We start from the raw sequence: 57671 nt of genomic DNA, 5'->3' as shown, positions 1-57671 counted from the left end.
CGGCTCTGCGAGTCGCTGACGCCCTGGGAGCCGCGCCCCGGCACGCCCCGGCGCGCGCTGCTCAACTCCGTCGGAGCGGGCGGCAGCCACGTCAGCCTCGTCGTCGAGGAGGCGCCGCGGGCACCGGCGGCCGAGCGCACGGAGGCGGCGCCGCCGCAGCCCCGGCGGCCGGAGCTGATCCTGCTGTCCGCGGGCGACCCCGAGCGGCTGCGCGCCGCGGCCCGCCTGCTGCACGACTTCGTCGAGCGGACGGACGAGCCCGGCGCCGACGACGCCGCCTGGCTCGCGGACGTCGCCCACACGCTGCGGGTGGGCAGGGAGGCCCTGGCCGAACGCCTGGCGTTCGTCACGGACTCCCGCGCGGGCCTGCTGCGCGCGCTCGCGGACTTCCTGGCCGACCGGTCCCCGCACACCCCGCTGTACCGGGGCGACGCCGAGGCCGGTGCCGCGACGCTGGGCGACCTGCTCGCGGGCGGCCACGGCGAGGCGTTCGTCCGCGCGCTCGTCGCCGACGGCGAACTCGACCGGCTCGCCGAGCTGTGGGTGCGGGGCGGCCGGATCCCCTGGCGCGGCCTGCACACCGGGCAGGGGCGCCGGCTGGTACCGCTGCCGACGACGGCGTTCCGGCGCAAGCGGTACTGGGTCGGGCACACGGGCACGCCCACGGCGGCCCCGACGCAGGACACGGCCCCGCACGCCGGGCAGCCCGAACCCGTCACCGAATCCGACGGCGGCGGGCACGGCCACGGCGACGACATCCTCCGCTACCTCGCGGACCACTTCACCGAAGCCCTCGGCTTCGCCCCCGGCGAACTCCCGCTGGACAAGGACCTGCACGGCCTGGGCGCCGACTCCGTCCTGTGGGTGCGCCTGCGGCGCGGCGTGGAGACCGACCTCGGCCTCACGCTCACCACACGGGAGATCGTCGAACTCGCCACCCTGGAGCGCATCGCGGAGCGGCTGGCCGCGAAGCGCGGGACCAGGACCCCACAGCCACCCGAAGCACCGGACGTACGCGAAGCACGGGCCAAGGCCCTGGAGGAGTTCCGCCAGGGTCACGTCGGACTCGAAGAACTCAAGTCACTCATGAAGGAAGCACCGGGCGCGTGAACGAGGATCAGATTCTGGCGGGCTTCAAGGCGGGCCTCTACACCGCTGAGGACGTGCTCGCGTTCTACGAACGACTCCAGGACTCCGCGCGGGCGGGCGTCACGGACCGGCGTGCCCTCTCCGAGGGCCAGAAGGGGCTGTGGCTGCTCCACAAGCTGCGGCCCGCGTCGGACGTGTACAACGTCCCCGTCTGCTTCCGCACGTCGGCGCCGTTCGACGTCGCGGTGTTCGAGGAGGCCTTCCGGCAGGTGACGTCCCGGCACGCGCTGCTGCACAGCGTGGTCGTCGAGGACGAGGGCACCCCGTACCTGGCACGGCGCCCCGACGGCGACGTGCCCTTCCGGCACCAGACCGTGCCGCACGGCCTGCCCGACGACGTCCTGCTCGCCCTGGCCCGCGAACAGGCCAAGGCGCCCTTCGACCTGCACCAGGAAGGACCGGTCCGGGCCGTCGTCTACACGGCGGGCACGGCCGCCGCGCCGGAGACCCTCGTGCTGCTCGTCCTGCACCACCTGGTGTTCGACGGCGCCTCGACCCCCGTCCTGCTGCGCGACCTGCTCCACACCTACGACACCCTGCTCCGGGGCGGCACCGTCGAGCCCGCGGCCGCGCGGCACGACGCCTACGACGCGTTCGTGCGCTGGGAGGCGGACTTCCTCGCGGGCCCCGACGGCGCCCGCCACCGCGCCTTCTGGCAGGACACCCTGGCGGGCGACCTGCCGGTCCTGCGCCTGGGCATCGAGCGCGCCCCCGCGCCCGGCACCGCCGTGGTCGGCGAGACGGTCTCCGTGCCGCTGCCCCCGGCCCTCGCCGGGCGGGTGCGCGACCTGTGCGCGGCCCGCGGCGCCAAGCCCGCCGTGCTCTTCCTCGCCGTGTACGAACTGCTCCTGCACCGCTACAGCGGCGAGCGCGACCTCGTCGTCGGCGTGCCGTCCCTGGGCAGGCCCGACGCGACCTACGACGACGCGGTCGGCTACTTCGTGAACATGCTGCCCGTGCGCCACGGCGTGCGCGGCGACGTGCCGTTCACGGACTTCGTGCGCGACCTGACGCTCGTCATGGCCGACGGCCTCGACCACGCCGCGTACCCGTTCCCGCGCATGGTGCAGGACCTGAACCTGCGCACGGAGCCCGACACATCGCCGGTCTTCCAGGTGTCGTACGTCTTCCAGAACCAGCGCATGATGCACCTCACGGACGGCGACGTGCGCGGCCTGGACCTGGCCCGCTCGCTGCGGTTCGTGGAGGAGATATCCCAGGAGGGGGAGTTCAAGCTCCACCTCGAAGTCGTCGAGCACGCCGCCGACGCCTACACGCTGCACCTCAAGTACGACGCCGCGCGCTTCGACACGGCGGACGTCGAGCGCTTCATCGGCCACTACGAGACCCTGCTGAGCGCCCTCGTGGACGCCCCGGAGCAGCGCCTCTCCGAGGCATCGCACCTGTCGGACGACGAGGTCCGCCGGTTCGACGCGTGGAACGACACGGCCCGCCCGTTCTCCGCCGACCGGAGCCTGCCCGACCTCCTCGCCGACGCCGTCGCCCGCCACGGCGACCGGACCGCCCTCGTGTACGGCGAGCGGTCCCTGACGTACGCCGAACTCGCCGCGCGCACCGACGCCCTGGCCGCCGAGCTGCGCCGCCGCGGCGTCACGGCGGACACGGTCGTCGGCATCTCCATGGAACGCTCCATGGAGATGGTGATCGCGCTGTGGGCGGTCATGAAGGCGGGCGGCGCCTACCTCCCCCTGGAGCCGGACTACCCGGCCGAACGCATCCAGTACATGATCGAGGACTCGGGCGCCGCCCTCGTCCTCACCCAGTCCGCCGCCGACGTCTCCGCCCTGACCGGGGCGCGCACGGTGCTCCGCCTGGACGCCGACGGCAGGCCGGTCCCCGACGGACGGCCGGTCCCCGACAGCGGCCCGGCCGCGCCCGCGCCCGCCCGCGTCGCCCCCGGCGACCTCGCGTACGTCATCTACACCTCCGGCTCCACCGGCCGCCCCAAGGGCGTCATGGTCGAGCACCGGGCCGCGGTCAACCGCGTCGAGTGGATGCAGAACGCGTACGCGCTGACCCCCGACGACGTCGTGCTCCAGAAGACGCCGTTCAGCTTCGACGTCTCCGTGTGGGAGTTCGTCTGGCCCCTGATCACGGGCGCGCGCCTGGTCGTCGCCGCGCCGGGCGGCCACAAGGACCCCGCGTACCTGGTCTCGCTCATCCGGGCCGCCGAGGTCACCACCGCGCACTTCGTGCCGCCCATGCTGCGCCTCATGCTCGACCACGACGGCTGGGCCCGCTGCACCTCGCTGCGCCAGGTCTTCTGCAGCGGCGAGGCCCTGCCGCCGGAGCTGCCCGCGCGCCACTACGCCCAGCACCGCGCGCGCCTGCACAACCTGTACGGCCCAACCGAGGCCGCCATCGACGTCACCCACTGGGCCTGCCCGCCCGACACCACGGAGCGCACGGTCCCGATCGGCCGCCCGATCCAGAACATCCAGCTGTACGTCCTGGACGACCTGGGCCGCCGGCAGGCCGTGGGCTGCGCGGGCGAGCTGCACATCGCGGGCGTCGGCCTGGCCCGCGGCTATCTGAACAACCCGGGCCTGACGCGCGAGCGCTTCGTCCCGAACCCGTTCGCCGCGGACCCGGACGCCCGCATGTACCGCACCGGCGACCTCGTCCGGTGGCTGGCCGACGGCACCCTGGAGTACCTCGGCCGCATCGACAACCAGGTCAAGCTGCGCGGCTTCCGCATCGAACTCGACGAGATCGAGGACCGCCTCGCCCGCCACCCCGCCGTGCGCGCCTGCGCTGTCCTCGCCCGCGAGGACAGTCCCGGCAACCCGCGGCTCGTCGGTTACGTCGTCCTCGACGAGGCGCACACCGGCGACTTCCACGACACCCTGGTGCGCCACCTCGGCCAGGCGCTGCCCGACCACATGGTCCCGGGCGCCCTGGTCCGCCTCGACGCCCTGCCGCTGACCGCGAACGGCAAGCTCGACCGGAAGGCGCTCCCGGCCCCCGACGCCGACGCGTACGCCGTGGCCGGTGACCGGGTCGCTCCCCGCACGCCCACCGAGCGCACCCTGCTCGCGGTCTGCGCGGGCCTGCTCGGCTTCACCGAGGACCGCATCGGCGTCCACGACAACTTCTTCGCCCTCGGCGGGCACTCGCTGCTCATCCCGAAGCTGACTGCGCGCCTGCACGACGCGGGGCTCGACTGCGAGCTGCACAGCGTGTTCGCCGCCGCCACGCTCGCCGACCTGGCCGCCGCGATCGACGCGGCGCACACCACGGACGACCCCGACGCGCGGGACGCGGAGGGCGCCGTCCCGGCGCGGGCGGCGTTCACCGTCCCGCCGAACGGCATCCCCGCGGACTGCGACCGGCTCACTCCGGACATGCTGCCCCTGGTCTCCCTGACCGAGGACGAGCTGGCGGCGGTCGTCGCCGCCGTGCCCGGCGGTGCCCGCAACGTCCAGGACGTGTACCCGCTGGCGGCCCTCCAGGAAGGCATGCTCTTCCACCACCTCAAGGAGAGCGGCCACGACCCGTACGTGCTCTCCGGTGTCTTCTCCTTCGAGAGCAGGTCCCACCTCGACGGCTTCACGCATGCCTTGCGCGCGGCCGTGGCCCGGCACGACGCGCTGCGCACGGCGATCCTCACCCAGGGCCTGTCGCGGCCCGTCCAGGTCGTGGCGCGCCGCGCCGACCTCGAACTGGAGGAGTTCGAGCTGCCCGAGGGCCGCGACGCCGAGGGCGAGATCCGCGAACTCCTGGCCCGGCCGCAGGCGATGCGCCTGGACCGCGCCCCGCTGATCCGGCTGCGCGCCACCCGGCAGCCCGGCACGAACACCTGGTACGCGGCGCTCAACCTGCACCACGTCATCGACGACGCGACCTCGCTCGGCCTGCTGTTCCGTGAGGTCGTCGCCCATATGACGGGCCGCGCGGGGGAGCTGGCCCCGCCCGCTCCGTACCGCGACTTCATCGCCCACGTGCGGCACCGCGCGCGCGAGCTCGACCCGGCGGAGTACTTCCTGGACCGGCTCGGCGACGTCACCGAGCCCACCGTGATGTTCGGGCTCCAGGACGTCCACGGCGACGGCCGCCGCGTCCTCGACCTGCGCCGCCCCCTGGACGCCCGCCTCGGCGAGCGGATCCGGGCCTGCGCGAAGGACCTGCGGATCAGCCCGGCCACGCTGTTCCACGCGGGCTGGTCCCTGGTCGTGGCGGCGTGCGCGGGCCGCGACGACGTGGTCTTCGGCACCGTCATGTCCGGCCGCCTCCAGGGCCCGCGCGGCATCGAGCGCATGCTCGGCAACTTCATCAACACCCTGCCCGTGCGCCTCGACCTGGCCGGGACGAGCGTGGGCGACCTGGTGGGCGCCACGGACCGGACCCTGCGCGACCTGGTGCGCCACGAGCAGACCCCGCTGGCCGTCGCCCACGGCCACAGCGCCGTACCGCCGGAGACGCCGCTGTTCAACGCGATCCTGAACTACCGGCACCTGGAGTCCGACGACCGCATCGACGACACCGAGCTGGAACGCGCGGGCGTCAAGTCCCTCGCGGGCGTCATCGAGCGCAGCAACTACCCCATCGCCCTGTCCGTCGACGACCTCGGGCACTCCTTCTCGCTCGACGCGCAGATCGACCAGGCCCAGGACGCCGAGCTGGTCATCGGCTACCTGGAGACCGCCATGGAGCGCCTCGTCGACGCCCTCACCACCGAGGGCGCGGAGCGGCGCCCGGCCCTGGAGCTGCCCGTCCTGAGCGACGCCGTACGCCACCGGGTGCTCGCCGAGTGGAACGAGACGCCCGCGGCGGAGCCGGTGGAGCGGTGTCTGCACTCCTGGTTCGAGGGGGTCGCGGCCGTGCGGCCGGACGCGGTGGCGGTGGAGTTCGAGGACTGCCGTCTGTCGTATGGGGAGTTGAACGCGCGGGCGAATCGTCTGGCGCGTCATCTGCGCACGCTGGGCGTGGGCCCGGACGTGCTCGTGGCGCTCTGCCTGCCGCGCAGCGAACACCTCGTGGTGGCCGTCCTCGCCGTCCTCAAGGCGGGCGGCGCGTACGTACCCGTCGACCCGGCCTCCCCGGCGGACCGGCTCGCGCACATCCTGGCGGACAGCGCCCCCCGCGTCCTGGTGACCGACGGCGCGTTGCCCGAGGGCCTCGCCGTTCCGTCCATCCCCGTTGTGGACGTGCGCGCCGACGCCGACCAGTGGGCCGCCCGAGCCGCCGACGACCTGTCGGTGCCGGACCTGACGCCGTCCGCCATGGCGTACGTGATCTACACGTCGGGTTCGACGGGTGTGCCCAAGGGTGTGGTCGTCGAGCACCGCAATGTGGTGCGGCTGTTCACGTCGACAGATGACTGGTTCCGCTTCGGTGAGCGGGATGTGTGGGCGTTGTTCCACTCCTTCGCGTTCGACTTCTCGGTGTGGGAGATCTGGGGTGCGCTCCTGCACGGTGGTCGTCTGGTGGTGGTGCCGCAGGCGGTGACGCGCAGTCCGGAGGACTTCTACCGGCTGTTGTGTGAGGCGGGGGTGACGGTTCTCAACCAGACCCCGAGTGCCTTCCGGCAGCTGATCGCCGCACAGGGCGAGGACCCGGAGCCGCACGCCCTGCGCGCCGTAGTCTTCGGCGGCGAGGCCCTGGAGGTCGCCTCGCTCAAGCCCTGGCTGCGCCGCCCGGCCAACAAGAACACCCAGCTGGTGAACATGTACGGCATCACCGAGACCACCGTGCACGTCACCTACCACCCGCTGACCGAAGCCGACCTGGACCGGCCAGTCAGCCCCATCGGCCGCCGCATCCCGGACCTGCGCACCTACGTCCTGGACGCGCACGGCCGCCCCGCGCCCATCGGCGCCGTGGGGGAGCTGTACGTCGGTGGCGCGGGTGTGGCCCGTGGCTATCTCAACCGGCCTGAGCTGACGGCGGAGCGGTTCCTTGACGATCCGTTCCGTGAGGAGCCGGGCGCCCGGATGTACCGTTCGGGCGACCTGGCGCGCTGGCTGCCCGACGGCTCCCTGGAGTACCTGGGGCGCAATGACGACCAGGTGAAGATCCGCGGCTTCCGCATCGAGCTGGGTGAGATCGAGGCCCGCCTCGCCGAACACCCCGCCGTCCAGGACGCCCGCGTCCTGGTGCGCGGCTACGACGACCAGGACCAGCGCCTCGTCGCCTACGTCGTACCGTCGCCCGAGGCCGCGCCCGCCGTGCGCGAGCTCCTGCGCCTGGACCGCACCGAGCCGGAAGCGCTCGCGCGGACCTACGAACTGCCCAACGGCATGACGGTGTTCCAGCAGAACAGGAGCGAGACCGACTTCGTCTACGACGAGATCTTCACGCACCTCGAATACCTGCGGAACGGCATCACCATCGAGGACGGCGACACCATCCTCGACGTGGGCGCCAACATCGGCCTGTTCACGCTGTTCGCGGGCAGCCGCTGCCCCGGCGCCCGGATCCACGCCTTCGAGCCGATCCCGCCCGTCTTCGACTCGCTGCGCCGCAACGTCGCCCTCCACGGCCTCAACGCCAAGGTGCACGACTGCGGCCTCGCCGCCGAGGCGAAGGAGGAGACCTTCACCTTCTACCGCCACAACACCGTCATCTCCTCCAGCGTCACCACCGCCGAACAGGCCCACGACCTGGTGCGCTCCTATCTGCGCAACCAGGAGGAGCTGACCGACGAGGGCGCGGACGGCGCGGCCGCGGGGGACGACCTCGTCGACGCGGTCGTCGACGCCCGCCTCGACAGCGAGCAGTTCACCTGCCGCCTGCGGACCGTCTCGGAGATCATCGAGGAGGAGTCCCTCGACCGGATCGACCTGCTGAAGGTCGACGTGGAGAACGCCGAGTACGAGGTGCTCAAGGGCATCCACTGGCGGGACTGGCCGAGGATCCGCCAGCTCGTCGTCGAACTCCACGACGTGGACGGCCAGTTGGAGAAGGTCGTCACCCTCCTCAAGGCCCTCGGCTACGACGTCGTCTGCGAGCAGGACAACCGCCTGCTGCGCAACACGACCCTCTACAACGTCTACGCCCGCCGCGCCGAAGGACAGGACGCGCGGCCGACGGCCGAGCCCGCCACCGCGGCCCCGCGCTGGTCCGGCCGGGCCGCCCTGCTCGCCGACGTACGCGACAGGCTGGGCGCGGCGCTGCCCGAGTACATGATCCCGGCGGCGCACGTCCTCCTCGAAGAGCTGCCCCTGACCCAGAACGGGAAGCTCGACCAGCGGGCCCTGCCCGCCCCCGAGGACCGGCAGCGGCCCGCAGGGCGCCGCGTCGCGCCCCGCACCGAGGCCGAGCGGACCGTCGCCGGAGTCTGGGCCGAGCTGCTGCGCACCGACGCCGAAGCCCTCGACGTCGACAGTGACTTCTTCGCCCTCGGCGGCAACTCGCTGCTCGTCACCCGCCTCGTCAACCGCCTCGCCCAGGCGACGGGCGCCGAACTCACCGTCCAGGCCGTCTTCGAGGGGCCCACTCTCGCCGCGATGGCCGCCGAGCTGGAGCGGCGCGCGCCCGGGGCGCCACAGGGCGGCGCACTCGACGTCGCCGCGATCCTGGAGGGCATCGACTTGATCGAGAACATGAGCGAAGAAGAGCTGGACGCGTTGGAAGGCCGGATCAAGTGACCACGACGACGCCGATGAGCACCCCGAACAACGGCACCTCCCTCGACCTGATCCGGAAGATCAAGTCGCTGCCCGCCAACAAGCAGCGCGCCCTCATCGCGATGCTGCGGAAGCAGGGCGTCGACCTGTCCGCCCTGGAGGCGATCGGGCCCCGCCCGCACGCCGAGGGCGAGCCGGTCCAACTGTCCTTCGCCCAGCAGCGCCTGTGGTTCCTGGCGCAGCTGGACGGCACCAGCGCGTACTACAACATCCCCATGGCGATGCGGCTGAGCGGCCCGCTCGACCGGCCCGCCCTGCTGCGCGCCCTGGAGGCGATCGTCCAGCGCCACGAGGCGCTGCGCACCCGCTTCGTCGAGCGCGACGGCGTGCCGTACCAGGAGATCGGCGACGGCCGTGACTTCACGGTCGGCGAGGAGGAGCTGACCGACCCCGCCGAGCTGCCGTCGATCTGCGAGCGGGAGGCCGTGGCGCCCTTCGACCTGGCCCGCGACTCGCTGATCCGCGTCCGCCTGCTCCGCGAGTCCGAGCGCGCGCACGTCCTGCTCGTGACCATGCACCACAGCGTCTCCGACGGCTGGTCGCTCGGCGTGTTCTTCCGCGAGATGGTCGCGCTGTACGAGGCGTTCCACGCGGGCGAGCCCTCGCCGCTCGCCCCGCTGCCCCTCCAGTACGCCGACTACGCGCACTGGCAGCGCCAGTGGCTCGTCGACGAGGTGCAGGACCGCCAGCTCGGCTACTGGACCCGCCAGCTCGACGGCGTCGACCCGCGCCTGCCCCTGCCGGCCGACCGCACCCGCCCGGCGGTCAAGACGTACGAGGGCGCGCACGAGCGCTTCCACCTGCCCGCGGAGCTGCTGCGACAGCTGAAGGCCCTCGCGGATCGGCACGACGTCACGCTCTACATGACGCTGCTCTCCGTCTACGCCCTCCTGCTGCACCGCTACAGCGAGCAGACCGACATCGCGATCGGCACCCCCGTCGCGAACCGCCAGCGCATCGAGTCCGAGGGGCTCATCGGCTTCTTCGCCAACACCCTGGTGATGCGCGCCGACCTGTCGGGCGACCCGTCCTTCACCGACCTGCTCGGCCGCGTCAAGGACGTGGCGCTGCAGGCCTTCAGCCACCAGGACGTGCCCTTCGAAGCGGTCGTCGACGCCCTGCAACTGGAGCGCAGCCTCAGCCACTCGCCGCTGTTCCAGGTCGCGTTCGTCCTCCAGGAGGCGCACACCGACCGCGAGGTGCGCCTCGGGGACCTCGACGTCTCCCTCATCGAGTTCGACTTCGACATCACCAAGTTCGACGCGACGCTCGACCTGCGGGAGACCCCCGACGGGCTGATCGGCGCCTTCGAGTACAACACCGGCCTCTTCGACCGGGAGACGGTCCGGCGGTTCGTCCGCCACTACACCGCGCTGCTCCACGCCGTCGTCGCCGCACCGCAGGAACGGCTGTCCCGGCTCAGCACCCTCGACGCCGAGGAGCGCCGCCAGGTGCTCGCCGAGTGGAACGAGACGCCCGCCGCGGAGCCGGTGGAGCGGTGTCTGCACTCCTGGTTCGAGCGGGTCGCGGCCGCGCGGCCGGACGTGGTGGCGGTGGAGTTCGGGAACTGCCGTCTGTCGTATGGGGAGTTGAACGCGCGGGCGAATCGTCTGGCGCGTCATCTGCGCACGCTGGGCGTGGGCCCGGACGTGCTCGTGGCGCTCTGCCTGCCGCGCAGCGAACACCTGGTCGTGGCCGTCCTCGCCGTCCTGAAGGCGGGCGGCGCCTATGTGCCCCTTGACCCGGCGTCCCCCGCCGACCGCCTCGCGCACGTGCTCGACGACAGCGCGCCCCAGGTGCTCGTGATCGACGGGGCGCTGCCCGAGGGCCTCGCCGTCCCGTCGGTCCCGGTCGTGGACGTGCGCGCGGACGCCGACCAGTGGGCCGCCCTCTCGGCCGACGACGTCACCGGCACGGGCGTCGGCCCCGCGCACGCCGCCTATGTGATCTACACGTCGGGTTCGACGGGTGTGCCCAAGGGTGTGGTTGTCGAGCACCGGAATGTGGTGCGGCTGTTCACGTCGACAGACGACTGGTTCCGCTTCGGTGAGCGGGATGTGTGGGCGTTGTTCCACTCCTTCGCGTTCGACTTCTCGGTGTGGGAGATCTGGGGTGCGCTCCTGCACGGTGGTCGTCTGGTGGTGGTGCCGCAGGCGGTGACGCGCAGTCCGGAGGACTTCTACCGGCTGTTGTGCGAGGCGGGGGTGACGGTTCTCAACCAGACCCCGAGTGCCTTCCGGCAGCTGATCGCCGCGCAGGGTGAGGACCCGGAGCCGCACGCGGTGCGCGTGGTGGTCTTCGGCGGTGAGGCCCTGGAGGTCGCCTCGCTCAAGCCCTGGCTGCGCCGCCCGGTGAACCAGGGCACACAGCTGGTGAACATGTACGGCATCACCGAGACCACCGTGCACGTGACGTACCGGCTGATCACCGAGGCCGACGCGGACCGCACCGTGAGCCCCATCGGCGAGCGCATCCCCGACCTGCGGACCTACGTCCTCGACGGACACGGCCAGCCGGTACCGGTGGGTGTCGTGGGGGAGCTGTACGTCGGTGGCGCGGGTGTGGCCCGCGGCTATCTCAACCGGCCTGAGCTGACGGCGGAGCGGTTCCTTGACGATCCGTTCCGAGAGGAGCCGGGCGCCCGGAGGTACCGCTCGGGCGATCTGGCGCGCTGGCTGCCCGACGGCTCTCTGGAGTACCTGGGGCGCAACGACGACCAGGTGAAGATCCGCGGCTTCCGCATCGAGCTGGGTGAGATCGAGGCCCGCCTCGCCGAACACCCCGCCGTCCAGGACGCCCGCGTCATCGCCCGCGAGGACACCCCCGGTGACCGGCAGCTCGTCGCCTACACCGTCCTGCGCCCCGGCGCCGACGAGCCGGACCACCGCGCCGAACTCGCCCGCCACCTGCGCCGGACCCTGCCCGACTACATGGTCCCCGGCGCCTTCGTGACCCTGGACCGGCTGCCCATCACCGGCAACGGCAAGCTCGACCGCAAGGCCCTGCCCGCACCCGGCATCGAGGCCTTCGCGCAGCGCGCGTACACGGCGCCCGCCACCGCCACCGAGCGGACCCTCGCCGCGGCCTGGGCCGAACTCCTCGGCTTCGACGAGGACCGCATCAGCGCGCACGACAACTTCTTCGCGCTCGGCGGCCACTCCCTGCTCATCACCGTCCTCATCGCCCGCCTCAAGGAGCGCGGCCTCGACGTCGCCGTCCGCAGCGTCTTCAGCAGCCCCACGCTCGCCGACCTCGCCGCCGACATCGACCGCGCGGGACCGGCCGCCACCGGCTACGCCGTGCCCGCCCCGGCCGTCCCGGAGGGCTGCGAGCGGCTCACCCCCGAGATGCTGCCGCTGGTCCGTCTCGACCAGGCCGCGATCGACGCCGTCACCGCCCGCGTGCCCGGCGGCGCCCCCAACGTGCAGGACGTCTACCCGCTCGTGCCGTCGCAGGAGGGGATCCTCTTCCATCACCTGATGGACCCCGCCAACGACCCGTACGTCATCCCCATCCTGCTCACCGCCCCCGACCGGGGGACGTGCGACGCCTTCGCGGCGGCCCTCCAGGCCGTGGTGGACCGGCACGACGTGATGCGCACGGCCGTCGTCACCGAAGGCCTCGGCGAACCCGTGCAGGTGGTGCTGCGCGACGTCCGCCTCGACGTGGAGCGGCGCACGCTCGACGCCGCCGACTCCGCCGCCGCCGAGGAGCAGGCCCGCGCCTGGCTCGCGGACCCGGGGACCCTCACCCTGGACCGGGCGCCGCTGCTGCGCCTGGCCGTCGCCGCCGACCCGCACTCCACGCGGCACTTCCTGCTCCTGCGCGTCCACCACCTGATCGAGGACGCGACCTCGCTGCGGCTCATCCTCGAAGAGCTGGCCGCGCACATGGCGGGCCGCGTCGACGAGCTGCCCCCGGCCCCGGCCTACCGCGACTTCGTCGGCCACACCCTGCACCAGCTCGCCGCGGGCGGCGCAGAGGCGTACTTCCGCCGCGAGCTGGGCGACGTCACCGAGCCCACCACGCCCTTCCAGCTCGTCGACGTGCACGGCGACGGCAGCCGCGTGCGCGACCTGCGCCGCTCCCTGCCGCCCGGCCTCACGAGCCGCCTGCGCGAGCAGGCCCAGCGCCTGCGGATCAGCCCCGCCGCGCTCTTCCACGCCGCCTGGGCCCTGGTCACGGCGGCCACCGGCGGGCGCGACGACGTGGTGTTCGGCACCGTCCTCTCCGGCCGCCTCCAGGGCGTGCCCGGCGTCGAGCGGATGCTCGGCAACTTCATCAACACCCTGCCCCTGCGGGTGCGCCTCGCGGACCGCAGCGTCAAGGACCTGGTGTCCGCCGTGGACGCCTCCCTCAAGGAACTGATCGCCTACGAGCAGAGCGCCCTGACCCTGGCCCAGCGCTCCAGCGGCCTGGACGGCGACGCCACCCTGTTCAGCTCGATGATCAACTTCCGGTACTTCGAGCCGCGCCAGGGCGACCTGGGCCCGGCGACCCTGGAGGACCTCGGCATTCGCTGGCTGGGCTCCCTGGACCGCACCAACTACCCGGTGGGCGTGTCCGTCGACGACACCGGCACCGAACTGTCCCTCAACGCCCAGGTCGACGCCGCGCTCTCGCCGGACGCCGTCCTCGGCTATGTGGAGGCGGCGGTGTCCGGCCTCGTCGACGCCCTGGCCGCCGACGACGGCACCAGCACGCGGGCGCTCGACATCGACGTCCTCCCGGCCGCCGAACGCCACCGCATGCTGACCGAGTGGAACGACACGGACAAGCCCTACCCGGACGACCACTGCCTCTTCGAGCTCTTCGAGGAGCACGCCCGCCGGCGCCCCGACGCCATCGCCGTCGAGCACGGCGAGCAGCGGCTGACGTACGCCGAGACCAACGCGCGCGCCAACCGCGTCGCGCACTGGCTGCGCGAGCAGGGAGTCGGCCCCGACACCCTGGTCGGTCTGTGCGCCCGCCGCTCCCCGGAGCTGGTGACCGGTCTGCTCGGCATCCTCAAGGCGGGCGGCGCGTACGTCCCCATCGACCCGGACTACCCCCAGGAGCGCATCCGCACCCTGGTCACCAACTCCGGCGTCGGCATCGTGCTGAGCCAGTCCCACCTGCCGCCCGAGCCGCTGGACGGCGCGGACGGGGGCGAGCGCCCCCTGGTCGTGCACCTGGACACCGGCGAACGCGCCGGGGACGGCACGCAGTTGCTCGCCGACCGCCCGGAGCACGACCTGACGCGCGCCGAACTCGGCCTCACCCCCGAGCACCTGGCCTACGCCATCTTCACGTCGGGCTCCACCGGCGTCCCCAAGGGCGTCCTCGTGGAACAGCGCGGCGTCGTCCGCCTGGTGCGCAACCCGGACTACTTCCCGACGGACCCCGACACCGTCGTGCTCCACCACTCCTCGATCTCGTTCGACGTCGGCTCCCAGGAGGTGCTCGGCCCGCTGCTGTGCGGCGGACGGCTCGTCCTGCACGACGGCGACTCCAAGGACGTGGGCGCGCTCCTGGACCGCGCCGAGCGCTCCGGCGTCACGATGATGGCCCTGTCCGCGGCCTTCCTGCCCGCGTTCGCCGAGGCCGCGCAGGGGCGGCGCCTTCCGCTGACCTACCTGGGCGTCGGCGGCGAGGCCTTCTCCGCCAAGGACGTGCGCCGCCTGTACGCGGCCCACCCCGGCCTGACCGTCGTCAACGCCTACGGCCCGACCGAGAACAGCATCGCCTCGACCTGCCACGTGATCCCCCGGGACATCGCGGAGGACGCGGTCATCCCCATCGGCAGGCCCATCGCCCAGTCCACCGCGTACGTGCTCGACGCGCAGCTGCGGCCCGTGCCGCTCGGCGTCGTCGGCGAGCTGTGCGTGGGCGGCGCGGGCGTCGGCCGCGGCTACCTCGGCAACCCCGAGCTGACGAAGGAGCGGTTCGTCGCCGACCCCTTCGCCACGAAGCCCGGCGCCCGCCTGTACCGCACCGGCGACCTGGTGCGCCGACTGCCCGACGGCACCCTGGAGTTCGTCGGCCGCGTCGACGACCAGGTGAAGGTCCGCGGCTTCCGCGTCGAACTCGGCGAGATCGAGAACGCGCTGCACTCCCACCCGGCCGTGCGCGGCGCCGTCGTCACCACCCGGGCCAGCGGCGAGACGAAGAAGCTCGTCGCCTACGTACGGCCCACGACCGACTGGCTGGACACGACCGCGCGGGAGCAGAACGCCGACCGCCTGGAGCAGTGGCAGGACCTCTTCGAGGACCAGTACGGCACCGACGCGGACGAGCAGCCGGGCACGGCCGCGACCGGCACCGCCGGGGACGACCTCAACCTGGTGGGCTGGAACTGCAGCTACACCGGGGACGCCATCCCCGAGCACGAGATGCGCGAGTGGATCGACGGCACCGTCCGCCGCATCGAGGAGCTGCGGCCCCGCAGGCTCCTGGAGGTCGGCTGCGGAACGGGTCTGCTGCTCTTCCGCTACGCGGGGGCCTGCGAGGCCGTGCACGCCGTCGACATCTCCGCGTCGGCCCTCGCCGGAGTGCGGCGCGGCGCCGAACGGCGCGGCTGGTCCCACGTCACCCTCGCCCAGGGCGACGCCCGCTCCGTGACGCTGCCCGAAGGCGCCGACGGTACGGAGAAGTTCGACACCGTCGTCATCAACTCCGTGGCCCAGTACTTCCCGAACCGGCTCTATCTGGAAGAGGTCATCGAGCGGCTGCTGCCGCTCGTCGCCGACGGCGGCCGGATCCTCGTCGGCGACGTGAGGAACCTCGACCTGTTCTCCGCGCACGTCACCGCCGTCGAGCGCAGCCGCCTGTCCGCCCGCACCTCCGTCGCCGCCCTGGCCCGCCAGGTGCAGCGCCGCCGCCAGCAGGAGACCGAACTCCTCGTCAGCCCGAGCTACTTCGCCGGATTGCCCGAGCGGTTCGCGGACATCGGCTCCGCCGACATCGCCGTCAAGCGCGGCACCGGCGGCAACGAAATGCTCAGTTACCGCTACGACGTGGTCCTCACCAAGGGCCCGGCCCCCGCCCCCGAGGGCGACCTGCCGTGGCTGACCGCCACCACGCCCGACGAACTGCGCGCCCTGCTCGCCGACGGCACCCGGCCGCGGTTCGGCGTCACGGGCCTGGACAACCCGCGCGTCGCCGACGACGTCCGGGTCGGCGAGAGCCTGCGCGGCACCACCGCCCAGCAGCACGTCGAGCCCCTGGGCGCGAGCCGCCTCACGGACGCCGCCGCCCAGCGGGTGCGCGATCTGGAGGACGTCCTGGCGCACGCCGAGAAGCTCGGCTACCAGGTCGCCGCGACCTGGTCCCAGGACCGCCTCGACGGCCTCGATCTGCTCCTCGCCAAGGGGGAGCGGCCGACCGCCCGCGCCCGCGCCGCGTACGGCGCGACCCACCTGGCGAACGTGCCGCAGATCGCCACCACCGGGCAGGCCCTGACCCGCACCCTGAAGGACCACCTGGCGGGCCGGATCCCCGAGTACATGGTCCCCAGCGTCTTCGTGGCCCTCGAAGAGCTGCCGCTCACCCCCAACGGCAAGGTCGACAAGCGGGCCCTGCCCGCGCCCGACGAGACCGACGTGCACAAGGAGGTCTACGTGGCGCCGCGCACGGCGACCGAGCGCGCGCTGTGCCGTCTCGTCCAGGACGTCCTGGACCTCGACCGCGTCGGGCTCCAGGACGGCTTCTTCGACCTCGGCGGGCACTCCCTGCTCGCCACCCGGCTCACCATCCGCGTCAAGCAGGAGACCGGCAAGGAGCTGCCGCTCCAGTCGATCCTCGCCGGCGCGACCCTCGGTGAACTGGCCGCCGAACTCGACGCGTCCCAGGGCCGCACGGCCGACGACACCGTCCCGCTCGTGCCCGTCACCGGGCCCGGCGAGGAGAGCCCGCTCTCCTGCCAGCAGAGCGAGCTGTGGTTCCTCAACCCGCGCGAGCACCTCGGCTCGTCGTACGACAACGTGCAGATGGCCTACCGCGTCATCGGCCCGCTCGACCGACAGGCCTACGCGCGCGCCTTCGAAGGGCTCGTGGCCCGGCACGCCGTGCTGCGCACCAGCTACCTGCGGCGCGGCGACACCTACGTACAGCGCGTGAACGACACCACCGGCTTCACCGTCGCCTTCGAGGACGTCGGCGGTGACGGCGCGGTCGCCGAGTTCCTCCGCGCCGAGCGGCCGCGGCCGTTCGCGCCCGAGGACCGGCACATGCTGCGCGTCCACATCCTGACCCTCACGCCGTACGAGCACGTCGCCGTGGTGACCCGGCCCTGGGGCATCTTCGACGGCTGGTCGACCGGCGTGTTCATCGCCGAACTCAACGCCCTGTACCAGGCGCTGAGCCGCGGCGACGAGCCGTCGCTGCCCGAACTCCCCGTCCAGTACACGGACTTCGCGCACTGGCAGCGCCGGGCCTTCGACGCCGAAAGCCGCGCCCGACAGGAGGCCTACTGGCGCACCCAGCTCGCGGGCCTGCCGCCGCGCACCGCGCTGCGCACCGACTACCGGCGGCCCGATGCGAAGTCGTACCAGGGCTCATCGGTCGAGGTGAACGTGCCCGCCGCGGTGCTCGACCAGCTCAAGCAGGTCAGCAAGGAGCGCGGCGGCACGCTCTACATGACGCTCCTCTCCGCGTTCGCGACGCTGCTCGGCGCCCACACCGACGACCGGGAGCTGGCCATCGGCTCGCCGGTGACCAACCGGCCGCGCCCTGAGCTGGAGCGCCTCGTCGGGTACTTCATCAACGTCCTGGTCATGCGCCTGGACGTGCGGCCGGAGCAGGCCTTCGACGACCTCCTCGCGCAGGCCCAGCGGGTCACCGCCGCCGCCCACGAGCACAAGGACGTCCCGTTCGCCGACCTCGTGACGGCCCTGGTGCCCGATCCCGACCCGGCGCACTCGCCGCTGTTCCAGGCCATGTTCAACCTGGTGCCCGCCGCCGAGGCCCCGCCGCGGGACCCCGGCGCCCTCGGCTTCGTGCCCCTGCCCACCGACAGCGGCACCGCGAAGTTCGACCTCAACCTCGTCGTCCGCGAGACCCCCGACGGCCTGCGCGGCTACCTGGAGTACAGCACCGACCTCTACGCCAGGAGCACGGCCCGGGCCATGGCCGCCACCTATGAGAGGTTGCTGCTCAAGATCGTCACACAGCCCGGCGCGAGCCTCGCGCGGCTGCGCGACGCGGCGGCGGACGGCGGTGCCGGATGAGCACCCCGCCCGCCGCGGCCCGCCCCACCTGTCCCGCCCCACCCAGCGAAAGCACGCACATGACCAAGGAAAAGACCTTCAGCCTGATCGTCGACGCCGTCCGCGAGATCCTCCCGGAACTCGCAGGGCACGACTTCGCCGACACCGACACCCTGGACGCGCTCGGCGCCAACTCCATGGACCGCGCGGAGATCGTGATGACCGTCCTGGAGGAGATGGACCTGGACATACCCCTGGTCGACACCCACGGGCCGCAGAACCTGGGCGAGCTCGCCCAGCACCTCAGCGACACGGCAGCGGTCAAGGCCGGGTGACGTGAGCGACTCCGCAGGGCTCGTCGTCACCGGCATCGGCGTCACCACCGCCGTGGGCCGGGGCAAGGCCGACTTCACCCGGGCACTGTTCGCTGGGGAGCACCGGTTCGCCGTCATGGAGCGGCCCGGGCGGCAGTCCGGCACCCGCTTCGTGGGCGCCGAACTGCCCGCCCCGGTGCCATCCGCCCGGCTCGGCGCCCGCGAGCTGCGCACCGCTTCCCTCACCGGACAGGTCGCCCTCGCCACGCTCGACGAGGCGTGGACCGAGGCGGGCCTCGACGGCTACGACCCGGACCGGGTCGGGCTCGTCATCGGCGGCAGCAACCTCCAGCAGCGCGAACTCGTCCTGGCCCACGACCGGCACCGGGCCAAGCCGCACTTCCTGCGGCCCAGCTACGGCCTGTCGTACCTGGACACCGACCTGTGCGGCCTGTGCACGAGCGCCTTCGGGATCCGCGGCCTCGCCCACACCGTGGGCGGCGCGTCGGCCAGCGGGCAGCTCGCCGTCATCGAGGCGGCCGAGGCCGTCGCCTCGGGCCGCGTCGACGTGTGCGTCGCCCTGGGCGCGCTCGCCGACCTGTCGTACTGGGAGCTGCTCGGCCTGCGCGCGATGGGTGCCATGGCGGGCGAGGACCACGCCGACGCGCCCGGCGACGCCTGCCGCCCCTTCGACAAGGGGCGATCCGGCTTCGTCTACGGCGAGGCCTGCGCCGCCCTGGTCATCGAGCGCCGAGGCGCCCGCCCGGAGGCACCCGCCCCCTACGCGCGGCTCAGCGGCTGGTCCGTGCGCCTGGACGGCAACCGCAACCCCGACCCGTCCCTCGCGGGCGAGACCGCGGCGATCCGCCAGGCCCTGGACCGCGCCGGGCTCACCGCCCGGGACATCGACTACGTCAACCCGCACGGCACCGCGTCCCCGACGGGCGACACGACCGAAGTGGCGGCGCTCAAGGCCTGCGGCCTCACCCACGCCGCGGTCAACGCCACGAAGTCGATCACCGGCCACGGTCTGACGGCCGCCGGAGCCGTCGAGGCGGCCGCGTCCCTGCTGCAGCTGCGGCACGGCCGGCTGCACCCCACGCGCAACCTCACCGAGCCGGTCGACGACGCCCCGCGCTGGGTGCGCGAGGCGGCCGTCGAGGCCGATATCCAGCACTGCCTGAGCCTGAGCATGGGCTTCGGCGGCATCAACACCGCACTGTGCCTGAGCGCGTGCGCCGCATAGAGAGCAGAACAGCGAACCCCATGTCCCGCGTCGGTATCGAAGCGATGAACGTGTTCGGCGGCTCGGCCGTGCTCGACGTCATGCAGTTGGCGCGGCACCGCGAGCTCGACCTGACGCGCCTGAACAACCTCCTGATGAAGGAGAAGACGGTCGCGCTGCCCTTCGAGGACCCGGTCACCTTCGGGGCCAACGCGGCCCGGCCGCTCCTCGACCGCATGAGCGAGGAGGAGAAGGGCCGCATCGAACTCCTCATCACCTGCACCGAGTCGGGCTTCGACTTCTCCAAGTCGGCGAGCACCTATCTCCACGACCAGCTGGGCCTGAGCCGCAACTGCCGCATGTTCGAGCTCAAGCAGGCCTGCTACGCGGGCACCGCCGGGCTCCAGATGGCCTGCAACTTCATCCTCTCGGGCACCTCGCCCGGCGCCAAGGCCCTGGTGATCGCCACCGACATCTCGCGCTACATCCTGGAGGACGGCGACGACGTGGCCGCCCAGGACTGGGCCTACGCCGAACCCAGCGGCGGCGCGGGCGCGGTGGCCCTGCTCGTCAGCGACACCCCGCACGTCTTCCAGCTCGACGTCGGCGCCAGCGGGACGTACGGCTACGAGGTGATGGACACCTGCCGCCCCGCCCCGGACAGCGAGGCGGGCGACGTCGACCTGTCCCTGATGTCGTACCTGGACTGCTGCGAGCAGGCCTACCGCGCCTACGAGGCCAAGGTGGAGGGCGCGGACTACCGCGACACCTTCCAGTACCTCGCCTTCCACACCCCCTTCGGCGGCATGGTCAAGGGCGCCCACCGCACCATGATGCGCAAGGTCGCGGGGGCCAGGGGCGCCGAGATCGCCGAGGACTTCGAGCGCCGCGTCGCGCCCGGGATCGGCTACTGCGGCCGCGTCGGCAACATCATGGGCGCGACGGTCTTCCTCTCCCTCGCCGGCACCATCTGCAACGGTGCCTACCCCGACCCGCGGCGCATCGGACTGTTCTCGTACGGCTCCGGCTGCTGCTCGGAGTTCTACAGCGGCGTCGTCACCCCGGACGGCGCCAAGCGGCTGCGGGCCATGGGCATCGAGGACCACTTCGACGCGCGCTACCAGCTCTCTCTTGACGAGTACGACCAGCTCCTCCGGGAGAGCGCGTTCGTCCGCGTCGGCACCCGCGACACCGTCGTGAACCAGGACTTCGTCGCCCGGACCGCCCGGAGTGCCCAGAGCACGTCGCCCGCCGCGGGCGGCTCGCCGCGCCTCGTCCTGCGCGCCATCAAGGAGTTCCACCGGGAGTACGCATGGATCGACTGACCTACTCCACCCTGCGCGTCCGCGAACAGGGCAGCGTGCTCTTCGCCCGGATCCACCGGCCCGACGCGGGCAATGCCATCAACGCCACGCTCGTGCACGAGCTCGACGACGTCTTCACGCGCGCCGCCCGCGCGGAGCACACCACCGTCGTCGTCCTCGAAGGGCTGCCCGAGGTGTTCTGCTTCGGCGCCGACTTCGGCGTGATCAGCGACGCGGCGCGCACGGGCCGGGACACGTCCTTCGACCCCGAGCCGATGTTCGAGCTCTTCCGGCGCATGGCGTACGCCGACGTGCTCACCGTCGCGCACGTGCGCGGCAAGGCCAACGCGGGCGGCGTCGGGCTCGTGGCCGCGTGCGACGTGGTGATCGCCGACGAGAGCGCGACGTTCAGCCTCTCCGAGCTGCTCTTCGGCCTCATCCCGGCCGTCGTGCTGCCCTATCTGATCCGCAGGACCGGCTTCCAGCGCGCCCACTACCTCGCCGCCACCACCCAGACCATCGACGCCCGGCAGGCCCACGAGTGGGGGCTCGTCGACGCCCTCGGCACGCCCAGCGAGGCGCTCCTGAAGCGCCACCTCCAGCGCCTGGGACGGCTCTCGAAGAAGGGCGTCGCACGCTACAAGGCGTATCTGCGCGAGCTGTCCCCGCTGACCGAGCACACCAAGGACGTCGCGCTCGCCACCAACCGCCAGGTCTTCGGCGACCCCGACAACGTGCGGGCCATCCGGCGCTACGCCGAAGAGGGCGTCTTCCCCTGGGAGACCGCGACGCCGGACACCGCCGCCGCCTCCCCGGAGGCATCGCCCGCCCCGCCACCGCACCCGTCCCCGAGCGAGCCCCCCGTGGAACCACAGCACCAGCGCCCCACCACCCCGCCGCGGCCGCCCGCCCTGTCGCCCCGCGCCCTCGGCAGCCCGCGCTTCCGCGCGGCGCACGGCGTCGAGTACGCGTACGCCGCAGGCGCGATGTACAAGGGCATCGCCTCCGTCGACCTGGTCACCGCGCTCGGCAACGCGGGCATGCTCGGCTTCTTCGGCACCGGCGGGCTCCCCCTCGACGAGGTCGACGACGCGATCACCCGCATCAAGAAGGGCCTCGACCCCGGCCGCGCCTTCGGCATGAACCTCCTGAACAACCCGGACGACCCCGGCCTGGAGGCCCGCACCGTCGAGCTGTACCTGCGCCACGGCGTGCGCTCCGTCGAGGCCTCCGCCTATCTGCGGCCCACGCTGCCGCTGGTCCACTACCGCCTCGCGGGCCTCGGCACCGACGCCGAGGGCCGGCTGCGCCAGGACCACCACATCATCGCCAAGGTGTCGCGCACCGAGGTCGCCGAGCACTTCCTGCGCCCGGCCCCGGCCCCGCTGGTCCGCAAGCTCCTCGACGACGGACTCGTCACCCCCGAGCAGGCCGAGCTCGGCGCCCGCCTCCCGCTGGCCCAGGACCTGTGCGTCGAGGCGGACTCCGCGGGCCACACCGACGGCGGCAACGCCTACGTCCTGATGCCCGCCATGCGCGCCCTGCGCGACCGCGTGACGCGCGAGCAGGGCTACGCCGAAGAGAGCGGCGAGGCCGCCGTGCGCGTCGGCGCGGCGGGCGGCATCGGCACCCCCGAAGCCGCCCTCGCCGCCCTGACCCTGGGCGCCGACTTCCTCGTGACCGGCTCCATCAACCAGTGCACCGTGGAGGCCGGGACCAGCGACGCGGTGAAGGACCTCCTCCAGGGCCTCGGCGTGCACGACACCGAGTACGCGCCCGCGGGCGACATGTTCGAGGTCGGCGCCCGCGTCCAGGCCGTCAGGAAGAGCACGTTCTTCCCCGCCCGCGCCCAGAAGCTGTACGAGCTCTACGTACGGCACGACTCCCTCGACGACCTCGACCCGCGCACCCGGGCGACCCTGGAGAACAAGTACTTCAAGCGCTCCCTCGACGAGGTCTGGCAGGAGACCCGGGCCCACCTCGCGCGGCGCTTCCCCGACCGGCTCGCGGAGGTCGAGCGCAGCCCCAAGCAGAAGATGGCCCACGTCTTCCGCTGGTACTTCGTGCACTCCACGCGCCTCGCGCTGCGCGGCGCGGAGCCGCGCGTCGACCACCAGATCCACTGCGGCCCCGCCCTCGGCGCGTTCAACACCTGGGTGCGCGGCACCGACCTGGAGCCGTGGCGCGGCCGCCGGGTCGACGTCGTCGCCGAGCGGCTGCTGCGGGAGACCGCGGCCCTGCTCACCGAGCGCATGGCCGCCTACGGCGCCCTGGCCGCCGACAGCACACCCTCCACGCCCCACACCGCCCCCGGCGGACCGGCACCTCTCACGACGGCTGAGTGATCACATGAATTCCGTGTACGTGTTCCCCGGGCAGGGCTCCCAGCGCAAGGGCATGGGCAAGGACCTGTTCGAGAAGTACCCCGACCTCGTGGCCCGGGCGGACCGGCTGCTCGGCTACTCGCTGCGCGACCTGTGCGTCGACGACCCCGACCGGGTCCTCAACCGCACCGAGTACACCCAGCCCGCCCTCTACGCGGTCAGCGCCCTGCAGTACCTCGACCACATCGACTCCGGCGGCGCCCCGCCCGCCGTCGTCGCCGGGCACAGCCTGGGGGAGTACAGCGCCCTGTTCGCCGCGGGCGCCTTCGACTTCGTCACCGGGCTCGACCTCGTGCGCAGGCGCGGCGAGCTGATGAGCCGCGCCCCCAAGGGCGCGATGGCCGCCGTGGTCAACCTCGACCAGGAGCGCGTCGCTCGGATCCTGGCCGCCCTTCCGTACGACGGCATCGACGTCGCCAACATCAACTCCCGGCTCCAGTGCATCATCTCCGGCGCCTACGACGAGGTCCACGCCCCGGACGTCCGGCAGGCGTACACCGAGGCGGGCGCGCGGTTCATCCCCCTCAACGTGAGCGCGGCCTTCCACTCGCGCTGCATGGCCGACGTACAGGAGGAGTTCGCCCGCCACCTCTCGGGCGTCGAGTTCCGCCCGCTGCGGATCCCCGTGATCGCCAACTGCACGGCGCGGCCGTACCCGACGACCGGCTACGCGGAGCTGCTCGTGCGGCAGATATCGAGCCCCGTGCGGTGGTACGAGTCGCTCTCCTGGCTGCTCGCGCGCGGCCACGACGACTTCCGGGAGATCGGCCCCGGCGACGTCCTGACCAAGCTCACCGCCAAGATCCGCGAAGAGCCGCTGGCCATGGCGGAACCGGCCGCCCCGCAGCCCCCGGCTGCGCCCCAGCCCCCGGCCGCCCCCGTCGGCGCGCGCCCCGCGCCCCGCCGGGCCCTGCGGCGCCCCGAGGTCGTCTTCATGTACGGCGGTCAGGGCACGCAGTACTACCGGATGGGGCAGGAGCTGTACGACACCCACCCGGCGTTCCGCGACGCCATGGACCGGTGCAGCGCGCTCTACGAGGCGGCACAGGGCACGTCCCTCGTCGCCGCGATGCACGACGGCACCCGGCGCGGCCAGGACTTCGACGACATCCTGCACACGCACGCGGCGCTCTACAGCGTCGGCTGGAGCCTCACCGAGGCCCTGCGCGCGGAGGGCTTCCACCCCGACGCGGTCCTCGGCCACAGCCTGGGCGAGTACGTCGCGGCCACCGTCGCCGGGGCGATGTCCTTCGAGGACGGCCTCGACCTCGTGATGAAGCAGGCCCATCTCCTCGACCAGCGCTGCCGCCCCGGCGGCATGCTGAGCGTCCTCGCCCCGCCCTCGCTCTACCAGCGGCGGCGCGACCTGTTCGCCGGCCTCGCCCTGGCGGGCGTCAACTTCACCGGCGGGACCACCGGCAACTTCGTCGTCAGCGGCGAGGCCGAGCGCGTCACCGAGGCCCGCGCCGCCCTCGACGGGGAAGGGGTGATCGCCGTCCGCCTTCCGGTGCGCCACGGCTTCCACTCCGGCCTCCTCGACGACATCCGGCACGAGTGCCGGAGCCTGGGACGCGCGGTCACGGTGAACTCGCCCACCCTGCCGGTGTATTCGTGCGCCTACGCCGGAGAGCTGGACGGCGCGGCGCTGACCGCCTGGGACGACTACGCGTGGGACGTGATCAGGGGCCGCGTGCGCTTCGACGAGCTGATGGCCACCGCGTTCCGCGACCCGGCGCGCCACTACTTCGTCGACCTGAGCGCCAGCGGCTCCTTCGCCAACTTCCTCAAGCACGGCTACGGCCCCGACCACCGGGGCGCGTTCGCGATCAACCAGTTCGGCAACAACACGGCGTCGATGCGCCGACTGCGCGAAGGCCTGGAGGAGGTCACCGGGGCGGCGCCCGCCCTGGTCTGACACGGTCGACGGCACGGCGAAGGGGGCCCACCGCCGCGCGGTGAGCCCCCGACGCCTGCTCAGGCGCGTGCCGACGTCGTCCCGGTCAGCCGACGGACACTGGCAGCGAGGCCACACCGCGCACGTTGATGCGGCCGTTCCAGGTCACGTCGCCCGCCAGGGACAGGTCCGGGAACCGCTTCAGCATGCGCTCGAAGGTGATGCTCGCCTCCAGGCGCGCCAGGGCCGCGCCGAGGCAGTGGTGCGAGCCGGAGCCGAACGCCAGGTGCGCGCGGGCCCCTTCGCGGTCCAGGCGCAGCGTGTCCGCGTCCTCGCCCCAGCGCGCGGCGTCGCGGTTGGCGGAGGCGAGAGCGGCGACCACCATCGCGCCCGGCGGGATCTCGACGCCGCTGAGCACGGTCGGCTCCAGGGTGATGCGGCGGCTCGACTGCAACGGGCTGTCGTAGCGCAGCATTTCGTCCACGGCGTTGGGCATGAGGTCCGCGTCCGCGCGCAGCGCGGCGAGCTGCTCGGGGTGGCGCAGCAGCGCGTGGGTGCCGTTGGCGAGCAGGTTCACGGTCGTCTCGTGGCCCGCGATGTACAGGAGCTGGATCTGCGCGACCAGTTCGTCGTCGCTGAGCTTGTCGCCGTCCTCCTCGGCCTCGATGAGGGCCGTCATGAGGTCGTCGGCGGGGTTGCGCCGCTTCCAGGCGATCATCTCGGAGGTGAGGACGGCCAGTTCCGCGTCCGCGTTCTCGATCTCCTGCATGACGGCCGGGTCGGCGACGGGCTCCAGGGAGCGGACGATGACGCCACTCAGCTCCCGGATCCGCTCGTGGTCGGTGGGCGGGGCGCCCAGCATGTCCGCGATCACCGTGAACGGCAGCGGCGAGGCGAGCGCGGGCACCAGGTCCGCGCCGCCCTCGTCGGCGATCCGGTCGAGCATGCCGTCGACGAGTTCGCCGATGCGGGGCGCGAGCGCCTGGATCGACTTCGGCGTGAAGGCCTTCTGCACCAGGCGGCGCAGCCGGGTGTGGTCCGGGGCGTCCCGGTCGATCATCGAGAAGCCGTCGATGAGCGGGGTCTTGCGCGACTCGTCCTTCTGTCGCAGGTTCTCCAGCGCGCCGGAGTCGACGTTACGCAGTTCGACCGACGCGCCGGAGCGCAGCAGGGCGAACACGTCCTCGTACCGGGTGACGACCCAGAACCCCAAGGGGTGCGGATAGACCGGGGCGGTTTCGCGGAGCGTCGCGTACTGCGGGTACGGATTGTCGGTGAACCCCTCGGCGAAGGGGTTGAACAGAGGTATCTGTTCCTGAGGGAGAACGCCCCCGGTCATCTCGTGCTCCTTGTGGTGGCACCGGCTGGAGGGACCCCCCGGCGGGGATCCGCAGGGATCCACCGCCTTGGCCCTCGGCCCCGGTTGGATGAGAGTTCGCAGGTCACAGTAGTGCCGCCGGGAGGACCGGCGGCACGTGACAAGGAAGAGAGCAGGAGAGTACCCGGCGGGCCCCGCCGGGGACCAGGCCGCCCGGTACTAGGCCGCCCAGTGGGAGGGGCGCTCCAGCGGGTGGGGGAGCTTCGTCCGGGCGTCGCCCCGTGCGGCGTTCAGCTGGGGCTGGGTGAGGAACAGCGCGCCGCGCAGATCCGCCCCGCACAGGTTCGTGTCCCGCATGTCCGCGCCGATCAGGTCGGCGTCGCGCAGGTCGGCGTCCGACAGGTCGGCCGCGATGAGCAGGGCGCCGCGCATGCTGGCGCCGCGCAGCTTCGCGCCGCGCAGCCGGGAGCCCATGAGGTTGGCGCCCCGGTGGTTCTTCTTGCGCCCCGGGACCGCCGCCCGGGCCAGTTCGCTGGCGCGCAGCAGGAGCGGGTTCACCTCGCCGCGCAGCGCGTCCACGTCGACGGCGAGCAGGGTCTCGACCAGGTCCCGGGTGAGCGCGTCGATCCGCTCGTACGCGGCGCGCAGATCCCGGTGGACGGGCCGGGCCGCGGGCAGGTCCAGGGCCTGCGCGGTGTACTTCAGGAGCTCCTGGAGCTGCCGCACGACGGGGAAGACCTCGTACATGGCGCGGGCCGAGTCCGGCTCCTCGCGCCAGCTGACGCCCTTGAAGGTGACCTGGGAGACCTTCTGGCCCGCGCCGAAGCAGTCGAAGACCGTGCAGCCGTTGTAGCCCTTGTCGCGCAGCCGCTCGTGGATCCCGCAGCGGAAGTCCTCCTGGAGGTTTCCGCACGGGGTGCCCGCGGACTTGTTCACCGGGAAGTCCGACGAGCGCGAGAAGGGCAGCGCCACGCAGCACAGGCCGAAGCAGCTCCCGCAGTCGGCCTGCAGGTCGGGCTGGGCGGCGTACGAGGTGCGCTCGGACAAGACGGTGGCTCCTGAGGGACGTGCGGCGGCGTGCGGTGGTCGTACGCCTCCATTGTCCCTCGTACGCGGACGGCGACGGTACGCGGACGGCGACGGTACGAGGGCCCGGGTGCGCGCGGCCGGGCTGGAGGCGCCGGAATCAGGGGCACGAGCGGGGCGCGGGGCGCCCCGGGCCCCGCGCTCAGGCCTTGGCGGCCTTCTCGGCCTGCTCCGCCTTCTTCGCCTTCAGGCGGACGGTCTCCTTGCGGACCTCGGCCTGCGTGGCGCGCTCGCGCTCGAGCCACTCGGGCCGCTCTTCCTTCAGCGCGTCGATCTGCTGCGTGGTGAGGGCCTCCGTGACGCCGCCGCGGGCGAGGCCCGACACGGAGACGCCCAGCTTGGCCGCGACGACCGGACGGGGGTGCGGGCCGTTCTGGCGCAGGTCGCGCAGCCACTGGGGCGGGTCGGCCTGCAGGGCGTTGAGCTCGGTCCGCGAGACGACACCCTCCTGGAACTCGGCGGGGGTGGCCTCGAGGTACACACCCAGCTTCTTCGCCGCGGTGGCGGGCTTCATGGTCTGGGTGGAGTGGTGCGACGTCATAGGACAAGGGTATCGAGCGAATGCGCGACCGCCGACCACGGCGGGCCCGCCACCGGCCGCACCCTCCGGTGGGTCGGGCGCCGACTACGGGCGGTAGTCTGGCGAGGTGACAGGCTCGGAAGACTCTCCCGCGTTCCGGCTCGCCTACGTGCCCGGGGTGACGCCCTCGAAGTGGGTGCGCATCTGGAACGAGCGGCGGCCCGACATCCCCCTGACCCTCGCCCAGGTGCCCGCCACCGAGATCCGCGAGGTCCTGCGCGGGGGCGAGGCCGACGCGGGGTTCGTGCGCCTGCCGGTCGACGGGGAGGACCTCAGCGCGATCCCCCTCTACGAGGAGACGACGGTGGTCGTGGTCCCCAAGGACCACCTCTTCGCGGCGGCCGACGAGGTGGCCGCGGCGGACCTCGTCGACGAACTGGTGCTGCACCCCCTGGACGACCCCCTGGACTGGGAGCACCCGCCGGGCCGCCCCGCCCTTGAGCGCCCCGCCACGACCGCGGACGCCGTCGAGCTGGTGGCGGCGGGCATCGGCCTGCTGATCGTCCCCCAGTCCCTGGCGCGGCTGCACCACCGCAAGGACCTCACGTACCGCACGATCACGGACGTCCCCACGTCCCGCGTGGCGCTCTCGTGGCCCCAGGAGGCCACGACCGACCTGGTGGACGACTTCATCGGCATCGTCCGCGGCCGCACCGTCAACAGCACCCGCGGCCGCCGCGCCGAGCCCGAGCCGAAGGCGAAGCGCCCGGAGAAGGGCGGCGCCCGGCGGCAGCAGCCGGCCGGGGGCAAGGGGAGCGGCCGGGGCACCGGCAAGACCGCGGGCAAGCCGTCCGCCAAGAACGCGCGCCGGGGCTCCGGCGGCCCGAAGGGCACCAAGGGCGGCAAGCCGCGCCGCAGGCCGTAGCGCCCTGATCTGACGGCCCGCTCGTCACCAGGGCTGGTTCCGCAGGAACGCGCCGGAGTGCGCCGCCTCCGCCTCCCGCGCCCGGTGCGAGTGGGCCAGGGCCCAGCAGCCCACCGCCGCCACGGCCACGGCGAGGACAACCAGACGCCACGTGGCGACGGTGGTGTGGGCCGAGTCGGGAGCGGGGTGCGTGGCGAGGGTGATCCCGAGGACCAGCGGAACCGTCATCGCGAGGGCCCAGCCGCCGAGCACGGACGAGGCGAGGCGGTGCGGCAGGACGAGCCCCGCCCAGAGCAGCACGGCGAGGGTGCCGGTCACGGCCACCGCCCCGCTCATGAGCCCCGGAACGGCGATGCCCGCGGCCGTGGCCCCCGTGACGGCACCCGCCGCCACCGGAATCAGCCGGCGGCGGTCGAGGGAGCGGGCCCGCGTCCCTCCGTGCCGCACCAGGTGCACGGCGGCGAGCAGCCCGACGGCTCCCGCCAGCAGATAGGGCCCGCTGTTGAGCCAGGCGTCCTGGTCGAGTTCGCGCAGCCGCTGGTGGACGCCGTTGACGACGAAGCCACTGGTCAGAGCGAGGACGCTACTGCCGGCCAGGAGCCCGGCCCAGGTGCGCCGGCTCGGCGAGACCAGACTCGCCCAGGAGCCGATGAGCAGCGCGAGGAAGGGCAGGTGGGTGAGGACCAGGAGGGCGTTGAGCACCCCGTCGTCGCCGAAGGGGTAGCCGGCCGCGACGGTGGCCCAGGGGGCTTCGGGCCCCGCGGCGTCGGCGGTGTGGCCCGCGTCGATCCACCACGTCTCGAAGGGCTGCGTGCGGAACAGCAGGAGTCCCGGCCCGGTGAGGACGGCGTGCCCGTCGAGCTGGAACCAGGACAGGACCCACAGGCCGACCGTGCCCAGGCCGAGGAGCCCCGGCAGGACGGGGTTCACGAAGGACGCGGGCCGCGCGGGCAGCCGCCACGGCGGCGTCGGCGGCGGAGCGGGAGCGACGGTCGGCTGACGGCGCGGCGCCACCGGGGCCGCCGCCATCATGGTGGTGACGCGGCCCTCCGCGATCTGCCGCAGCTCCGCGGCGGCCTGTGCGACGTGCGGGCGTTCCTCCGGGTTCTTGGCAAGGAGTGAGTGCAGCACGGCCCCCAGGGCGGGCCCGGCGCGGCGCGACACGGGCGGCGGGTCGGAGAGCACCGCCGCGATGGACTCCACCGGCGCCGGACGGGCGAAGGGCGACGCGCCCTCCAGGGCGTGGAAGAGCGTGACGCCGAGGGCCCAGAGGTCCGTGGCGGGCACGGGCGCTCCCCGGATCTGCTCGGGCGCCATGTAGGCGGGGGTGCCGAAGACGCTCGTCGTGCTGGTGACCTCGCTGGAGAGCCGGGCGATCCCGAAGTCGGCCAGCTTGACCCGGCCGCCCGCCAGGAGCATCACGTTCTCGGGCTTGACGTCGCGGTGGATCACGCCCATCGCGTGGGCGGCGCCGAGTACCTCGGCCAGCTGCGCGCCGATCGACGCCACCCGCGCCGGGGGCAGGGGGCCCTCCCGGGCCACGAGCGCGGACAAGGTGGTGCCCTGGACGAGCTCCATGACGATGACGACCTCGGAGCCGGAGCGCACCACGTCGTAGACGGTGACGGCCCCGGGGTGATTGAGCTTCGCCGCCGCGCGGGCCTCACGCAGCAGGCGTGCGGTGGCCTTGGTGTCCAGGGGCGCCGCCCCCTGCCCTGGCCCGCGCACGTGCTTCACGGCGACCTCGCGCCCGAGCAGTGTGTCGACGGCCCGCCACACCACTCCCATGCCACCCCGCCCCAGCTCCTCGATCAGCTGGAACCTGCCACCGAACGGCTGCCCGCCCTCGACCATCGCGACCCCCCGGAACGCGCCCCCTGATACTCGCGGGGTCATCATCCAGCCACTGGCGACTTCGCGCAGCGCATGACCGAAGTTGCGCTGTAACGAGCGTTCCTGACCACCTCCCCTGCGCCACCGCGGGGCCGCCGCGCCACAGCGGCGGGCACGGGCCGCAGGAGCACCGCTCCCGCTCGGTCCGTCGCCCTAGTCGTGGAAGACCGTGGTCGACTCCACCGGGGCCCGCTCGGTCCGCACGCGGTTCACCGGAGCCGCCTCGTCGGCGTAGCCGAAGGAGATGCCGACGAGCAACTTCCCTCCGGTGACGCCGAGTTCGGCGCGGACGGTGTCGGCGTAGAAGCTCAGAAGGCCCTGCGGGCAGCTGTCCACGCCGTACGCGGTCATCGCCAGGAGCAGCGTCTGCATATAGGCGCCGACATCCGCGGCGAGGCGGGCCTCGCCGTCGCCGTGGACGAAGAGGAACGCCGCGTGCGGTGCGCCGTAGAACCGCAGGCTCTCCGCGTCGTAGGCCGCGCGGGCCGTGTGATCGTCGGGGTCGATGCCAAGGGCGCCGTACAGTGCGGCGCCGAACTCCGCCCGGCGGTTCCGGTGCACCGGCGCGTACATGTCCTCGGCGTACGGAAAGTCCACCGAGGTGCGCCCGGCGGCGTGGGCCGTCCGCAGGGCGTCGGCCAGGCGCCGGCGTGCCGCGCCGCTCACCACCTCCACCTGCCAGGGCTGCGCGTTGGAGTTGGACGGCGCGGCCCCGGCCAGCGAGAAGATCCTGCGCAGCGTGTCCTCGGGCACGGCTTCCGGACGGAACGCGCGGGTCGCGTGACGGCCGCGTATCAGCTTCTCCGCGCCGCCGCTCAGCTCGGTGGGAACGAACCTGTTCATGGTCATGGGACTCCTCGGTGACGGAGCATCTATGTAAACGGAGTCGTTTACATGCGGACGTCACCCTAACGCGGCACCCCGTCTTAAGTAAACGAACGCGTATACTTCCTCCATGAGTGCAACCGTGAGGACGACGGCCGTGGCATCCCAGCGGCGGGGGCGCGGAGGGCGGGAGCGCGTTCTGGCCGCCGCCGCCCGGCTGTTCGCGGCCCAGGGCATCAACGCGACCGGCATGGAGCAGATCGCGGAGGAGGCGCCGGTGTCCAAGCGGACGCTCTACGCGCACTTCCGTACCAAGAACGATCTGGTCATCGCCCACTTGCAGGGCCTCGTCCTGTCGGGGGCCACGCTGGAAGGCGTGCTGACCCGCGAGGACATCCCTCCGCGCGACCGGATCCGCAAGCTGTTCGACCAGCCGGTGGCGGACGCGGCTCCGGCGCGGGGGTGCCCGTTCATCGACGCCGCCGCGGAATTCCCGGACCCGCAGAGCGCGGTGCACTCCTACGCCCGGGAGCAGAAGCTGCGCATGGTGCGGCTGATCGCCGCCTTGGTGACGGAGCTGGGCTGCCGCGACCCCCTGGTGCTCGCCGAACAGCTGGCCACGCTCGCGGACGGGGCGGCCAGCCGCGCCATGGTCCTCGACGAACCGGACTACGGCCGCCACGCGCGGGCGGCGGCGGAGGTTCTCCTCGACCAGGCTCTGCCGCCGACGAGCTGACGCCGGCGTGGGCTTGGCCGTGGCTCCGGGATCACCGGCGTTCCGGCGGGCGCGACCGAGCCCACGGCCATCAGGGCACGGTGATGACGATCTTGCCGCGCGCGTGGCCGGAGGCGCTGACGTCGTGCGCGGTGGCGGCGTCCGCCAGCGGGAACACGGCGTGCAGCGGGACGGTGAGACGGCCGCTGTCGGCGAGAACGGCTGCCAGCGGCAGTCCCGCCCGTCCTGGCGATTGCCCCGCTTCGGAGCGGCAGAACCGCACGCCGTGCCGGTCGGCGTCGAAGTCCGCGATGGTCACCACGCGGTGCGGGCCTCCGGCGATGGCCACCAGATCGGCGAGAGAGCCCTTGCCGGCTGCGTCCAGGACCACGTCGACGCCGTGCGGAGCCAGCGGGGCGAGGCGGTCGGCCAGCCCCACCCCATAGGTGACCGGGACGACGCCGAGCTGTTCGAGGAAGCCGTGGTTGCCTTCGCTCGCGGTGCCGATCACGGTGAGGCCGCGGGCCCGGGCGAGTTGTGCGGTGATGGTGCCGACGCCTCCCGCGGCGCCCTCGATCAGCAAGGTCATGCCTTCGGCGGCTTCGAGGGCCTCCAGGACACGGGTGGCCGTGTCGATGTTGCCCGCGGCGCCACCCGCCTCCTCGAAGGACCATGACCGGGGCTTGGGTGCCCACGCCTCAAGGACGGCGTACTGGGCCGCGGCTCCTCCCTGGTCGGCGAAGGGGACGAGGCCGAAGACCTCGTCCCCCACGGCGGTGCCGGTCACTCCCTCGCCCACCTCGTCGACCGTTCCGGCGGCGTCCACGCCGGGGATGTGGGGGAAGTCCAGGGCCAGGACACCCCGCAGCATCCCTGAGCGCAGGTACCAGTCAGCAGGGGTGACGCCGGTGGCACGGACCGCGACGCGGACCTGACCGGGCCCGGCGTGCGGCTCTTCGACCTCCTCCACGCGAAGGACCTCGGAACCGCCGTAGCGGTGATACTGAAGGGCGAACACAGACAACCTCCGTATGTCGGCGAACAGTTCAGCGGGAGAGCTTCAGGACTTCCAGCCGGTGAAGAAACGGATCAACTCCTGGGGCGTGGGGTTGCGCGGCGCCGCGGCGGCGGCCGCTGCGCCGCGGGGGAACAGCCCCCGCTCGTACGCGGTGAGGGCGGTCTCGATGTCGTCGGGATGCGCGGCGAGCGCCTGGCCGAGTTCGGCTCCGTCCTGCATGGCGAGATTGGCGCCTTCGCCGTTGGGAGCCGTGAGGTGGGCGGCGTCGCCGAGCAGGGTCACTCCCGGCACCCGGTCCCAGCGGTGCCCGTCCGGCAGGGCGTGCAGGGGGCGCAGGACCGGCGCGGTCCGGCCCGCGGTGATCAGGGCGGTGAGTTCCGGTGCCCAGCCGTCGTACTCCTGCGCGATCCGCGCGGCGGCCGCGACGGCGTCGGTGAAGTCGACGGCGGCGAACCAGTCCTGAGGCTTGGTCAGGGTGATGTAGGCGTGGAGCGTCCCGCCCTTCTCCCGGTGGGCCACGAACCACGTGCCGGGCCCGTCCGGGTCGAGGGCGACCAGCGTCCCGCCGCCGACCGCCTTCGCCGTGGCCGGGTGGCGGGTGTCCGCGTCGTGCAGGCAGGTCTCGACGAAGGACCGTCCGACGTACGCGGGTGCGGCGTCGGAGAGCAGCGGCCGGACCCGCGATCACGCGCCGTCCGCGCCGACCAGCAGGCTCGTGACGGCGCTGGTGCCGTCCGCGAAGGTCACCTCGTGGCGGCCCTCGGCGAGGGCGCGGACGCCGGTGGCCTTGTGGCCCCAGCGGACGGTGCCGTCGGGGAGCGCGTCGAGGAGCAGCTGCCGCAGTTCGCCGCGCTGCACCTCGGGGCTCGCGCCCGTGCCGTCGTCGTCCTTCTCGAACAGGACGGTTCCGTCGCGGTCCAGAAGCCGTAGCGCTTGCCGGCCCTCCAGGACGAGACCGCGGAACTCATCCGTCAAATCGGCTGTATCTAGGGCGAGTTGGCCGCTGTGGGCGTGGATGTCGAGCATCCCGCCCTGTGAACGGGCCGTGGGGGAGGGGTCCGCCTCATGGACCGTTACCGGGATGCCGTGCAGGTGCAGGACCCGGGCCAGGACGAGGCCGCCGAGACCGGCGCCGATGATCGTGACAGGGGTGCGCATGGGGCTCCTCGCGTGGTCACAGGACGATGACGCGGCGTCCGCGGGTGTGTCCGGCCTGACTGTCGGCGTGTGCGGCGGCCGCCTCGGCGAGGGAGTAGGTCCGCTGTACGGGGATGTGGAGTCTTCCCCGGGCGATGAGGTCGGCGGCGTGGGCGAGGGCTCGCGGCACGTCGCCGGTGACGCCGGAGAAGCGGGCGCCGTGCTCGGGCGCGCTGAGGTCGGCGATGGAGATCACCTTGTCCGGGTCGCCGGTGAGTGCGACGAGTTCGCGGATCACGCCCGCCCCTGCCAGGTCGAGCGCCGCGTCGACGGGGCCGAGCCGCCGCACCCGCTCGACCCAGCCCTGGCCGTAGGTGGTGGGGAGGGCGCCCAGGGTGCGCAGGTAGTCCTGGTTGGCGGGTCCTGCGGTGGCGATGACGGTGATGCCGCGGTCGCGGGCGATCTGCAGGGCGGCTGATCCGACGCCGCCGGAGGCGCCGCTGACCAGCAGTGTCTGTCCGGACTCCACGCCGGACTCGCCGAGGACGCGCAGTGCCGTCTCCACCACCGAGGGGTATCCGGCCGCCTCCTCGAAGGTCATGCCCTCGGGCACGCGGGCCCAGGCCGAGAGCACGGCGAGCTCGGCGTACGTGTGTGTGCCGCGCCCGAAGACCCGGTCACCGACCGCGATGCCGTCGACGCCTTCGCCGACCTCATCGACCACCCCGGCGGCGTCCTGTCCGATCCCGGCGGGCAGTTCGAGGGGACGGACCGCTTGGAACTGTCCTTCGCGGATCCTCCAGTCGACGGGGTTCACGCCCGCCGCTCGCACGGCTACGCGGATCTGGCCGGGGCCGGGACGGGGCTCAGGGGCGTCGTCGAGGCGGAGTACGTCGGGGCCGCCGAACGCGGCGAAGCTGACTCTCTTCATGCCGCCGACCGTAACACTAACCGTTAGGGTTTAGAAACGGATACTTATTCGGAGTTGGTAGTGTTCGGCTCATGACCGTCACGCCCGGCCGCCGTGAGCGCAAGAAGGCCGCCACCCGCCAGAAGATCGCCGATACCGCGCTGCGGCTCTTCCTGGAACGCGGCTACGACGAGGTGGGCATCCGGGAGGTGGCCGCCGAGGCGGACGTGGCCGTCACCACTCTCTTCGCTCACTTCGCCTCCAAAGAGGCCCTGGTCTTCGAGCAGGACCACCCCTTCGAACAGCGCCTGGCCCTGGCCGTCACCCGCCGCACCCCGGACCAGCCCCTCGTCCCCGCCCTGCGCCGCGAGGTCCAGGACCTGGTCCGCCACTGCTCGGGCGAGGGCGCCGCACCGGTCCACCGCATGATCGACACCTCCCCGGCCCTGCGCGCGTACGAGGAATCCATGCGCCTGCGCCACGCCGAAGCACTCGCGACGGCCCTCATCGCCGACCCGGACGTACCGCGGAGCGCGACGGCCTGCCGGGCCATCGCCCGGTTCGTCATCGACGCCTACGCCCTGGCCCGCGACGCGTCCGATCCCGACGCCGCACTAGACGAGGCCTTCCACATGATCCAAGCCGCCTGGGACGCCGCCTGACGTTCGGCGGGCGGTCGCCCGGGAGCCGGTGGGCCCGGCCGGTACGCGGCAGGCCGCCGGGCGTTTCCCGTCTCGTGTCGTCTCGTTCAGTAGGGCAGGTGACCGATGGGGAGGAAGCACGTGCCCGGGCAGAGCGTACGAGAGGTGGTGCGGGACGTCCTCGCCGCGCAGGCTCCGCGGGAGGCGAAGCTCCTCGACGGCATGGCGTCGCTGAGCGACAGGCAGATCACGCGCGTGTTCCGCCGCTCCCGCGCGCGGCGGGACCCACTCGGCTTCGGAGCCGCCGAAGTCCTCGCGCTGGTCGCGCCAGTGGTGTGGCTGGTGGTCAACGAGGTGGCGCAACGGTCGGCGGCAACAGCCGTTGACGGAGCGAGCCGTTGGGGCGGCGCCTGGCTGCGTCGAGTGCGCCGCCTTCCCGATCCGCCGACCGAGGTCCCGGCCTTGTCCTGCGAACAACTGGGCGCCGTCCAGCGGAGGGTGGTGGAGCGGGCGCAGGCGTCGGGCATGGAGGCGGAAGCGGCGCAGGCGCTGGCCGATGCGGTCGTGGCCCGGCTCGCCACGTCGTCCGGCGATGGCTGACGACGGTACTCCCCGCCGCGATCAGCGCCTGTTGGGGCAGGGCACGACCCGGCGGTGCGCGCTGTTCCTGGTCTTGGCCGTGACGCTCGCGGTGGGTCTTTCGCTGCGCGCGGTCCGGGTTCTCGTCTCCAGCGGACAGGACGCGGATCCCCTGGCCCTGCCGGACAGCCGCGAGCGCGGGCTGCCGCCGCTTGACGCCCTGCTCATGAGCAAGTCGCAGCTCGCCGGGCCGCACGGGGCCGTGATCCTGGACAACGCCGAGGTGATCGCGGTGGGCGCGGGCGGCCTGATGCTGCTGACCGCCGCGGCCCTCCATCTGTGCGGGCCCGCCTTGCGCAAGCGCCGCCTTCACCGGATCACCCCCGGCCACCCCGTTCTGCACGACACCCTCCTGCGCCTGACGCTCCAGGCCGGGATCACCCGGACCCCGGCCTTCTACCGCGATCCGCGCCGCCTCAGCACAGGAGCCGTCACCTTTGGCTCCGCGGGCAGGTACTGCCTCGCTCTCGACAATGGCCTGGTGACCATGGTGGACGAAGCACCCCTCACCTTCGGCAGGGACAGGGCCGTCTTCACCGCCGTGGTACTCCACGAACTGGCCCACCTGCGCAACCGCGACGTCGAACTGGGCACCGCCGTAAGGGCCTTGTGGCTGGCCTTCGCCGCCGTCGTCGTCCTGCCCTACCTGGCGCTGCTCGCCTGGCTCTACGGGAACGAGCTCTTCGGTACGGCCCGGTACTCCTGGTCGGGGCAGCAGTGGTCACCCCTGTGGGAGGCGGCCGTGGTGGCCGTCCTGGTCGCGATGGCGTACATGGCCTACACCGACATCCTCCGGCACCGCGAACTCTGCGCCGACCTGGACGCGGTCGACTGGGGCGCCGACCCGCGGGCGTGGAGCGCCGTGGCCGAGGAGCAGTCCGAACGGCGCATGGGGCCGAAGTGGGAACTGGAGCACTGGCACACCGAACCGGACGACGGGTGGATCAGCCTGTTCACCTGGGCGCGGAAGGCGCGCCCGCTGCGCGGAGGCACCCGCCCCTGGCACACCCACCCCGGCTGGTGGTGGCGGATCCGTGCGCTCGAACGCCCGGCCCATCCGGTGGGACCCAACGGCACCTGGACACAGGCCGTGATCCTCACGGGGACCGCGGTGGCCCTGCTGCACTTGCTCCTCAACGAACTCGCCCGCGCCGCGGGACTGGCCCCGCTCACCTCAGCACTCTTCTACGCCGGACTGGTGCTGTGCGTGTCGATCGGCCGCCCCCTCACCGTGCACCCGAGCCACCGCTTCCGTCCCCAGCACCGTGCCTTCGGCGCCCGGTCCCGCGACAGGGCCCGCCGTGCCCTGCTGCTGGGAGGATGCTTCCTGCTGCTCGTCGTGACCGACCCCATGGGCCCGGTGCTCGCCGCAGCCGGCGGGTAGCGTGCCGGCATGACGCCAGCGCCGCTCCGGTTTCCGCCGTATCCGATCCGCGGAGTGCGCGTACTCCATCAGAAGCAGAACTGCGCGCCGCACTTCGCGGAGATAGAAGTGGATTTCGAGCCCGCGGCCGAGGGATTCGTCTTCGAGGTGGCCCGAGGACTGACGGTGGCGTACGAACCGGCCGAGGACCTGCCACGGTTCTTCGCGGCTGCCGCGGCGGGCATCGAGGAACAACTGGGCCTGCCCGAGCACGGAGTCGTGACCGCCACCCGGGCGGTGCTGCGACGTGCCCGCGCCGACCCGTTCGGCTCGCACGAGCTGGCGTTCAAGATCGCGGGCTACCTCGCCGCCCGCAAGGCTCTGGAGCGCACCGGAGTGCCGCGGCCCTGAGCGCGGCCCCGCTCCCTCGTCGCTCTCAACTTCCCCATGCGCGGTACGGCTTGAGGTGTATCGCGGGCGTATCGAAAAGCGCATACGCCGCCGCAACAGCCCTCCGCGTTCAGTAGGCGCGTGGGCCACCGCGCATCGACGGTCGCCCGGTGCCCAGGAGAGGGACGTGACCATGAGCTCGGATTCCGTACGTGGTGTCGACCGGCGACGCCTGCTCAGATGGGGCGGCGTCGCCGCCGCGGGCGTGGTGGCGTCCGGCGCGCAGGTGGCGGACGCCCACCCCGGTCACGCCGCCCCGGCGCGGACCGACCCCGACACCATCCCGCCGGACACACGCCCCGGCGGCGCCTACGACCGGTACGTGGCGAAGCTCGCTGCCGAGGACAAGTTCTCCGGTGTGGTGCTGCTGTCGCACCGGGGCCGGACGGTGCTGTCGCGCAGCTACGGCATGGCCGACAAGGAGAAGGGGATCCGCAACGACCAAGGCGTCGCGTTCTCGCTCAGTTCGGCGGGCAAGCCGTTCGGCGCGGTGGCCGTGCTGCAGCTGGCGCAGCAGGGCAGGCTGAAGCTGTGGGACACGGTGGGCACCCATCTGTCGGGCTTCGCCAAGGAGATCGCCGAGAAGGTGACCATCCACCACCTCCTCTCCGGCACCTCCGGATTGAGCAACCCTGACGTGGACGTGCAGCGCGTCTTCCAGAGCCGTGAGGAGGTGCGCGAGTACAACGAGCGATGGGCCCGGCAGGCCGAACTGGTCGCCGCCCCCGGCACCCCCACCGACCACGTCGGCGCCGAGGTCGCCATCCCCGCACAGATCGTGGAGGCCGTGACCGGCACGACGTACTGGGACTACGTCGAGGAGCACGTCTTCGGGCGCTGCGGCATGACCGGCACGGGGTTCTACACCCGACCGCAGTGGCTCACCGACGAGCGCATCGCGCACCCGTACATGGAGCTGGCCGACGGCAGCCGGGTGGACGCCGTCCGCAACCTGGACAAGGGCAGCCCGAGCCCGCACCAGCCGGGCAGGAACCCGGGCCGCAGCTTCATCGACGCCCCTGGCGACGGCGGCTTCGCCACCGCGCGGGACCTGGTGCGGTTCGCGCACGCGCTCGGCGACGGCACGGTGCTCGACCGGCGCTACGCCGAGGTGCTGACCGGGGCCAAGGCCCCGCTGCCCCCGCAGGGCGGCGGCCTGCGCGACAGCGACCGGGCGGTCCCCGCCGACGCGGGCTTCGCGGCCTACTCGCTGCCGGTCCACATCACAGGCGGCCAATGGGTGTGGGGGCGCGCCGGTGGCGACCCGGGTGTCGGCGCCAGCTGGAACATCTACCCGGACACCGGCTGGGTCGGCGTCATCCTCAGCAACTGCGACGGCGTGCCGCTGTGGGAGATCATCGACCAGGAGATACGGGCCGTCACCGGCTCGCGCTGACCACCCGGCGTGAACCCGGCACGAACCACCGGCGAACTCCGTACAACCGGCTCCGCCCTTCGACGGTCACACCAGACGACCCCGCGTCCCGTCGACCGAGTGAGGCCTCCGTGCCACAGAGCCGCCGCATCCTGACGTACGCCATCGCAGCCGCCGCGGCGGTCACCGCCGGGATCGCGCTCCCGCCCGGTGCCGCCGCTGCCGCGCCCCCCGCCGCCACGAGCGACTTCAACGGTGACGGCTACGCGGACCTCGCCGTCGGCGTCCCGGACGGGACCGTCGACGGCCGGGCCGGGGCCGGGTACGTGAACGTCGTCCGGGGCGGCCCGAGAGGCGTGGGCGCCCACGGAAGCATCCGTGTCACCCAGGCCACTCCCGAGGTTCCCGGCACCCCGGAGGCGGGCGACCGCTTCGGCGCGTCCGTGGCCCTCACGGACCTCAACGGCGACGGCATCGCGGAACTGCTCGCCGGCGCCCCCGGAGAGGACGTCACCGACCGCGGTCGGGACGCGGGCACGGTCCTCGTCGTGGGCGGCTCGCGGACCGGGCCGGGGCCGGGGTCGACGGTCCTGACCGGACCGTCGCCGTCGGCCGCGTACGGCACCTCGGTCGCGGCGGCCCACCTCACCGGTGGAGACAACAAGACGATCGTGATCGGCGGCACGGACAAGGTCGTCGCCCGCGTCATCCAGGGCGAGGACAGCCTGGTCACCACCGTCGTCGCCGCCCCCATGGGCGGTCGCGCCCCCGCCCTGGCCACCGGCGACTTCGACAGCGACGGCACGGCGGACCTGGCCGTGGCGTACTGGACCGCGGGCCGGCCCCACACGCAGTCGCACGTGCGGCTGTGGAAGTGGGACGCCGAGCGGTCCGCGTTCGCCAACTTCTGGAACACGGACAACGCCGGTGTGACCGCCCTGGCCGCCGGGGACTTCGACGGCGACGGCCGCGACGACCTGGCGCTCGGCGAATGCCGCGAGATCGCCGACGAGAACATCGACGACCCGTGCGGCCCCGAACGCCTTGCCAAGGGCGGCGGCATCCACATCCACTACGGAAGCCGCGCGGGCGGCTCGTTCGGCAGCCGCGCCCAGACCCTGAACCAGGACACGGCGGGCGTCCCGGGCGCGGCCGAGGACGGCGACCGCTTCGGCGCCGCCCTCGCCGTCGCCGATGTCAACCGCGACGGCCGCGACGACCTGGTCGCGGGCGCTCCCGGCGAGGCCATCGGAAGCAAGGCGGAAGCGGGCGCCGCCTGGCTGCTCCGCGGCGGCGCCAAGGGCCTGCTCGACGCGGGCGGCCGCGCCGACTCCGTCGCCTGGAACCAGGACACGCCCGGAGTGCCGGGTGTCGCCGAGGCGGGCGACGCCTTCGGCGCGGCGACCGCCACGGCCGACCACGACGCCGACCGCGTCCCGGACGTCACCGTGGGCGCCCCCGGCGAGAACGCCTCCCTGGGCGCCGCGTGGCTCCTCCCCAAGGGCTCGGCCGGCGGCTCGCTGGCCTTCTCACCCCGCACGCTCGGCCTTCCGTACCTCTCCACGGCCCAGAAGTACGGCAATCCGCTGACCAGCCGCTGAGCGGGTCTCCTGGCCGATCTCCGCGCAGGAGGCCGTCAGGGGCGCCCCACCTGCCGCGGGTGGAAGGGAACGCGGTACTTTCGGGGCAGTTGAGGGACCGTCTGAAAGCACCGCGTCAGCAGGGCGTCACGCCTTGGTGGTTCGCGCCCGACCGCAATGGGTGTACCGACCGGATGATGATCACCGCGCAGTACGAGGCGCTCCACCACTTCCTCGCGGACCGGATCGCCGACCTCGGCCCGGCCGCGGCGAACGACCCGTTCGTCTACGGCGTCAACGCCCAACTCGTCATCCACAGCGACCTGCTCGCGCACCGGGACCACAGAGCGCTCTCCGCGCGGGACGCCGCCTTCATCGACGGGCTCGGCCTCGCCCTCCAGCACGCCGCCGCCCGCTTCAAGGACCACCCCGCCTACCGGCCGGTCTGGGCCCCGCCCCGCGTCGAGGCCCGTCATCTCCTGGACGGCGACTACCGATGAGCACCTAGCCCCGCGGCAGCGCGTCCAGGGTCGGGCGGATCGCCTCTTCGGCCTTGTGCGGATAGGCGAAGCCGTGGGCCTCGGCCACCTCCTTGGCCAAGCGGGCGAAGAGGTCGGCGGTCGCGCGGGCGGCGCGCAGGGCGTCGTCCGCGGCGAAGCCGCCGAAGGTGTCCGGCAGGCGCTCCCACACCCCGGGCGCCGCCCAGCTCCGCATCCGCGTGCCGCCGTACCAGACGTCGTGGCCGCTGCCCTCACGCGTCAGCGCGTGCCACTCGATGACGGACTGAAGCAGCTCCTTCGTGGTCCAGTCCCGGGACTTGGCCACCCACAGCTCGCCCCGGGCGAGATAGCGCGGCAGATGCGCCACCTCGAACCAGAACTCCGCGCAGAGCTCCTCGAACTCCTCGGCGTCGGGCAGCTCCGCCGCCACCTCGCCACTGGCGGCGGGCAGGCGGGCCGCCGTGCCGTCGGGGTCCCACAGCACTTCGTAGCCGCGCTCGTGCAGGTCGTCGAGGCCGTCCGCGGCCATCTTCGCGAGCAGGTCCACCGGTACGACCTGGAAGTCGACCTTGACGCCGCCTGCGAAGAACACGAGCCGCGCCGGGTTGTCCCACGGCCCCTCCAGGCCCACCTGCACCACGACCGAGCCCAGTTCCTCGACCCAGTCGCCGTCCTCGTAGCGGTCGGGGTCGGTGGTGTAGACCTCGATGTCGTGGTCGGAGAAGGCGTCGACCGTCCCGTCGCGCCGCGCCCGCGAACCCGTCCGCAGCACGGCCCGGACGTCCTCCTGGCGCCGTGCCCACTCCTGTACCCGCTCGACGATCCCGTCGTCGCCCGCTTCCACGATCATGCGTTCACGTTACTGCGTCGACGTCGTGCGCCGGACCCCCCTCCCGTACGTACGAGTGGAGGAACGAGCAGATCCCCGCGGCCCCCGCGACGACGCACACCACCTCGGTGACGTCCGTGCCGAAGAGTTCCATGAGGTGGCGGTCGCCCAGGGCGAGGGCGGCGGTCTGGCCCGCCACCACGGCGAGGCCGCCGAGGAGGAAGGCGACCAGGAGGACGCGGGTCGCGCCGAGGAGGAAGAGACGGAGGAAGGTGCGCATGGTGGGTGCTCCGTTCGGTGAAGGGGCGCTCGGGGAAGGGGCGTTCGGCCCGGGAATCAGCCCGGGATCCACAGGACGCCCGTGGCGATGAGGACGCCGAAGACGTACGTCGGCACCAGGTAGTAGAGGGCGACGGGCAGGAAGATGCGGACGGGGTCGATGTCGGCGATGCCCGCGGCGACGTACAGCGGGGCGGCGCCCGGCGGCGAGCAGCCTTCCGACGAGGCCCAGACGATGACCGCGGCGAAGGCCACGTGCGCGGGGACCCCGGAGGCGGTGAGCGCGGCGAAGGCGACGGGGCCGACGGCCGCGAGCGTGGAGGTGGTGTTGAGGGGGCCCGCCACGATCACCAGGATCAGGCCCACGACGAGCGCCGCCACCAGCGGCGGCACGTCCCGCAGGTCCTCCAGGTACGGGGTGAGTTCCGCGCCGAGGCCGAGCCGGTCCAGGACCTCGGACGCGGCGAACGCGGACACCATGGTCACCCCCACCAGGCCGAGCTGCGGACCGACCTCGCCGAGGAGCCGCCACCAGGCGCCGCCGCCGTGCGGCAGCGTACGGCGCTCCACCAGGAGCCCGGCGACCAGCATCACGACCGGCAGCCACACGAGCAGCGGCACCGCGTCGGTGGTGTCGAGCCCGCCGAGCCGGTCCGTGGCCCAGTCGCCGACGGGCCCCGACGTCAACAGCACGGGCACCGCCACGGCGGCCAGGACGAGCAGCGAGGTCCAGCCCGCGCCGAACGACGCGCGCAGCGGCCGGATGTCCTGCGCGGCCATGGTGCCCACGCCCCGCCACCGCACGATCGCGTACGCGACGACCAGGCGCATCGCCACCATCCACGCCCCCGTGACGAACAGCGTGCCGACGACGTCGGACGAGGACAGGACGGGCAGCACCGTCGGCGCGGCGAGCAGCACGAAGAACGCGCCGCTGAAGGGGAAGGTCGCGCCGACCCCGGCGTTCCCGGACAGGACGAGGGCGGCCGTCTCCCCGCTGGCCCGCGAGCGCTTCATCCACGGGATGGCCAGGGAGCCGACGGTGGCCACGATCGCCGCGCCGTTGTGCGCCACGGCGCCGAAGAGGCCGGAGGCGACCGTCGCCGCGTACGCGGAGCCGCCGCGGCGGCGGCCGAGCAGCGAGCTGAGGATGTCGATCATGCGGTGCACGAGCCCGGTGCGGGTGAGGAGTTCGCTGACGAACACGAACGCGAGCGCCGCGAACGTGATCTCCGACTGCAGGCCCGCGACCAGGCTGTCCCAGGCCACGCGCGGCGCGTCCGCGCCCCCGAAAGCGGCGCTCGCGAGGAACCCGAGGACCATGGCCTCGCCGATGTTCCGCTTGAACGCCACGTTCCACACGATGATGACGCCGATGAACGCCACCAGGGCGAGGATCGCGTTCATCGGCGCGGGTCCTCCAGACCGGCCGCCCGGTAGGCGGCGCGCGCCGGGGCGGAGGTGAGATGGCGCAGGAGCGACCCGGCCCCGGCACGGTCCACGGCGTCCGCGCCGAGGGCGACCGACAGGTCGGTGTAGTGCTGGACCTCTTCGGGGAACGGCCCGACCACGCGCGCCCGCGGCACGAAGCGCAGCTCGCTCAGCTGCTGCACGGCCAGGTCGGCGCGCCCGTCCGTCACCGCGAGCGCCGTGAAGCCCTTCTCGACCACGGTGGCGCGGGAGTTGACCTCGTCCGCGATGCCGAGCCGTTCGAGGAGGGCGGCGAACGCCACTCCGCTCGCGCCGGTGCGGGAGTACGCCACCGAGCGCGCCGACGTCAGCGCCCGTACGAGCGCTTCGGTGGTGGCGATGTCCACGGCGGGCGCGCCCGGCGGCACGGCCACGCCGATCCCCACCCGGGCCAGGGGGCGCAGCGAGGGCGCGCTGAGCACCCCGGAGGCGGCCAGTTTCTCCAGGGCTCCGGTCACGCCGACGAGCACGTCGGGCCGCGCGCCGCCCTCGATCTGCCGGAGCAGGACGTTCGTGGGCTCGTACACGCCGTCGACGTCGATGCCGGTCGTGCTGGTGAACGCCTCCAGGACGGTGTCGTCCAGGGCCTTCTTGATGGCGAGGGCGCTGAACAGGGCGACAGGGCGCGGTGGTCGGGGCCGCAGCGCGCCGCGCTGCTCCTCGGTGAGGCGGGCGTGGTCGGCCCCGCGCAGGAGCAGGAATATCCGCGCGGTCTGCTCCAGCTCCTCCACGGCGTCGAGCGCCGCGTCGAGGCCGGGAGCCGCCACGACCGGGCCGTGATGGCGCAGCAGCAGCGCGGCGTCCGTACGGGCGCGTTCCCCGGCCGCGGCCGCGAGCCGCCGGTCGCCGGGCGCGAAGTACGGCACGAGCGGTAGCCGTCCGACGCGCAGCGCGTAGTAGGCGGTGAGCGGGGGCAGCGCGTCGTCGGGGTCCAGGCCGTTGAGGCAGGACACGGCGGTGGCGTGCGGGGAGTGCGTGTGGACGACGGCGCGCGCGTCGGGGCGGGCGCGCAACACGGCGGCGTGCAGGAACGCCTCCTTAGACGGCGGCGGCCCGTCGAGGTGGCCGCCGTCGGCGTCGAGAAGCGACAGGTCCCGGGGGCCGACGGCCGACAGGTCGGCGCCGGTCGCGGTGACGAGGATCCGGCCGTCGCCGGTACGCAGCGACACGTTGCCGGTGCGGCCGTGCACGAGGCCGCGTGCGGCCAGGGCGCGGGCGGTGGCGACGACGGCCGCGCGCCCGGCCGCGTGCGACGGGTGAGCGGGTGCGGGTGCGGGGGCGGTGGTCATGGGCGGGCTCCTTGACGTCGTCCGTGCGGGGAGGGGTCCTGTGGCGGTCCGGAGGCGGTGGCGAGGAAGTCGGGGCCGCCGAAGTTGCCGGACTTGAGGAGGAGCGCGATCCGGGGCCCCGACGTGGGGTGGATCCAGGGCACACCGGGCGCGGCGGCCCGGCCGACCAGGGCGCCGGTGACGCCGAGCGCGGCCACCACGGCGCCAGACGTCTCGCCGCCCGCCGCGATCACGCGCCGCACCCCGCGCGCCACGAGCCCGGCGGCGACGCGGCCGGTGGCCTCCTCCAGGACGGCGGCGGCCCGCTCGGCCCCCAAGTGCCGCTGGATGGCGCGCAGTTCGTGGGGCGGCACGGAGGAGTGGAAGGCGGGCGCGCCCCGCGACGAGCCGGTCGGCAGCGCGTCGTACCAGGCGAGGGCCCGCTCGGCCAGGACGGCGGGATCCGGCTCGGCGACGGGGTCGAGCCGGTACGTCGGCCGGTCCGCGGCGCGCAGCGCGTCGAGCTGCTCCAGGGTGCGCGCCGAGCAGCTGCCGCAGAGCACGGCCGCGGGGTGGACGGCCGACGGATCCGCCTCCTCGTACGCGGCCGCGCCGCCGCCCGCCGGGACCGCCGGGGCGAGCCCCTCGGCCAGCCCGGCCGCACCGGCGGTCAGCGGTGCGTCGGCGGCCACGCTGCCGAGCGTGCGCAGGTCGCCGTCGTCGAGGGCGTCCGCCAGCAGATAGCGCACGCCGCGCGTCGCCGCCTCGTCGACGGCCGCGCGGACCGCCGCCGCGCCCGCGCGCACGGTGTCCCACCGGAGGAGCCCGACCGGCCGCTGCGTCTGGGCGCGCAGCAGCCGGGGCAGGGAGGAATCCGTCATCGGCGTCACCGGGTGGTGCCGCATCGGGGACTCGGCCAACGGCACGCCGTTCACGAAGAGGTGTCCTTCGTACTGGGTGCGGCCGTGCCGCGGCGAGCTGGGCGTGAGAAGGACGACCGGCACGTCCAGGGCGTCGGCGAGCGCGTCGAGGACCGGCCCGAGATTTCCGTCCGCAGTGGAGTCGAAGGTCGAGCAGAACTTGAAGTAGACCCGCCGCGCCCCGTGCGCGCGCAGGCGGCGCAGCGCCTCGAGCGACGACGCGACGGCCCGCTCGGGTGCGGCCATGCGGCTCTTGAGCGCGATGACCACTGCTCCGCAGCCGTCCGGCGGAGTCACGTCGGGGCCCGGCACGCCGAAGTACAGGACGGTGCGAAGGCCGCCCTCGCGCAGGCTCAGGGCGACATCGCTCGCCCCGGTCACATCGTCCGCGATCACTCCGAGCACGGAATGCCTCCTTCCGTGAGGCCGCCGGTGGCGTTCCGCACGGCGGCGCGCAGCGCGCGGGCCGCCGCGTGCGGCCCCGCGTGGACCGGCAGTCCGAGGGCCTCGGCCAGGGCGTCGGCGTGCGGCGCCAGGGAGTACTGGGCCAGCAGCACGGCGTCCGCGGCACCGGGGTCGGGGACGGCTCCGGGCGCGATGACCTGGCCGACGATCCGCGTGGGGGAGCGGGCGGCGCGCGCGGCCGTGCGCAAGCGGGCCACGGTGTCGTCGAGGGCCGCCGCGAACGTGGCGAGGACGAGCACCTCGCGATGGCCGCCGCCCAGGGCCGACGCGAAGGCGGCGGCATCGGCGGCGAGCACCGGAACCCCCGCGGCGGCGTCGGCGGCGACCGGCCCGTACAGCGAGCAGGTCAGCAACACGCCCTGGGCGCCGCCTTCGACGGCGTACGCGATGAGGCGTCGCATCCGGTCGGCGAGCGCCGGGGTGAGCCCGCCGGCCGCGTCGGCGTCGGAGAGCAGCGCGTCGTCGAGCAGGTTCCACGGCCGTGCCGCCGGGAACGCGGCGGCGAGCCCGGCGGCGGCGGGCGCGATGGCGGCCGGGGCGGCACTGATCAGCGCGATGCGGACACCGGGGCCACCGGACCCGCCGAGGTCTCTCCCGCTCATGGCGTCACCTCCGCCGACTCCGCGACCTCCGCCACCCAGCCGAGCCCCGGCACGGTGCCCTCCACCGGCGCGTACTCGCACCCGATCCAGCCCTCGTAACCGGCTTCGCGCAGGGCGGCGGCGACGCGCGGCCACCGGATCTCGCCGGTGCCCGGCTCGGTGCGGTCGGGCGGGTCGGCGATCTGGAGGTGCGCGGCGTACGGCAGATGCGTGCGCAGCGTGCGGATCAGATCCCCCTCGGCGACCTGCGCGTGGTACAGGTCGAGCAGCAGGCCCACCCGGTCGCGCCCCACCGCCTCCGCGACGGCCGCCGCCCGGGCCTGGGCGCCCAGGAAGTAGCCGGGCGCGTCACGGCCGTTCTGCGCCTCGATCACGAGCCGCACCCCGGTGCCGTGCGCGCGCTCGGCCGCCCAGGCGATGTTCGTGACGTACGTGGCGAACGCCCGCTCCCCGCTCACGTCCTGCGGCACGATCCCGGCCAGCACGTGCAGGAGCCCGGCGCCCAACTCGGTGGCGTACTCCAGGCCGCGCTCGATCCCCGCGCGGAAGTCCGTCGCGCGCCCCGGATGGCAGGCCACCCCCGACCGCTCCGGCGAACCGGGCTCTCCCGCCGGGGAGTTGATGAGCACTTGGCGAAGGCCCGCGTCCCCGAGCAGCGCGCGCAGCCGCGTCGGCGGATACGGATAGGGCGCGGCGTACTCGACCCCGGCGAAGCCCGCGGCGGCCGCCGCCTCGAAGCGCCGCTCGAAGGGCAGCTCGGTGAAGAGCCACTTGAGATTGGCCGCCAGGAGCGGCGCCTTCGGCCCGGCGCCGAGCCGCAGCGGTCCCGGAGCGTGCCGTGGCGACCCGGTCGGCGATGGGCCCGCCGCCCGCGCCCCGGCGGCCATCACCGTGCCCCCGCCCGCACCGCGGCCCAGCCCGGATTGACGACGTGCTCGGGCGCCCGCCCGGAAAGCACCGCCACCACCTGCTCGGCCGCCGAACGGCCGGAGCGCGCCCGTGCCTGCACGGTCGCGCCCGCGATGTGCCCGGTGACCAGGACGTTGTCGAACGACCGCAGCCGGGAGTCCGACGGCAGCGGCTCACGCTCCGTCACATCCAGGGCCGCGCCCGCGAGATGTCCCGCGGCGATCGCGTCGGCGAGGGCCTCCTCGTCGACGACGCCGCCGCGCGCGGTGTTGATGAGGTACGCGCCCGGCCGCATCCGGCGCAGTGCCGCGCCGTCGATCAGATGGCGGGTCGAGGCGTCGAGGGCGAGGTGCAGCGTGACGAAGTCCGCCGTGGCGAGGACGGCTTCCAGCGGCAGGCTTTCGACCCCGGTCTCGGCGAGGAACCCGGCGTCCGGGCACGGGTCGTGGCCCACCACCCGCATCCCGAGGGCCCGGCCGAGCCGCGCGACGGTCCGGCCGATCGAGCCGAGCCCGACGACGCCGAGCGTGGCGCCCGCCAGCTCCCGCCCGCTGGGCTGCGACCAGCCGCCCGTCCGTACGTCGGCGACGCTGCGCGGAATGCCCCGCGCGCAGCTCACCAGGAGGCCGAGCACGTACTCCGCGACGGACCGGCGGTTCACGCCGGGGGTGTGGGTCACGGCGATGCCGCGCCGGGTGGCCGCGGCCACGTCCACGTTGTCGTATCCGGCGCCGCAGCGGCCGATGACCCGGAGGCCGGGGGAGGCCTCGATCACCTCCGCGGTGAAGGGGTCGGTCCCCGCCACGATGCCCACCGCGCCCGCGTCGGCCACGGCCGCCCGCAAGGAGAGGCCCGTCGCGCGCCGGTCGTCGGGCCGCGCGAAGCGGGTGCGGAGTCCCGCCGTCCGCAGCAACTGGTCGACCTCGCCGCCGGGTTCGAGATACGCCGTGGTCACGAGCACGTACGAGCCGTCGTCAGGCATCGGGATCCTCCACGATCGCTGGCTATACTATAGCGCGAAGCAAAATAGTATAGGATTCGGCCGTGATCAAGAGGGGTGAGGGGCTGCGCTAAGGTCGGGCACCGAAGGAGGCACGATGGCTACGACGCGCCCGTCGGCACGGCAACCCCTGGCCGACAAGATGTACGAGGTGCTGCTGGGGCAGTTCATGGACGGCCTGTGGTCGCCGGGCCAGCCCCTCAACATCGGGGCGCTCTCCCGCGACCTGGACGTCAGTCAGACGCCGCTGCGCGAGGCCCTCGCCCGCCTGGAACACACGGGCCTCGTACGGCGCGAGGCGCTCAAGGGCTACCGCGTCGCCCCGCTCTTCACCGAGCGCGAGCTGATCAAGCTGATGGACGCGCGGCTCGTCCTGGAACCGGCGATGGTGCACGAGGCCGCGCGCCGCACCACGCCGGAGTTCCTGGCGGAGCTCAAGGAGAGCATCGAGGAGCTCAAGCGCTGTGCGGCCGCGCCCCGTTCGGCCTCGGTCCGCTCCTACTGGGCCGCCGACGAACGCTTCCACCTGCGCATCGCGGCCCAGTGCGACAACCCGTTCCTGGAGAGCGCCTACCGCTCCCTGGGCGGCCACGTCCAGCGCTTCCGTCTCTTCACGGAACTGGGCTCGTCCGAGGCCGAGTCACCGGCGCGCGAGCACCTGGCCGTCTACGAGGCGATGGCGTCGGGGGACGCGGAGGGCGCGGCGAAGCGGATGCGCCAGCACATCGAGAACGCGAAGGCCCGCGCTCTGAGCGACCGTCAGGCGGTGGCGGCCGACTGACGGCCGCTCAGGGTCCTCAGCTCCGGGGGACTTCGACGGTCTGATCGCCGTCGGGCACGTCCGTGACCGTCACCAGGCCGGTCGGCACGCCGAGCCCCCGCGCCACGACGCCCGCGATCCCGGCGGCGTCCTGCCCCGTGGGCACGGGCACTTCCTCGCCCTCGCCGTAGCTCTCGATGGCCTTCGTGAAGTAGCTCGGGTGCCAGGCGCCGACCGCGCCCCGGACGGCCACCGACGCCACCGCGCGGCCGCCGGTCACGCTCTTGATCCGGTCCAGGATCCGGTCCGAGCGCAGCTCGCCCGGCACCTGGAAGAGGCTCGCGTGCGCGCCCACCGCACCGCCCGAGCGCAGCTGGACCGTGAGGGTCAGACAGCTGGTGACGCTCGGATACAGGAGCGTGCCGCCGGGCCCGGCCTCCTTCACCTGCCCCTCTGTGATCACGGTCCGCGCGGGAGCGGACACCGTGGACGCGGCCGGAGCGGCGCCCCGCGCCCCGCCGCCGTCCGCCGCGTGGGCCGGGGCCCCGACCACCAGGGACGCCGCGACGGCGAGAGCGGCCACCACGAGGGAGGGCCTGACGGAGGTGGCGTACGACGGCACGCCTGCACGTATGGACAAGAAGAACTCCCTGCTGAGAAATCGGCGACAACCGCCCGCGGCCCGCTGGCCGCGGCCGACCAGCCACTTTATGGCCCGGGTCGAACCGCAGGTCAGGGAGGGGTCTTCGACGGAGTCACTCCCTTGACCGGTGACGCGCCTCCGTGGGAGAGTCGGCACACCCGCTGGTGCACGTGACCGAACGGAGTTCGACCATGGAAGGCCAGAACGCCACCGACAGTGCCGCCGCCGCACGGCAGGAGCGCTTCGGGAAACTGCCCGAGCGCATCCGCTTCGAGGACATGGTCGAGGAAGAGGCGGCGACACCGGACGACCCCGCACGCCACACCTACCACCCCGAAGGCTCCTGGAAGACCTTCAACTGCCTCGCCGCCGACCTGGGCCTCTGAGTCGGGCGCCGCCGGGCCATCGACGCACAGGACCGCGACGGGAAGACTGTGGCGCGCGACCCGTACGCGTAGCCGTGATGGCCGCGCCTCTCAAGCGACACCGTGTGATCCGCGCTCAGAGGAGGACCGACATGACGCTTCCCCCAGGCCAACGTGCCGTCGACGGATTCCCGCGCTTCGGTTCGCACCTTCACCGGCCGCCGCCTCCCGTCCCGGCGGACCCGGTGATCGAGATCGGGGGAGCCCTGAGCGAGGCCGTGACCCTCACCGCGAAGGACCTCGCGGAGCTGCCGCGCCAGGAGCTCGGAGCCGACTTCCACTGCGTCGCCGGATGGTCGGCGACCGGTCTGGTGTGGGAGGGAGTCGCGTTCGACGCCTTCTACCGCACCCGGGTCGAACCGCTGGTCCCGGCGGGCGCCGCGATCACCCACGTCGTGTTCGAAGGCTTCGACGGCTACCGGTCGGTCGCCTTGCTCCAGGACGCCCTGGCCGAGGACGTGCTCATCGCCGATCGGCTCGACGGGCGGCCGCTGGACGGCGACCACGGCGCGCCGGTGCGCCTGGTCAGCCCCAGCCAGTACGGCTTCGTCAGCACCAAGCACCTCTGCCGCATCACGTTCCACACCTCCGCGCCGCCGGACCCCGACCGGTGGAATCCCATCGCCGCCCACAGCCGCGGAAGGGTCTGGCAGGAGGAACGGCACCGCTACCTTCCCGGCCGGGTGGTGCGGCCGGTGTACCGGGGGCTGATCGGGCCGATCCGCAGGCTCAGTGCCCGAGGCAGCCGCCCGTAGGGGCCATGCGGCCCAGCGGAGCGCGAGCCCGCGACCTCACGTTCCGCCGGGCTGTCTCGTCGTACTCCTGGGAGCGGCACGCCCCCGCCGACAGCGGGCCCGCACCCTCCATGCCCCTGCGCCTCTCCAGGAGTCCCGCCATGTCCATCAGCACCGAACTCAGCGAGCTGACCGGTGAGTACGTCATCGACCCCGCGCACACCCGGATCGGGTTCGTCGCCCGGCACACGATGTCCACGCGGGTGCGCGGGCAGTTCGCCGAGTTCGGGGGCGGCGCCCGACTGGACGGCGGCGATCCGTCGCGGTCCAGCGCCCAGCTCACGATCCACGCCAGGAGCATCCAGACCCGCAACCAGCAGCGCGACGACCTGCTGTGCGGGAAGTTCCTCGACGTGGACAACCACCCGGCCATCACCTTCACCTCGGCCCATGTGCGCCACGTCGACGGCGCCCGCTACAAGGTCGCGGGCGATCTGACCATCCGGGGCGTGACCGCACCCGTCACCCTGGACGTCGAGCTGACCACCGCCGCGCCCGCCCCCGAGGGCGACTTCCGGGTCGGCTTCACGGGCAGTGCCACGATCAACCGCCGCGACTGGGGCGTGAACTGGAACAGCATGACCGCCCTCATGGTCGGCCCGAAGGTGACGCTGGAGTTCGACGTGACGGCAGTACGCACGTCCTGACCGTCGCCGATCCGAAGGAGGCCGACCTGAAGGTGAAGGAGGGGTCGCTCGCGGACGGCTGATCCCCGGCCGACGCGGCCCCCGCCGCCTACGTGCCCCCGCCCGCCGACACGGCTTCGTGAGTCCCCAACCACCCCTGAAAACACGCCAGTTCCCCTACAATTGACACGTGCTGGCTACACGGGGGCCGCAGCAGTAGACGGCGCGTCATGGGGGACCGATGGACCGCATTCCACCGTACGCAGGCATGGACCGCTTCATCGGCGCGTTCGACAGGCTGGTGGTGCAGCCGAGGCGCGGGCGCAGCCGCCTTCCGGCCGTCCTGCTCACCGAGTCCGGCGGCGGGTTCGCGGGGCGCCGCATCGTGGCAGGGCTGCGCGCACGACTGCGCGGGGACAACGTGATGCTGGCACCGCACGCTTACGTCACCCCGGCCCCCGAGGGCCACGACGCGCCGCACCTGGAGCTGTTCGAGCAGATCACCCAGCAGCTGACGGACTCCATGCCGCGCGGCTCCGGACGCCTGAAGCTGCCCGGCTACCGGCTGCTGCACGCCGTCCTGAGCGCCCCGCGCTTCGAGGGGCCCGTGGAGCGGCGCCACCGCGCCCTGCGCGACCACTGCTACGCCGACCACCGCCAGTGGTCACCGCTCTCCGCGGCCCTGTGGCGCCTCGGCGGCGGGGACCAGACCAGCGGCGCGGGCTTCATCGAGCTGCTGTGGAACTTCTTCTCGGGCCCCCTCTTCCAGCAACTGCCCTGCGCGCTGTTCGGGATGCGCGCCACCCGCCGGATCCTGGGCCACGGCCGCAACCGCCGCTGGTACGCGCAGTGGTACCGGCAGCAGCACGGCAGTCCGCCCACGGACTTCTTCCGCTCCGCACTCGACCTCGTACCGCGCGACCACGACGACCCGGACGCGCCCGACCCCGAGCAGGTCGACCGCGTCCTGATGCACGCGCTGCTCGCCGACCTGGACGCGGCCGCGCGACCGCGCCGGTTCAACCCCTGGAGGCGGCGCCGCTCGACACGGTTCGTGGTGCTCTTCGAGGAGCTGGGCCCGGCGGACTCGCGCACCCAGCGCTTCGTGCGGGAGCTGCGGACGGCGTCCGCGGACCTCGGCACCACGTCCGTGTTCGTGGTGGCGGCCGGTGTCCGGTCGCTCGCCGCACGCGTCCCGGACATCGAGCCGTCCGACCTGGCCCACGCGGGCGCCGAGCTCGACCTCATCCTGGAGAGCGGGATGCGGACGGGGCGGCCGAGCGGGATGACCGTGCCGGCTCCGGCGGAGGACGAGCCGCCGGACGAGCGGGCCGCGTACTGGCTGCGGCACCAGCCCCGGCTCGTGCCGCCCGCCCACCGCTTCTCGCCGGGCGTCGAGGTGGTGAGCACGGCCGGAAGCGTGGCCCTGGTCCTCGTCGTCCTCGCCGGGCTCTTCGCCTGGCGGCCCCTGGACCGCGACGACCGGGACGACTGCGCGGGGAAGACCTTCCTGGGGACCGACGGCACCTGCGTGGGCGTGGCCGAGGGCGCCAAGGGCTTCGGCCGGAGCAAGGACGACCAGGGCGTGCGCGACGCCCTGAAGATGATCGAGGCTCAGAACAGCGAGGTCGACACGGCGACCCGCGACAAGGAGGCCGCGGGGAACGGCGGCGCGCGGCCGCGCACGGTCGTCTACCTCGGCCCGCTCAGCGGCGGCCGCGGCGCCCAGGACCCGGTGCGCGGCGGCACCCTGCCCGAGCTGCGCGGCCTCGCCCTGGCCCAGGCCCGGATCAACCAGCTCGCCCGGTCCAGCCACGACCGCGTACCCCTGCGCGTCCTGACCGCCAACGCGGGGGACCGCTTCCAGGACGCCGAGAAGGTGGCCCAGCAGATCGCCCAGCTCGCCCGGCGCGACACGTCCGTCGTGGGTGTCGTCGGCTTCGGGCAGAGCAGGCCGGGCACCCTGGACGCCATCAAGGTGCTCAACAAGGCGGGCATCCCGATGGTCGGCACCTCCGGCACCGCCGCGGAACTGCTGCGCACCGGCCGCCCGTACTACTTCCAGATGGCGCCCACCAACGCCCGGCTCGCCCAGGTCATGGCCGCCTTCATGCGGCAGGCCAGGACGGTCGCCGCCGGGCCGGGCACGGCCCAGCGGATCGAACTGGTCGCCGACCCCACCGACGTCTACAGCAACGACCTGGCGAGGGAGTTCCTGAAGTCCGCGGGCCGGGTGCCGACGACCGTGTGGGAGCACACCCCGCAGGACGACACGGGCGGCGCGCGCGTGCCGGGCGCCGTGCGCGGCTCGCTCGCCACCAGCGCCCCCGACCTCGCCCGGCACGTGTGCCAGGCCGTCGTGAAGACCCCGCGCACGGCGGTGGTGTGGACGGCGCGCGCGAACGAGTTCACTGCCTTCCTCGACGAGATGAACCGCCTCAGCGGCGAATGCCCCCGCCTGACCGTGCTCGGCGGCGACGACGTCACCAACTCCCTGCTCCAGGGCCAGCACCCGCAGCGCCGCTTCCCCGGCCTCGCGCTGTACTACATCGCGCACGGCAGCGCCCCCGAACTCCAGCGGGCGGCGGGCCGTTCGGCCATCGAGGCCCAGGAGTTCCTGCGCGCGTACGACCGCGAGAACGAGCGGCACCAGTGGGGCGAGGACATGCGCGCGGACGGCCACCCCGTGCTCGCCTGGGACGCCCTGCGCTATCTCTCCGAGGCGGTGGACGAGGCCCGCGCCGCCCTCGGCGGCAACGACGACCGCCTCGGGCCCAGCCAGGTGCAGTCCGTCCTCTACCAGGGCCTGGGCGGGGGCGGGTTCAACGGCGCCACCGGCCGCGTCGACGCGGCCGGCGCGGCGGGCGGCGGCCGGTTCACCCCCGACAAGCTGGTCTTCGTGCTGAGCGGCGACGGCCGCGCGAAAGCGGTGTGCGGCGCGATGACGAAGACCCTCAACCCCAAGAAGTGGGGCGACCGCTTCGACTGCCCGGCGGCCTGACCGATCTCCGGGCAACGAGGCGGATCAGGAGTCCGCCGAGGGCCGTGCCCGCCGACCCCAGTGCCCGCGGTGGACGACTTCCTCCACGCCACGCCGCCGCGCGTCGATACGGGAACTCTGAGCGGGCAGGTCGTCGGCGCGATAGCCCACCGTGACCCCGCCGATGGGGGCGTACTCGTCAGGGATCCCGAACTCGGCCCGGAACGGCCCCAGATGCTCGGGCATGATGCCGAAGAAGCAGGCGCCCAGGCCCTCGTCGACCGCGGTCAGGAGCATCAGCAGCGCGGCCATGCCCGTGTCGATGTGCCAGTAGGGGGCGGGCCAGCGGGCTTCGGCGCGGTCCTCCCAGCCCTTGTCGGGCTGGGCGTAGCGTTCGAGATAGGCCGCCTTGTGGGCCAGCGGAACCACGACCAGCGGAGCCTGCTGCATCGACGGAGTCTGCTCGACCCGCGTCGGCACGAACGGCCAGAAGCGGGCGCGGTCGGCGGGGTCGGTCAGCGCGAGGAACGCCCAGCCCTGCGAGAAGCCCGCCGACGGCGCGCGCAGGGCGGAGGCGAGGATCCGCTCGACCACCGCGGGGTCCAACGGCCTGTCGGAGTAGTACCGGACCATGCGCCGGCGCCGGACAACCTCGGAGAACTCCATATCGGCAGATCACTCACTGCTGCTTGCGCTTGCTCGACCGCATGGACCAGAGCGTGATCGCGATACCGATGAGTGCCAAGAGAAAGAGGATCTTCATGTAGTCAGAGTGCCCACGACGGCGCGATCCAGTGCACCGACTTCCGTGCCCCTGGAGATTTCGCGGGACGGGGCCACCTGATCCGTGGAGTCGCACACCAGTGTGTTAATATTCGCTTCGTTCGCGTTTGACCTGGTATTGAGCGATGAGGGAGGTGAGGTTGATGACTGCGGTGAAGACCGCTGCCGTGCGCAGCGCCCGCCGGACCATCCTCACGTCCCGGGCCCCGGTCTGACCGTCGTATCCCTTCCACCCGCGCTGTGAGCGAATCCGCTCACCCGGTGGATGTTCCCGCGTTCTGATGGGGCCCCTTCTCGCAAGGGTTCCACGTGCATTCCCTGGTTTCATCCTCTTTTCCGTCCCCGCAGTCCTCTCCGTCGTCGGCGCTGTCCGCGCTGGGCTGGGACGCCTCGTTCGACGCGCTGTTCACCGAGCACGCCGCGGCCGGTCTCGCCCCGGCCCGCGTGGTGCGCGTGGACCGCGGCCGCTGTGATGTCCTGACCGCCACCGGTCCCGTACGGGCCGCGAGCCGCGGCCTGGAGCGCGGCGACCCGGCGCACGCCGTGTGCACCGGCGACTGGGTGGCCCTGCGCCAGGGCCCGGAGCCCGACCTGGTGGCGCTGCTGCCCCGGCGCGGTGCGATCACCCGCGCGGGCGCCGACCGCACCTCCCGCGGGCAGGTCCTCGCCGCGAACGTCGACACCGTCGTGGTCGCCGTCTCGCTGGCCGACGTGCTCAAGGCGGGCCGGATCGAGCGCCTGCTCGCGCTCGCCTGGGACAGCGGCGCGCGCCCCGTCATCGCCCTGACCAAGCTCGATCTGGCCGATGACAGCGCCGCCGTCCACGCCGAGGTCGGCGGCCTCGCGCCCGGCATCGACATCGTCGCCACCAGCTCCACGACGGGTGAGGGCCTGGACGTCCTGACCGCCACCGTCACCG

General features: G+C 73.3%; 40 protein-coding genes and 1 pseudogene (2 of these 41 running past the window's edge). 23 read left to right on the top strand and 18 right to left on the bottom strand.

Going from position 1 to position 57671, the window contains the following annotated elements; genetic code table 11:
* The 8 genes in view from CP982_RS03825 to fabD are tightly spaced (at most 59 nt apart) and all read left to right on the top strand, a layout consistent with a single transcriptional unit that may run on beyond the window.
* Positions 1–1110: the final stretch of an SDR family NAD(P)-dependent oxidoreductase gene (locus tag CP982_RS03825; RefSeq protein ID WP_150509160.1), read on the top strand. Its footprint begins 12891 nt before the window's first position; 1110 of the gene's 14001 nt are visible here — the last part of the coding sequence; its start codon lies beyond the left edge, outside the window; its stop codon occupies positions 1108–1110.
* A complete protein-coding gene (locus CP982_RS03820) occupies positions 1107–8759 on the top strand; it encodes a non-ribosomal peptide synthetase (RefSeq protein WP_150509159.1) in 7653 nt (2550 codons plus the stop codon). Before CP982_RS03825 ends, CP982_RS03820 begins: the two co-directional genes overlap by 4 nt.
* A 14-nt stretch (positions 8760–8773) precedes the next feature.
* Positions 8774–18004, top strand: a complete 9231-nt coding sequence (locus tag CP982_RS03815) for a non-ribosomal peptide synthetase (RefSeq protein ID WP_150515292.1) — start codon at positions 8774–8776, stop codon at positions 18002–18004.
* A gap of 59 nt (positions 18005–18063) precedes the next feature.
* Positions 18064–18318 (top strand): acyl carrier protein, encoded by a 255-nt coding sequence (locus tag CP982_RS03810; protein WP_150509158.1) that lies wholly within the window; start codon positions 18064–18066, stop codon positions 18316–18318.
* Position 18319: 1 nt separating this feature from the next.
* On the top strand, positions 18320–19543 hold the full coding sequence (locus tag CP982_RS03805) for a beta-ketoacyl synthase N-terminal-like domain-containing protein (RefSeq protein WP_150509157.1): 1224 nt from the start codon (positions 18320–18322) through the stop codon (positions 19541–19543).
* A 20-nt stretch (positions 19544–19563) separates the two neighbouring features.
* Positions 19564–20847: a hydroxymethylglutaryl-CoA synthase family protein gene (locus tag CP982_RS03800; protein WP_150509156.1), complete on the top strand. Its 1284-nt coding sequence runs from the start codon at positions 19564–19566 to the stop codon at positions 20845–20847.
* On the top strand, positions 20835–23171 hold the full coding sequence (locus CP982_RS03795; RefSeq protein ID WP_150509155.1) for an enoyl-CoA hydratase/isomerase: 2337 nt from the start codon (positions 20835–20837) through the stop codon (positions 23169–23171). The genes CP982_RS03800 and CP982_RS03795 overlap by 13 nt, the downstream gene beginning before the upstream one ends.
* Before the next feature lie 4 nt (positions 23172–23175).
* Positions 23176–25125 (top strand): ACP S-malonyltransferase, encoded by a 1950-nt coding sequence (gene fabD, locus CP982_RS03790; protein ID WP_170316349.1) that lies wholly within the window; start codon positions 23176–23178, stop codon positions 25123–25125.
* 85 nt (positions 25126–25210) lie between these two features.
* On the opposite strand, the gene CP982_RS03785 is transcribed toward fabD, so the two are convergent.
* The 3 genes from CP982_RS03785 to CP982_RS03775 form a co-directional block, all read right to left on the bottom strand.
* A complete protein-coding gene (locus CP982_RS03785; RefSeq protein WP_150509154.1) occupies positions 25211–26443 on the bottom strand; it encodes a cytochrome P450 in 1233 nt (410 codons plus the stop codon).
* A 198-nt stretch (positions 26444–26641) separates the two neighbouring features.
* Positions 26642–27469: a pentapeptide repeat-containing protein gene (locus tag CP982_RS03780; protein ID WP_150509153.1), complete on the bottom strand. Its 828-nt coding sequence runs from the start codon at positions 27467–27469 to the stop codon at positions 26642–26644.
* Positions 27470–27650: 181 nt separating this feature from the next.
* The gene (locus CP982_RS03775) at positions 27651–28049 is read right to left on the bottom strand and encodes a DUF5997 family protein (protein WP_150509152.1); all 399 of its coding nucleotides are present in this window, start codon (positions 28047–28049) and stop codon (positions 27651–27653) included.
* 106 nt (positions 28050–28155) lie between these two features.
* On the opposite strand from CP982_RS03775, the gene CP982_RS03770 reads away from it, so the two are divergent.
* Positions 28156–28953, top strand: coding sequence for a LysR family transcriptional regulator substrate-binding protein (locus tag CP982_RS03770; protein ID WP_150509151.1), 798 nt, complete (start codon positions 28156–28158; stop codon positions 28951–28953).
* 24 nt (positions 28954–28977) lie between these two features.
* Here CP982_RS03770 and CP982_RS03765 read toward each other — a convergent pair whose 3' ends face one another.
* Complete coding sequence (locus CP982_RS03765; RefSeq protein ID WP_170316348.1) at positions 28978–30807, bottom strand: serine/threonine-protein kinase; 1830 nt, start codon at positions 30805–30807, stop codon at positions 28978–28980.
* A 192-nt stretch (positions 30808–30999) separates the two neighbouring features.
* Complete coding sequence (locus CP982_RS03760) at positions 31000–31689, bottom strand: nitroreductase (protein WP_150509149.1); 690 nt, start codon at positions 31687–31689, stop codon at positions 31000–31002.
* 112 nt (positions 31690–31801) lie between these two features.
* On the opposite strand from CP982_RS03760, the gene CP982_RS03755 reads away from it, so the two are divergent.
* Positions 31802–32407 (top strand): TetR/AcrR family transcriptional regulator, encoded by a 606-nt coding sequence (locus CP982_RS03755; RefSeq protein ID WP_150509148.1) that lies wholly within the window; start codon positions 31802–31804, stop codon positions 32405–32407.
* A 70-nt stretch (positions 32408–32477) separates the two neighbouring features.
* Here CP982_RS03755 and CP982_RS03750 read toward each other — a convergent pair whose 3' ends face one another.
* From CP982_RS03750 to CP982_RS03740, 3 genes and pseudogenes are all read right to left on the bottom strand, one after another.
* Positions 32478–33404, bottom strand: coding sequence for an NADP-dependent oxidoreductase (locus CP982_RS03750; protein ID WP_150509147.1), 927 nt, complete (start codon positions 33402–33404; stop codon positions 32478–32480).
* 42 nt (positions 33405–33446) lie between these two features.
* Positions 33447–34562 (bottom strand): annotated as a pseudogene (locus CP982_RS03745) (FAD-dependent oxidoreductase).
* A gap of 16 nt (positions 34563–34578) precedes the next feature.
* Complete coding sequence (locus tag CP982_RS03740) at positions 34579–35472, bottom strand: NADP-dependent oxidoreductase (RefSeq protein ID WP_150509146.1); 894 nt, start codon at positions 35470–35472, stop codon at positions 34579–34581.
* A gap of 71 nt (positions 35473–35543) precedes the next feature.
* On the opposite strand from CP982_RS03740, the gene CP982_RS03735 reads away from it, so the two are divergent.
* From CP982_RS03735 to CP982_RS03705, 7 genes are all read left to right on the top strand, one after another.
* Complete coding sequence (locus CP982_RS03735; protein ID WP_150509145.1) at positions 35544–36113, top strand: TetR/AcrR family transcriptional regulator; 570 nt, start codon at positions 35544–35546, stop codon at positions 36111–36113.
* Between the two features lie 120 nt (positions 36114–36233).
* Complete coding sequence (locus CP982_RS03730; RefSeq protein ID WP_150509144.1) at positions 36234–36692, top strand: hypothetical protein; 459 nt, start codon at positions 36234–36236, stop codon at positions 36690–36692.
* Positions 36685–38115, top strand: coding sequence for a M48 family metalloprotease (locus tag CP982_RS03725; protein ID WP_150509143.1), 1431 nt, complete (start codon positions 36685–36687; stop codon positions 38113–38115). Before CP982_RS03730 ends, CP982_RS03725 begins: the two co-directional genes overlap by 8 nt.
* A gap of 54 nt (positions 38116–38169) precedes the next feature.
* Entirely contained in the window at positions 38170–38505 is a 336-nt protein-coding gene (locus CP982_RS03720; protein WP_150509142.1) for a hypothetical protein, read from the top strand.
* Positions 38506–38677: 172 nt separating this feature from the next.
* Positions 38678–39940: a serine hydrolase domain-containing protein gene (locus CP982_RS03715; protein WP_150509141.1), complete on the top strand. Its 1263-nt coding sequence runs from the start codon at positions 38678–38680 to the stop codon at positions 39938–39940.
* A gap of 110 nt (positions 39941–40050) precedes the next feature.
* Positions 40051–41520 (top strand): FG-GAP-like repeat-containing protein, encoded by a 1470-nt coding sequence (locus CP982_RS03710; protein ID WP_150509140.1) that lies wholly within the window; start codon positions 40051–40053, stop codon positions 41518–41520.
* Positions 41521–41696: 176 nt separating this feature from the next.
* Positions 41697–41999 carry a hypothetical protein gene (locus tag CP982_RS03705; protein WP_150509139.1) on the top strand — a complete coding sequence of 101 codons (303 nt, stop codon included), beginning with the start codon at positions 41697–41699 and terminating at the stop codon, positions 41997–41999.
* A gap of 4 nt (positions 42000–42003) precedes the next feature.
* Here the strand turns inward: CP982_RS03705 and CP982_RS03700 are convergent, their stop codons facing one another.
* The 8 genes from CP982_RS03700 to CP982_RS03660 are packed head-to-tail and all read right to left on the bottom strand — an operon-like array spanning position 42004 to position 49723.
* Entirely contained in the window at positions 42004–42849 is an 846-nt protein-coding gene (locus tag CP982_RS03700) for an aminoglycoside 6-adenylyltransferase (protein WP_150509138.1), read from the bottom strand.
* 4 nt (positions 42850–42853) lie between these two features.
* Positions 42854–43108 carry a hypothetical protein gene (locus CP982_RS03695; RefSeq protein WP_150509137.1) on the bottom strand — a complete coding sequence of 85 codons (255 nt, stop codon included), beginning with the start codon at positions 43106–43108 and terminating at the stop codon, positions 42854–42856.
* A 56-nt stretch (positions 43109–43164) separates the two neighbouring features.
* On the bottom strand, positions 43165–44514 hold the full coding sequence (locus CP982_RS03690; RefSeq protein WP_150509136.1) for a TRAP transporter large permease subunit: 1350 nt from the start codon (positions 44512–44514) through the stop codon (positions 43165–43167).
* Positions 44511–45866 carry a class II aldolase/adducin family protein gene (locus tag CP982_RS43085; protein ID WP_308294295.1) on the bottom strand — a complete coding sequence of 452 codons (1356 nt, stop codon included), beginning with the start codon at positions 45864–45866 and terminating at the stop codon, positions 44511–44513. The genes CP982_RS03690 and CP982_RS43085 overlap by 4 nt, the downstream gene beginning before the upstream one ends.
* Positions 45863–47170, bottom strand: a complete 1308-nt coding sequence (gene otnK / locus CP982_RS03675; protein ID WP_150509135.1) for a 3-oxo-tetronate kinase — start codon at positions 47168–47170, stop codon at positions 45863–45865. The genes CP982_RS43085 and otnK overlap by 4 nt, the downstream gene beginning before the upstream one ends.
* Complete coding sequence (locus CP982_RS03670) at positions 47158–47832, bottom strand: hypothetical protein (protein ID WP_150509134.1); 675 nt, start codon at positions 47830–47832, stop codon at positions 47158–47160. Before CP982_RS03670 ends, otnK begins: the two co-directional genes overlap by 13 nt.
* Positions 47829–48719: a hydroxypyruvate isomerase family protein gene (locus CP982_RS03665; RefSeq protein ID WP_150509133.1), complete on the bottom strand. Its 891-nt coding sequence runs from the start codon at positions 48717–48719 to the stop codon at positions 47829–47831. Before CP982_RS03665 ends, CP982_RS03670 begins: the two co-directional genes overlap by 4 nt.
* Complete coding sequence (locus CP982_RS03660; protein ID WP_150509132.1) at positions 48719–49723, bottom strand: phosphoglycerate dehydrogenase; 1005 nt, start codon at positions 49721–49723, stop codon at positions 48719–48721. Before CP982_RS03660 ends, CP982_RS03665 begins: the two co-directional genes overlap by 1 nt.
* A 115-nt stretch (positions 49724–49838) precedes the next feature.
* Here CP982_RS03660 and CP982_RS03655 point away from each other — a divergent pair, with 115 nt between their 5' ends.
* The gene (locus CP982_RS03655) at positions 49839–50522 is read left to right on the top strand and encodes a GntR family transcriptional regulator (protein ID WP_150509131.1); all 684 of its coding nucleotides are present in this window, start codon (positions 49839–49841) and stop codon (positions 50520–50522) included.
* A 16-nt stretch (positions 50523–50538) separates the two neighbouring features.
* Here CP982_RS03655 and CP982_RS03650 read toward each other — a convergent pair whose 3' ends face one another.
* Positions 50539–51141, bottom strand: coding sequence for a hypothetical protein (locus CP982_RS03650; RefSeq protein WP_221514609.1), 603 nt, complete (start codon positions 51139–51141; stop codon positions 50539–50541).
* A 194-nt stretch (positions 51142–51335) separates the two neighbouring features.
* On the opposite strand from CP982_RS03650, the gene CP982_RS03645 reads away from it, so the two are divergent.
* The 4 genes from CP982_RS03645 (at position 51336) to CP982_RS03630 (ending at position 55990) form a co-directional block, all read left to right on the top strand.
* Positions 51336–51530 (top strand): hypothetical protein, encoded by a 195-nt coding sequence (locus CP982_RS03645; RefSeq protein WP_150509130.1) that lies wholly within the window; start codon positions 51336–51338, stop codon positions 51528–51530.
* A gap of 131 nt (positions 51531–51661) precedes the next feature.
* Positions 51662–52324: a molybdopterin-dependent oxidoreductase gene (locus CP982_RS03640; protein WP_150509129.1), complete on the top strand. Its 663-nt coding sequence runs from the start codon at positions 51662–51664 to the stop codon at positions 52322–52324.
* A gap of 140 nt (positions 52325–52464) precedes the next feature.
* Positions 52465–53010 carry a YceI family protein gene (locus CP982_RS03635; RefSeq protein WP_150509128.1) on the top strand — a complete coding sequence of 182 codons (546 nt, stop codon included), beginning with the start codon at positions 52465–52467 and terminating at the stop codon, positions 53008–53010.
* Positions 53011–53230: 220 nt separating this feature from the next.
* Complete coding sequence (locus CP982_RS03630) at positions 53231–55990, top strand: ABC transporter substrate-binding protein (RefSeq protein ID WP_229878838.1); 2760 nt, start codon at positions 53231–53233, stop codon at positions 55988–55990.
* A 24-nt stretch (positions 55991–56014) separates the two neighbouring features.
* Here the strand turns inward: CP982_RS03630 and CP982_RS03625 are convergent, their stop codons facing one another.
* The gene (locus tag CP982_RS03625; RefSeq protein WP_150509127.1) at positions 56015–56635 is read right to left on the bottom strand and encodes a nitroreductase family protein; all 621 of its coding nucleotides are present in this window, start codon (positions 56633–56635) and stop codon (positions 56015–56017) included.
* A gap of 426 nt (positions 56636–57061) precedes the next feature.
* Between CP982_RS03625 and rsgA the strand changes: the two genes are divergently transcribed.
* Positions 57062–57671, top strand: partial view of a ribosome small subunit-dependent GTPase A gene (rsgA, locus tag CP982_RS03620; protein WP_150509126.1) — the 5' portion only. Its footprint extends 494 nt past the window's final position; only the first 610 of its 1104 coding nucleotides appear in the window; its start codon is at positions 57062–57064; its stop codon lies beyond the right edge, outside the window.

Origin of the sequence: Streptomyces spectabilis, from assembly GCF_008704795.1 — a bacterium.
GTDB classification, from domain to species: domain Bacteria; phylum Actinomycetota; class Actinomycetes; order Streptomycetales; family Streptomycetaceae; genus Streptomyces; species Streptomyces spectabilis.
The sequence above is the reverse complement of the archived record's forward strand: the minus strand, read 5'-3'. Positions and strand labels throughout refer to the sequence as shown.

Bases quoted from the DNA above. Each gene is read 5' to 3' on its own strand.
- CP982_RS03800 (WP_150509156.1), top strand. From the start codon at position 19,564: ATGTCCCGCGTCGGTATCGAAGCGATGAACGTGTTCGGCGGCTCGGCC.
- CP982_RS03645 (WP_150509130.1), top strand. From the start codon at position 51,336: ATGGAAGGCCAGAACGCCACCGACAGTGCCGCCGCCGCACGGCAGGAG.
- CP982_RS03810 (WP_150509158.1), top strand. From the start codon at position 18,064: ATGACCAAGGAAAAGACCTTCAGCCTGATCGTCGACGCCGTCCGCGAG.
- CP982_RS03630 (WP_229878838.1), top strand. From the start codon at position 53,231: ATGGACCGCATTCCACCGTACGCAGGCATGGACCGCTTCATCGGCGCG.
- CP982_RS43085 (WP_308294295.1), bottom strand. From the start codon at position 45,866: ATGACCACCGCCCCCGCACCCGCACCCGCTCACCCGTCGCACGCGGCC.
- CP982_RS03785 (WP_150509154.1), bottom strand. From the start codon at position 26,443: ATGACCGGGGGCGTTCTCCCTCAGGAACAGATACCTCTGTTCAACCCC.
- CP982_RS03665 (WP_150509133.1), bottom strand. From the start codon at position 48,719: ATGGCCGCCGGGGCGCGGGCGGCGGGCCCATCGCCGACCGGGTCGCCA.
- CP982_RS03695 (WP_150509137.1), bottom strand. From the start codon at position 43,108: ATGCGCACCTTCCTCCGTCTCTTCCTCCTCGGCGCGACCCGCGTCCTC.
- CP982_RS03715 (WP_150509141.1), top strand. From the start codon at position 38,678: ATGAGCTCGGATTCCGTACGTGGTGTCGACCGGCGACGCCTGCTCAGA.
- fabD (WP_170316349.1), top strand. From the start codon at position 23,176: ATGAATTCCGTGTACGTGTTCCCCGGGCAGGGCTCCCAGCGCAAGGGC.
- CP982_RS03655 (WP_150509131.1), top strand. From the start codon at position 49,839: ATGGCTACGACGCGCCCGTCGGCACGGCAACCCCTGGCCGACAAGATG.
- CP982_RS03690 (WP_150509136.1), bottom strand. From the start codon at position 44,514: ATGAACGCGATCCTCGCCCTGGTGGCGTTCATCGGCGTCATCATCGTG.
- CP982_RS03735 (WP_150509145.1), top strand. From the start codon at position 35,544: ATGACCGTCACGCCCGGCCGCCGTGAGCGCAAGAAGGCCGCCACCCGC.
- CP982_RS03815 (WP_150515292.1), top strand. From the start codon at position 8,774: ATGAGCACCCCGAACAACGGCACCTCCCTCGACCTGATCCGGAAGATC.
- CP982_RS03660 (WP_150509132.1), bottom strand. From the start codon at position 49,723: ATGCCTGACGACGGCTCGTACGTGCTCGTGACCACGGCGTATCTCGAA.
- CP982_RS03725 (WP_150509143.1), top strand. From the start codon at position 36,685: ATGGCTGACGACGGTACTCCCCGCCGCGATCAGCGCCTGTTGGGGCAG.
- CP982_RS03625 (WP_150509127.1), bottom strand. From the start codon at position 56,635: ATGGAGTTCTCCGAGGTTGTCCGGCGCCGGCGCATGGTCCGGTACTAC.
- CP982_RS03635 (WP_150509128.1), top strand. From the start codon at position 52,465: ATGTCCATCAGCACCGAACTCAGCGAGCTGACCGGTGAGTACGTCATC.
- CP982_RS03775 (WP_150509152.1), bottom strand. From the start codon at position 28,049: ATGACGTCGCACCACTCCACCCAGACCATGAAGCCCGCCACCGCGGCG.
- CP982_RS03640 (WP_150509129.1), top strand. From the start codon at position 51,662: ATGACGCTTCCCCCAGGCCAACGTGCCGTCGACGGATTCCCGCGCTTC.
- CP982_RS03705 (WP_150509139.1), top strand. From the start codon at position 41,697: ATGATCACCGCGCAGTACGAGGCGCTCCACCACTTCCTCGCGGACCGG.
- CP982_RS03795 (WP_150509155.1), top strand. From the start codon at position 20,835: ATGGATCGACTGACCTACTCCACCCTGCGCGTCCGCGAACAGGGCAGC.
- CP982_RS03670 (WP_150509134.1), bottom strand. From the start codon at position 47,832: ATGAGCGGGAGAGACCTCGGCGGGTCCGGTGGCCCCGGTGTCCGCATC.
- CP982_RS03740 (WP_150509146.1), bottom strand. From the start codon at position 35,472: ATGAAGAGAGTCAGCTTCGCCGCGTTCGGCGGCCCCGACGTACTCCGC.
- CP982_RS03700 (WP_150509138.1), bottom strand. From the start codon at position 42,849: ATGATCGTGGAAGCGGGCGACGACGGGATCGTCGAGCGGGTACAGGAG.
- CP982_RS03755 (WP_150509148.1), top strand. From the start codon at position 31,802: ATGAGTGCAACCGTGAGGACGACGGCCGTGGCATCCCAGCGGCGGGGG.
- CP982_RS03760 (WP_150509149.1), bottom strand. From the start codon at position 31,689: ATGAACAGGTTCGTTCCCACCGAGCTGAGCGGCGGCGCGGAGAAGCTG.
- CP982_RS03765 (WP_170316348.1), bottom strand. From the start codon at position 30,807: ATGGTCGAGGGCGGGCAGCCGTTCGGTGGCAGGTTCCAGCTGATCGAG.